Here is a 49,544-nt window from a genome sequence, read left to right as displayed (position 1 = left end):
GGGTCGAACCAGTGCTGGCCGTAGAAGGCGTCGAAGTTCGACACGGTGTGCTGGAGCTCGGTCCAACCGTTCACTCCCGGGTCGCCCTCGGCCTTGCAGAGGTAGCCGTTGGATCCGCAGGCGTAGATCGTCGGATAGTACACGCCGGAGCCGAAGGTGCGGATGATCGCCACGTCCTGGATATCCGCCGCCCAGTTCTCGGGCGCGACGCAGCCGAGCCCGGTCTCGCCGGTGTCCATGTCCTTGTACAGGAAGTTTCCGTTGTCGCCCGCGCCGATGATCGTCTTGCCCCACTCGGCGAAGGTCAGGATGCCGCCGAAGCCGAGGCCGGGACGGTAGAGGTGCTCCCAGGTGGCCCCGCGGTCCTCGGAGAGGACGAAGAGCCCCTCGTCGCCCACGGCGACGACCCTGTCGGTGCCGGGGAACGCGGAGCAGTCGCGTACTTCCTCGCCCCAGAAGGCGGGATGGCGATCCCACGTCGCGCCGTTGTCGGTCGAGAAGAGCGCGATCGAGGCGGAGGCGGTGCCGCCGCCCATGACGAGGACCTCGCCGTCATCGAAGTCGATGACGCTGTAGCCGTACGTGTAGGCCCCGTAGGCATAGGTCGGATCGGGAACGTCCCAGCTCTGGCCGTAGTCGGTCGAGACGACGAGGATCGTCGGCTGCGGACCGATGGAGGAACCCCAGCCCGTGGCGACTGCCGTCGAGTCGTCGATGACCCAGACGGCCTCGACGTCGCTCCGCGTGTAGGGGTAGGGTCCGAAGCTCACGGTCGCGGCGAGCCAGTTAACGCCGCCGTCCGTCGTGTACATCAGGCCGTCGCTGTCGGAGGCCGTGCAGCCGCGCAGCGCGTCGAAGAAGCCGATCTCGTTGACGTCGTCGGTCGATGTCTGGCTCGTGGCGGCGACCCAGGTGGTCCCGCCGTCCGTCGTCAGCAGGATGACGCCGGCGTCGCCGCCGATCCATCCGTGCATGCTGTCGAGGAAGAAGACGTCGTTGAGATCCGCCGTCGCGATGACGCCCTGCTGGGGATGCGTGTTCCAGTTGGCGCCGCCGTCGGTCGTGTAGCACAGCGTGCCGTTGTCCCCGACCGCCCAACCGGTGTTGACGTCGAGGAAGAAGATGTCGAAGTACTCCTCGGTCGTCGGGGTGGTCTGCTCGACCCAGGTGTATCCGCCATCGGTGGTCTTGTAGATCAGGCCGCTCGCGCCGGAGACGTATCCGACCGTCGAGGTGACCATGTGCGCCGCGTACCAACTAACATCGTTCTCGATGTCGTATTCGGTCGTCCACTGGGCGGCCGCCGGCGCGGCGATCAGGAGCAGAGCGATACAACAGCTGAAAAATCGAGTCATGCTGGCACCTCCTCGCTGCTGTATCAAGTATGCGTGTCGTCAGGGGAATTTACTTTCCCGGCCGCTCTCCCGACGGGCCGACGTGCAGATCCGCCCAGCGGCCGAAACGCGGAAACCGGGAACCCACCTCCTTTCCGTCAGTCGACGAATCTCGTGAACCAGACGATTCCACTCAGACCCGTTCGGTTCGAATCGTAGTCGTCGTGCATGTAACTGCTGTAGAGAAACTGGGTGTCGATCTCCCAGCGCCCCGTCGCGTACCCGAATCCGCCGGTGAAGCGGTACCGGTCCATGTTCGCGGGGAGCTGGAGCCAGCGGTCGACCGGGTAGTCGATCACCTCGAAGCCGCCGCGGACCGAGTAGATGTTGAGCACCCGGTACTCGAGGGCGAGCCGCCCGATGTTCTGGACGATCTCCGCCGAGCGGAAATCGTTCGCGCCGTAGTCGAACGCGTCGATGTCCCAGCGGTTCATGACGTACTCGACGCTCGTCAGGAGCCGCAGGGGCTCGATCCGGTAGGTGAGCCCCGCGCCGACGCTCTCGAGCGTCGCCGGGTTCTCGAAGAGCAGGATGTCGTCGTACTCGGGGCGGCGCGCCCACCCGTCCTGCTTCATCAGGCGTCCCTCGACGCCGAGGACGAGCGGCATCGATTCCACGTACCAGCGCGCACGCGCCTTGACGTCCCACGTCTCGTCCTGCCAGAACCCCTTCGGATCGCGGCGCGTGGCGTTGTACTGGAGCTTCAGCTGCTCGAGGGTGTAGTCGGCGAGGAGGGCGAAGCGGAAGCGCTCGCCCATGTAGTACTGCTGCAGGCCGACATCGACGCCCTTGAGGACCTCTCGGATCGAGAAGCTCGACGAGGCCCGCACCTCGACGATCCCCTCGCCGTACCAGCTGTAGAAGATGTTGTCGAATCCCTCGTCCGTCTTCGCGAAGCTCGTCCGGTTCTGCGTGCGGATCGGGCGGGCGACGAGACCGAACATCCAGCGGTCGCGCGGCGACCAGAGGAGGCCGAGGTTGCCCCGGAAGTTGTTGTGCACGATCTCCGGCCGCGTGTACTCCTGTTTGAGGTCGGTGCCGATGTCGTAGTCGAATCCCGCGCCGATGTGCAGGTCGTCCCGGAGCCGCAGGCCGTAGTCGACGTGGATCGAGGGACCGTAGTACGTGAAATCCCCGATCGTCTCGTCGACGAGGTAGAAGGGATCGTTGTAGCCGTCGATCTCGAGGTTGTACGCGGTCTCGCGCCGCCGCAAGCGCTCGTAGGTGACCGAGCCGCGCGCGACGTGCCGGTCGCCGAGCTTCTTGATCCCCTCGAACCCGGCGTAGAGATCGTTCGTCAGGTGGGGATCGTAGAACCGCTTCAGGTCCCCCCGTTCCTCCTCGATGCCGAAGAGGAAGCGGATCCACGGCTCCTCGAAATCGAGCAGGAGATAGGCGGGGTTCGCCCCGTAATCGTAGGGGTTGAGCTGGTTGTCCGCGTCCTCGAGGGATATCGAGGCGTCGGCGAGCGTCGACAGCCGCAGCTCCGTCGCCCGCGCGCCGGTCCACGGCATCGCCAGACAGGCGGCCGTGGCCGCCGCGATCAGCGTCATCTTCATCGATCGGTACTCCTTCACGATCTCCTCCGCGTCACGTCAGTGCTGGTACCCCGGGGTCGGAGGCCCCACGATTACGAAATCGAATGTGCTGTTGTTGGAATCGAGACCCGGGAAGCGCCGTTCGATCGATTGCGCCGTGTACCGGGCCATGCCGTTGCCGCCGAGGCCGGCGTCGACCTCGCGGCTGATGTACTTGTCGGATTCGGGATTGGCTGAATACTCGACCGCGTCGACGACCGTCCAGAGCGGGATGTGCAGGTAGGTGCTGACGGTGCCGGAAGACGGATCGGCGTAATCCTCGAACCAGTACTCCTCCCCCGTCGCGATCCAGACGGCGGCGTGGTTCAGGTTCATCGAGAAATCGGTGCCGTTGTCGGTGATCGTCGTGAGATTGGGCACCCCGGGCACGTCGTAGTCGTTGCCGAGGGGGCTGAAGAACTCCCAGTCGGCGCCGGAGAGGTCCACCCCGAAACGGCTGTAGAGGGAATGGTCGATCGCGTCGCAGGCGATGACGAGATGCCGGCCCGGCTTGATCGGGCAGAGCTCGGTCACGCCGCGCGTGCCGGGGAAGGCGAAGCCGTAATAGCCGAGCGCGAAATCGATCGCCTGGAAATCGACCATCCCGGTGATCTGCGTGCCGCGGCAGACGATGTAGCCGTCGAGGAAGATCGTCTCGTTCGAGGAGTTGTAGAGCTCGATGAACTGGTCGTAGTAGTAGTATTTCGACGCATCGGACCCGCAGTAGAAGACCTCGTTGATGACGAGGGGCGACGCGGTGAGGTACGACATGAACACGGTGTCGACGAGCCCCGTCACGTGCCTGAGGGTACGGCTCATGTTGCCCAGGATGAGGACGTTCTCCTCCTCCCGCGTCTTTTCCGCGACGAATATGTACTCGCCCGCGGGAAGCCCGGCGATCGCCACCTTCCCCTCGCCGTCCGTCTCGTAGGTCTCCTGGAGATAGAAGGTCGTCGCGTTCACCCTTACCGTCGCCTCGGCGATCGTTCGCCACCCTTCCCCGGCCGTCCGTGATGTGTCGACGGCGTAGAGGACGATGCTGTTCGCCCCGTCGGGATCAGACGGCTTCTCCTTTATGCACGCCGGCAGGGCGGCGAGCAGGGCCGCGATGGCGATGGCGAACTTTCTCATCTCTCTCCTCACTGCACGTGCGAGTAGCCGACGGTCGGCCTCGCCGAGAGCTCGAAATCGAAGGTCGAATCGTTCGTGTCCAGTCCCAGTTCCCGCCGCTCGGTCGACTGGCCGCTGTACTTGGAGTTGCCGAGACCGGCGAACCCGGCGTCCACCCGGTAGGTCAACTCCTTCGTCGCCTCGGTGGTCGAGGCGTACTCGATCCCGTCGACGACCGTCGAAATCGGGATGAGCGCCTGGAATTTGCCCTCGTCGTACTCGTAGAAGGAATATTCCTCGCCCGTGGCGAGGACGACCGCGCCGTGCGACAGGTTTATCAGGTAATCGATGCGGCTGTCCGGATGGATGCTCGTGACGTTCGGCACGTTGAGGTTGTCGTAGTCGTTCCCGAGCGGATTGAAGAACTCCCAGTCGGCCACGGAGAGGTCGATGCTCTTCGGCACCCACACCTGGTGGTTGACCGCGTCGGCGGCCACGACGACGAACTCGCCCGGCGCGATCGGGTACCGGCGCCCCGTGACCGGCGTGCCGGGGAACTGGAAGGCGTAGAGGGCCCGCACGTAATCGACCTCGTCCTGGTCGGGATAGTAGGTCTGCATCTGCCTCGTGATGATCTTCCCGTCGAGGTAGAGGGTGTCCCGCGAGGAGTTGTAGAGCTCCACGTACTGGTCGTAGAAGAAGTACGAGGAGGCGTCCGACCCGGCATAGAAGACCTCGTTGATCAAAAGGTCGCTCGTTCCGACGATGTCGGTGATCAGCGAATCCTCGACGATCCCCGTCCCGACGACGAGGATGTCGGCCGACCCGGTGAAGACCTTCTTCTTGCCGTCGGCGAAGGCTTCCTTCCTGGCGAAGACGCTGTAGTTGCCGGAGGGCAGCTTCTCGAACAGCCCCTCCGATCCGCTTCCCGTGTTGAGCGATCCGGTGTAGTCGTGCGACCGCCCCTGGACCCGTATCTCGACGCTGTCGACGGCGAAGGGCACGCCGGGCTGGCTCCCGGGAAAGAACCCCGAGATGTCGGCGACGGTGACGTAGAGCCGGCCCGATCCGTCGGGCTCCCCGGGCATCTCCTTCGCGCAGCCGGCCAGCGCGGCCAGGATCGCCGCCGCCAGCACCGCCGTCGCATTTCGTACGCTCATGGCGATCTCCTATTCGGCGTGGGAGTACCCGATGGTCGGGCGCGCCGAAAGCTCGAAATCGAAGGTCGAATCGTTCGTGTCGAGGCCCGGCTCGCGCCGTTCCGCCGACTGCCCGCTGTATCGCGTGTTGCCGATCCCCGCGAATCCCGCGTCGACGCGTGTGGTGAGTTGCTTCGTCTTGTCCGTGCTCGACGCGTACTCGACGCCGTCGACGACCGTGCCGATCGGGATCCCGACGCGGATCGTCTCCTCGTCCATCTCCTCGAAGAAGTACTCTTCCCCGGTGGCCAGCACGACGGACCCGTGCGCCAGGTTGATCAGGTAGTCGGACCTGCTGTACGGGTTGATGCTGATGATGTTCGGCACGTCGGGGTTGTCGTAGTCGTTGGCCAGCGGGTTGAAGAACTCCCAGTCGGCCACGGAGAGGTCGATGCTGCTCGGTATCCAGGCGCTGTGGTCGACGGCGTCCGCCGCGACGACGACGTACTCTCCCGGCGCGATGGGGTACTGCCGGCCCGTCGCCGGCGTCCCGGGGAACTGGAAGACGTAGAGCGCCCGGACGTGGTCGATGTCGTTCTGGTCGGGATAGACCGTCTGCGTCTGCCGCGTGAGGAACATGCCGTCGAGATAGAGCGTGTCTCCCGACGAATTGTGGATCTCGACGTACTGGTCGTAGAAGAAGAAGGAGGACGCGTCGGAGCCCGCGTAGAAGATCTCGTTGATCAGGAGATCGCTCGTTCCCACGATGTCGGTCGTCACGTTTGCATCGACGGTCCCGCCCCCGTCGACGAGGATGTCGGCCGAGCCGGTGAAGATCTTCCTCGCGTCCCCGTCGAGGACCTCCTTGCGCGCGAAGAGGCTGTACCGTCCGGCGGGCAGGCGATCGAAGCTCGCCGTGGAGCCGTTTCCGGTGTTCACGGCGCCGGAGAAGTCGTGCGTGCGCCCCTGGATGCGCACCTCGACGCCGTCGAGGGGGAAGGGCTCACCGGGAACGCTCCCCTCGAAGAACCCCGACACGTCGGCGACCGTGGCGAAGATGCTCCCCGTGCCGTCCGGCTCGTTCGGCATCTTCTTCGCGCACCCCCAGGAAAGCGCGAGCGCCGCGAAGAGGCTTATGGCCGCGAGGCGTCTCACGAACCGCCGTCCTTCGTATCGATCCGCGACCAGAGGTTGTCGAGGATCATGCTGAACTCGACGCCGTAGAAGATGTCCGGGTTCCGGGTCCGCCAGTACCCGAGATCGTCCCGGTAGTACGCCGGATCGTCGAGAACGTTGGTGACGAAGAGGGAGAGCTCGGAGCCCCTCCCGATCGACTTCGTCACGTTGATGTTGAAGAGGAACCGGTCGTTCGGCTGCTTCTTGACCGCGAGGTCGTACGCGTCGTACTCGCGGGTCAGGTTGAGGGCGTCGGAATCCTCCGGCGAGAGCGTCACGTTCCTGCCCGTGACCGGGTCGAAATAGGCGACCGAGTAGGCGTACGGATCGTCGTAGCTCTGGTAGGCGGAGAAGAGGGTCTGCTGCACGAAGAAGGTCACCCACATCCCGAGCCTCTTCACGAACCAGTCGGCGCTGTAGTTGACGACCATCCGCCGGTGCCAGCTCTCCGTGTACCGGTAGAACGGGTAGATCACCTGTCCGAGGGCGGTGTTCGTCCGCGGCGAGGACATGTAGACGCCGTCGGCCCCGGTGCGGGTCTTCGAATAGGTCGCCGACATGCGGAACGCCGTCGAGATCCTCTCGATCCGCCGCGTCGTCAAAAGGAATTCGATTCCGTAGCTTCTCCGCCACCCGACGTTGGCGTAGTAGTCGAGCTTGTCCGGCGTCGTGTAGAGCGTGTCGATCGGCACCGCCGAGTCGGGATCGGGCCAGTTCTCGTAGCGGTACCGGTAGAGCGTGAGGGGCGTCGTGACCGACCGGAGGATGTCGTCGGACCGATCGTAGAAGCCGGTGAAGGTGAGCCCCACCGAGCCGATCTTCTGGTCGAGCGACGCCTCGCTCTTCGTGCTCTGGTATCCCTTGAGCTCGCGGGTGAGATCGTCCCAGTTGAGGACGTAGGTGGAGATGAGCGGCGTCGAGTCGGGGGGCGAGACGTTCTCCTCGATGATGTCGATGTACTCCGGGCCCTGGGATATCATCGTCATCGACGGCATCTTCGAGCTCTTTCCCCAGCCGAGACGGATCTGCGTGTTGTCGCCGAGCGAGTACTTCGCCCTGATCCGCGGGTTGAGATACGTGCCGTTCCTGCTCTCGACGATCCCCTTGTCGTTGAAGAGCCCGTCGAGGTGCAGCTTGTAGGGGGTGTACATCTCGTAGCGGAGACCCAGGTTGATCGAATAGGGCTGCATCCGCCAGAAGCCGGTGATCTCGTCCTCGAAATAGAGGTTCGCCGTGTGCAGCGCGGGGACGTCGTCGAAGGAGCGCGGCCGGTACCCGAGGTTGCCGTAGGGAGGCTCGAGGGGGTTGAAGATCTTGCCCTCGCCCCGGTTGTCGTCGAAGGTGTACTCCCCGCCGAAGAGCAGCCCGTGATCGAGGCCGAGCAGCCCGAGATCGTAGCGCACGTTCAGCTTGGTGTTGACGTTCCACTCCTCGCCGCGCGTCCAGATGCGGTAGAGATACGAGCCGACCTGCAGGATCGCCTCGTTGGTGCCGCTCTCCATCGCGTCGGTGAGGACGCGCGTGTCGGCGCCGGTGAGGGACTGCTGGTAGGAATCGCGCTTGGTGTACTTGATGTTCGCCCGCCACTCGAGCCGCATGTCGTCGCTGACCGCGAAGTCGATCGTCTGCCCGTAGATGTAGGTCTTGTCGTTGTTCTTGCGGACGACCGAGAGCGGGTCGTCCGACTTGTAGTCCTCTTCGTCGTCGACGCCGGTGTAGTAGAACTTGTTGAGCAGCGAGAGCCGGTCGTCCATGAACTTGTTGCGGATCGTGAACTGGCCGTTGTAGCGGGCGTACTCGTCGCCCTCGCGCCTGATGTTCCGCTCGCTGTAGGCGTAGTTGGCGTTGTAGGAGATCCCCGTGCCCCGCCACACGAGACCGCCGGAGAGGTTCCCCTCCTTCGTGTCGGGATTGGACTTGATCTTGAGCCGGTGGGGCTGGCGACCCATCTTGGTCTTCACCTTGACGAGCCCCGTGGTCAGATCGCCGTACTCGACCGACGGGACGCCGGTGATGACCTCGACGCTCTCGATGTTGTCGGCGGGGATCGTCCGCAGGTCGACCGCGGAGCCGGCCGTGCTCGAGACGGTCCCGCTCGCGGTGCCGGGGCCGGTCTGGAGGTTGGCGTTGTTGGAGAGGGTGATGTCGTCGATGATGATCTTCGTGCCGAAGAGGGCGGCCTGGTTGGCCGAGGCGTCCCCGCCCGTGCCGGAGGAGCCGCGGAGGATCACCTGCGACTTCTCCGAGAGCCCGGGATTCTTGGTGCGCTCGACGCCGGGGATGATATCGAGGATGTCGCCGAGGTTCGTCGAGAGCTGGTGCTCGATCTCGGCGCTCGAGATCTGGTGTGTCGTCTCGATGTTCTCGGGGAGCAGCTCGCGCTTCTCGATGACGTTGATCCCGCCCATCGAGAAGAAGATGTTCTGGCGCGGGTCGCCCGGGACCATCTCGCACTTGTAGGTCGTCACCTGCCCGCCCTCGACCTCGATGTCCTGGTAACAGGTGGCGAAGTACTCGTCCATGTGGATCGTGATGCTGTACTTGCCGGGGTCGAGGTCGAAGAAGAAGCGGCCGTTCGCGTCGGTCAGGGTGCTGATCGTCGTTCCCTGGATCGTGATCAGCGCCTTGCCCAGGGGCTGGCTCGTGTTGACGTCCATCACCCGTCCGACCAGCCGCCCGCGTCGGGCCGCGCCGGCGCCCTGGGGGGCGACGATCAGGGCGATCAGGAAAAGGATCAGGAATCCCCCCGTACGGGACATGCTCCGTGTTGCCATACGTCCTTCCTTGCCGGTCCGACATCGGGTTATCGTGTCTATTATCATTGACATATATCCAGCAGTCTCGAAGCGATAATCATTTTGCCATATCCGCCCCGCGATGTCAACGCCTATTTCCTTATCTCCCATGCAGTTGGGAAAAATGGTGGTTTTCCCTACCTTCCGGCGAACGCCTCGATTCGACGCCCCGGAGAGGACCCCGCACCGGACGGCGATCCGTTCCGTTTACACCCCCTGCCAGAAAGATACGTCGCCGGGCGTCGGGATGCCACTACCGGCGATCCATCCCCGTGCCGGGAAGATGGCGGATCCGGGACGGACGCGCCCGGACGGGCGTGCCGGAACAGGGCGACGCGCCGGAAATCGGTGGGCGGCCGCGGCGGCCCGGTCAGCGGCACACCGCGCCGAAGACCCGCAAGAGATTGCCGCCGAGCAACTTTCGAACGTCCTCCTCGCCGTGGCCGCGGTCGAGGAGGGCCGCGGTGAGCGCGGGCAGGTCAGAGACGTCCTCGAGGCCGTCCGGCGTGGCCGAGATGCCGTCGAAATCCGAGCCGAGGCCGACGTGGTCGACGCCGGCGATCCGGACCGCGTGGTCGATGTGATCGACGAGGCGCGCGATGCCGGGGCGCTCGATCTCGTCGAGGCGGGAACGGTACTCCGGCCAGAGCGAGTTCCACGCCGTCTCCATGTCGCCGCCGCAGAGTCCGGTGAGCTCCCGGCGGCGGCCCCGCATCTCCTCCCAGAGGACGTTCACCCGGTCGAGGTAGCCCTTGTCGAGGAAGCCGGCGAAGAAATTGACGCAGACGACGCCGCCGTTCCCGGCGAGCGCCCGGAGCATGTCGTCGCTGATGTTGCGCGGGATGTCGCAGAGCGCGCGCATGCAGGAGTGCGAGACGAGGACGGGATTGGCCGTCTCGCGGAGGACGTCGAAGAAGGTGCTGTCGGCGGCGTGCGAGAGATCGATCACCATGCCCAGCCGGTCCATCTCGGCGACGACCGCGCGGCCGAGATCGTTGAGTCCGCCCCAGCGGATCGTGTCGTTCGCCGAATCGGCCCAGTTGTTCGTGTTGTTCCAGGTCAGGGTCATGCAGCGCACGCCGAGGCGGTGGTAGTCGCGGAGGACGCCGAGGTCGTCCATGATCGCGTGCCCCCCCTCGACGCCGATCACGGCGGCCGTCCGCCCCTCCTCGACGATCCGCCCGACGTCGCCGCCGCCAAGGGCCACCTCGAAACGGTCGGGGTGCGCGCGCGCCGTCTCCCAGATCCCGTCGATCATCCGCAGGGTCCGCTGGATGTACTCCCCCTCCGGGTAGTCGGGATTGATCCAGCAGGCGAAGATCTGCGCGTCGAGCCCGCCCTCGGCCATCCGCGGCAGGTCCATGTGGCCGTCGGCGAGACGCTCGCCGAGGTCGACCGGATCGCGGCGGACCAGCCGCATCGCCGTGTCGCAATGAGCGTCGAAGACCAGCGCCGCGTGGTGGATATCCATGAACGAATGATACCGCATCGGAGACGCGGAGCGAAAAGAAAACGCGGGCCGGGGGCCCGCGCCGGGTCGATCGGTCACGCGATCGCGCCGCTCAGTGGACGAGCTTGGCGCCCGTCGCGGCGTCGCCGTAGACGTAGAGGGCGTAGGGCAGGATGCTCTTCGTGCTCCTGATGCAGTAGTCGAGGTTCGTCGGCCCGCTGAAGCGGATGTCCGGGCTGTTCGAGGCGAAGAAATCCCAACCGCCCTGGTTGCCGGCCGTCGCGCCGCCGATGTAGGCGACGTCCTCGATGACCTTCCCGCCGTAGAACTCGAGCCAGACCGTGTTGATCGTGGCGGGGAACTCGTTCTCCATGGCGTAGTAGGAGGTGAGGGCGATCTGGATGTTCTTGACGTTCTGGAGGACGACTGCCACCTCGGCAGCCTTCTTCGAGCGGTAGAAGTTCGACATCACGATCGTCGCGAGAAAGCCGATGATCTCGATGACGATGAAGAGCTCGAGCAGGGTGAATCCGCCGACGCCCAGGCGGCCGAGGAACGACCTCTTGCCGCGGTCGCCGCGACGCCGGAAACCGTATATCAATGCGCGCATGCGTCGCAAGATGCACTCCTCCCGCGTGATTGAGCGTTTATATCATGCTCCGGGGGGGAGTGTGCAATAATCGTGACAATCCACGGCGGACCGCAGCCTGCCGGAATCAGAAATCGACCGCTTCGACCCGCTTCACCTCGGGGATGCGCTCCTTGAGGACCCGCTCGACGCCGAAGGCGAGCGTCATCTGCGACATCGGGCAGCCCGCGCAGGCGCCTTTCAGCTTCACCCTGACGACGCCGTCGACCACCTCGACGAGTTCGATGTCTCCGCCGTCGGCCTGGAGGCTCGGCCTGATCTCCTCGAGAACCTTTTCGACCTGTTCGTTCATCATTCGCTCCTTGCCCGTGGTATCGGTCGTTGCCGGCGCCCCCTGGCGGGACGCTTCCTGAATGATAGTACAGCGCCGCCCGGCGGCCAAGCCCTATCCGGCCGGCGGGTCACGCGGCGCGTACCGGGGGAAAAACGGCTTGTTTCGCGCCACCCGGATTCGTATGTTTCATCGTGGTGCCAGTATCCCCTGGAGCACCGCTCTCAGATGGCTCGACTCTTGCACGAACGGCCCCGTTTGCGGGGTATCCGTGCGTCCGTTCGTCGACGGCCGCCCGGCGACCCGCGGGGGCAGCAGTCCTTGACGCCTTCAAGGCGCTGCATCGCATGCCACCACATCAGCAAGGAGACGCACGCCCCATGAAATCGTCCCACCGCCTGCATTGGACCGTTATCCTCCCCCTCCTCGTCGCCATCGCGCTCTGCCTCGCCGTTCCGGCGGGCGCCGACGAGAAGAGCGAGCAGGAACGCATCGACGAGATCAACCGCCGGATCGCCGAGAGCGGCGGGCACTGGACCGCGGGTCACACGACCGTGGGGAGTTTGTCCCCCGAGGAGAGGAAGATGCGGCTCGGCCTGCTGCCCACCCCGCCCGACGTGCTGGCGCGCACGCCCCTCTACGCGCCGTCGGCCACCGCGGCGCTCCCCGACGTCTTCGACTGGCGGACCCTCGACGGGACGACACCGTCCAAGAACCAGGGGAACTGCGGTTCCTGCTGGGCCTTCGCCGCGACCGGCCAGGTCGAGGCGCACATCCGCATCTTCGACGGCCGGATCGAGGACCTCTCCGAGCAGGCGATCGTCGACTGCAACACCCGCGGCGCGAGCTGCGACGGCGGCTGGGCCTACGCGGCCTACGAGGTCTTCCGCGACTACGGGGCGGTCCAGGAGAGCTGCGTACCCTACCAGGCGCGCGACGACCTGCCCTGCACGCAGACGAGCTGCGAGGTGGTCGGCCGGATCTCCAGCTGGAGCTACATCCCCAACAGCGTCGACCAGATCAAGCAGGCGATCTACGACACCGGCCCGGTGGCGACGTCGATCACGGTGCTGGACAACCTCTACAACTACGTGTCGGGCTGCTACTCGAGCGACACGGAGGACGTCGTCAACCACGGCATCCTCATCGTCGGCTGGGACGACAACCAGTGCGGCGGCGAGGGCGCCTGGATCATCAAGAACTCCTGGGGCGACGACTGGGGCCAGGACGGCTTCGGATACATCAAGTACGGCGTCTGCAACATCGGGACGAGCACCTACCAGATCTCCTACATCCCCAGCAACGTCTACGTCCGCGTCGACGCGCCGACCGGCGGGGAGAGCATCGACGTCGGCGACGACTACCTCGTCGAGTGGACGCTGCAGCGCGAGACCCCCGACTCGATCGCCGTCTATCTCAGCATCGACAGCGGCGAGAACTGGGACTACACGATCGCGAGCGGCCTGCTCGGCGCGCCGACCTCGCTGCTCTGGACCGTGCCGAACCTGCCCGTGACGACGGCCCGCGTGAAGGTCGTCGCCTGGTACGGCGGCGACATCGGCGGCTTCGACGACAGCGACGCCGACTTCACGATCGTCGGCGCCCCCTACCGGTACGCATCCCCGACGGGCGGGGACGTCTATCCCTACTCGATCCCCGCGTGGGCGGCCGTCGACATCCGCGACGCCATCGCCGCGTCCGTGGCGGGCGACACGATCGCCGTCGCCGCCGGCACGTACACCGGCGCCCTCACCGTGTCGAAGAGCATACACCTGCTCGGCGGCTACGACGCCTCCTTCCTGGCGCGCGACCCGTCCGTCCATACGTCGACGGTCAACGGGAACGGCTCGATCGTCTCCTTCATGAACGTCGCCGGCGACTGCGGCATCGAGGGCTTCACCATCACGGGCGGCACGGGGCGCGAGGCGCAGATACCGTGGCTGGCGCTCTACGGCGGCGGGATCTTCAGCTACAACGCCTCTCCCGTCATCCGCGGCAACGTCATCACCGGCTGCGGCTACGCCGGCCAGACCAACTTCACCGGCGGCGGCGGAATCGCCGCCTACGGTGGCGCGGTGACGATCGAGGACAACGAGATCGTCGCCTGCGCGGCGAACGGCGGCGGCGGGATCTACCTCTACCAGACGACCGCGACGATCCGCGGCAACCATATCGAGGGGAACGCCCCGAACGCCCTCTACAACGGCTCGAAGTACGGGGGCGGCATCTACGCCAACCATGCACCGGCGTACCTCGAGGACAACTCGATCGAGAACCACTCCGGGTACCTGCGCGGGGGAGGCCTCTACGCGAAGCTCTGCCACGTCGAGATGTCGGGCGACACCGTCTCGTCGAACGAGACCGTGGACGTCGGCGGCGGCCTCTGCTTCGATCACGCCACGGCGATCCTGGCGAAGGTCGTGGTCGGCGGCAACACCTCCTCCTCCACCGGGGGAGGCATCTACGCCCGCGCCGGCAACACCCAGATGACGAACTCCCTCGTGTACGGGAACGCCTCCTCGATCATCGGGGGCGGCATCTACGCCGACAGCACGTGGGGCGAGATGGCGAACAACACGATCGACCGCAACACGGCCGTCTACGGCGGCGGCAACCTCTTCCTCTCGCAGCCCGCCCCGACGACGATCAAAAACAACCAGATCACCTACGGCGGCACGTACGGCTTCCAGGCGAGCACGCTCGCCGGCGTCGTCTTCCGCTACAACAACCTCTACGGCAACACGGGCGGCGACGTCTTCGGCGTGACGCCCGACTCGACGAACTCGGGCTTCGCCCCCCTCTACGCCGACACGGCGGCCCTCGACTACCATTTGCTCGTGCATTCGAGGGCCATCGACGCCGGCGACCCCGACGGACCGGCCGATCCCGACAGCTCCCCGGCCGACATCGGCATGTTCGGCGGACCGGCGGCCGATCCGGCCGCGCCGGCGCGCGTGACGGGCCTCGTCGCCGCCGCGACCGGCGACGAGACGATCCGACTCACCTGGGACGCGCCGGCCCCCTCGGGGATCGCCTTCTACGCAATCTACGCCGACACGGCGGCCGCGTTCGCGCCGGCCGAGCCGGTCTGCGTCGACAGCGTTCCGGCCGGCACGCTCCTCTACGATCACGAGCCCGTCGCCGGCTGCCGGTGGTACCGCGTCTCGGCGGTCTCGGCCGCCGGGTACGGGGGCGGGTACAGCGGCGAGGCGACGGCCTGCACGGCCGGCGCCGACGCGCCGCCGGTCGTGACCGTCGTCGCGCCGAACGGCGGCGAGACGGCCGGGATCGGCGACACGCTCGACATCCGCTGGATCGCCACGGACGACGTCCTCGTCGATTCGATCGACGTCTACGTCTCCTACGACGCCGGCTCCGCGTGGTCGCTCATCGCGGGCGGCGAGTTGAACGATTCGCTCTTCTCGTGGATCGTCCCCTCCGGCACGAGCGACTCCTGCCTCGTCCGCGTCGTCGCGTGGGATTCCTCGCTGCAGACGGGCGGGGACGAGAGCGATTCCCTCTTCGCGATCGAGGATCTGACCGCCGTCGGCGACGACACCGGCGGCGACGTCCCCGAGACGCCCGCGTGGGTCAACGCCCTCGAGCCGAACTATCCGAACCCCTTCAACGGCACGACGACCCTCCGCTACTCGCTCGCCGAGCCCGCGTTCGTGGAGCTGGCGATCTACAACCCGGCGGGGCAGCGGATCCGCATCCTCGAATCGCGGCGCCGCGGGGCGGGCAGCCACGAGGCGGTCTGGAACGGGCGCGACGAGGCGGGACGCCCCGTGACCTCGGGCGTCTACTTCGCCCGCATCGCCGCGGGCAAGTACCGCCAGACCCGAAAGATTGTCTATCTCCGGTAGGCCGGTTCGTGTACACTGTCGCGACGGAAGCCTCCGCGCCATGCCGGCGCGGGCTTCCGTCGCCGCGTCTATGGCACACGAGCACCGTCATCACCCGACCGACCTCGCCGAGGGCCGCCGCATCACCTGGGCCGGCATGGGGATCAACGCCGTCCTCATCATCCTGAAGATCGGCGGCGGCATCCTCGGGCGGAGCCGCGCGCTCCTCGCCGACGGCTTCCACTCGGTAAGCGATCTCGTCTCCGACGTCTTCGTCCTCGTCGGGCTCCACTTCTTCCGCAAGGAACGCGACCGCGACCACCCGTACGGGCACGGCAAGATCGAGACGCTCGTCACGCTCGCCGTCGGCGTCCTGCTCGCCGTCGCCGCCTTCCGCATCGGTTTCGACGCGGCCGTCGCGCTCCGCCGCGGCGCGCCCCCGTCGCCCGGGCGGTTCACGATCCTGATCGCGGCGCTCTCCCTCGTCTCCAAGGAGCTCCTCTACCGGGCCACGGTGCGGATCGGCATGCGCCTGCGCAGCGAGGCCCTCGTGGCGAACGCGTGGCACCACCGCTCCGACGCCTGGTCGTCGGCGGTCACCTTCGTGGGAATCACCCTCGCCGTCTTCGTGCCCCGCCTGCGCATCCTCGACGCGTACGCAGCGCTGCTCGTCTCCTTCTTCGTCTTCAAGATCGCCGTGGAGATCGGCTGGGCCGCGGCCAGGAAGATCATCGACACGTCGCCGCCGCAGGAGCTCATCGATCGCATCGCCCGGGAGATCGAGGCGGTCCCCGGCGTGCTCGATTGCCACGACCTGCACGGCCGGTACTACGCCGACCTGATAAGCATGGAAGTCCACGTGGGCGTCGATCCGGCGATCACCGTCTCCGCGGCGCACCGGATCGCCGACGCGGTCTCGGAGCGGGTGACCGACCGGTTCGACGAGGTCTCGAGCCTCCTCGTCCACCTCGACCCCCACGGGGAAGACACAACGGAAGGAACGGGATGAGAAAGGTCGAATTCTACCGTCACAACATCGGCGACGACGAGATCGAACGGGTCAACGAGGTGCTGCGCTCGCTCTTCATCACCACGGGGGACGCGGTGAGCGAGTTCGAGCGCGAGCTGGCCGGCTACCTCGGCCTCCCGCACGCCGTGGCGGTGACGAGCTGCACGTCGGCGATGCAGCTCGCCCTCATCGCCGGCGGCATCCGCCCCGGCGACGAGGTGATCACGACGCCCCTCTCCTTCGTCGGCACGGCCAACAGCATCATCATGGCGGGCGGGACGCCCGTCTTCGCCGACGTCGAGCGCTCGACGGGCAACATCGACCCGGCGGCGATCGAGGCGGCGATCGGGCCGAGAACGCGCGCGCTGCTCCCCGTCCACCTCTACGGCCAGTGCTGCCGGATGGACCGGATCCGCGAGATCGCCGACCGGCACGGTCTCCTCGTCGTCGAGGACGCAGCGCACGCCCTCGAGGCCGACTGGCGCGGGAAGCGCTCGGGACACTGGGGGGATTTCGCCTGCTTCTCCTTCTACGCGACGAAGAACATCACCTCGGGCGAGGGCGGGGCGATCTCGGCGAAGACGGACGAGCACGTCGACCTTCTCCGCAAGCTGCGCCTGCACGGGATGAGCCGGCATGCGATCGACCGCTACACGAAGCATTTCCGGCAGTACGACGTGGACACCTTCGGCTGGAAGTGCAACATGGACAACATCCATGCCGCCCTGCTCATCGGCCAGCTCAGGAAGGTGGGCGAATGGCGGGCCCGCCGGCAGGAGATCTGGGAGCGGTACGCGGCCGCCCTCGCCGGAATCGACGGGATCGAGCTGCACGAGGCGCTCCCCGACGGCGTGCACAGCTACCACCTCTTCACCTTCCTCGTCGACGCCGACCGGCGGCTGCGGATCATGGACCGGCTCCAGGACCGCGGGATCGGCCTCTCGCTCAACTTCCACCCGATCCACCTCTTCACGTGGTACCGCGAGACCTTCGGCTACGCCGAGGGGATGTTCCCCGTCGCCGAGGAGATCGGCCGGCGGACGATCAGCCTCCCCCTCTACCCGAAGCTCGCCGACGAGGAGATCGATTACGTCGTCGACAACGTCCGCGAGGCGATGCGGGAGCGGTGACACGGGAGGGATCCGATGAAACGAATCGCGGTGCTCGCCGCGGCCGTCGCCCTGGCCGCGGGCTGCGCGGCGCCAGACGAGGCGCCCGTCCCCGAAGACGCCGTCGCCGACTACGCCCGGTCGCCGGGGCCCGCGGCGTTCGAAGAGCTCTACCTCTCGCTGCGCGGGGCGGGAACCGACTCCCTCGCGGCGGCGATCGACATCTGCCGCCTGCACCTCGCCGAGATCGAGCGCTGCCTCGACACCCTCCGCCTGCACCACGGCGAGCTCGACCGTCGCTGCAGGCGGCATTTCGCGCAGGTACAACTCGACATGGGCCGCACGCGGGAGGCGGCCCGCCTCTTCGAACAACTCTGCGCCGAGGAGCCGGACTACGCCTGCCCCTTCCACAAGCTGGGCATCGCCTACCGCGATCTCGGCCGACTCGGGGAGAGCCTCGACTGCCTGCGCCGCTCGGCCGAGCTCGCGCCGGATCACCGCTCGTGCTTCGACGACCTCGCGCGCACCCTCATCGCCCTGGACCGGCCCGGCGAGGCCCTCGAGGCCTTCGAGGAGGGCTGCCGGAACTCCGAAATCGCCCCCGGCGACCCGGACCGCGAGTCGCTCGCAATCGAGGCGGAGTTCCTCTACCTCGACCTGCTCGAGCGCTGCGGCCGGGGCGGGGAAGCTGCGGCGCAGCTCGCGCGGCTCCGCCGCGAGGCACCGGGCGACCGGCGGCTCGCCGGATACGATTGATCCGCCGGAAACGAGACTCGCCGAAATGAATCGGGGGAGCGGCCCGTGCCGCTCCCCCGTTCGTTTTCCAATCGCCCGGGGCCCGTCACCTGAGCAGCACCATCTTTTTCGAGAGCCGCTCCTTGCCCGCCGCGAGGCGGTAGAAGTAGATGCCGCTCGAGCAGGCCTTCCCGCGCGCGTCGCGGCCGTCCCACGCGGCGACGTGCTCGCCGGCAGGGAGCGTCCGGTCGACGAGCGTGGCCACGAGCCGCCCGGACACGTCGAAGACGTCGAGCCGCACCGGGCAGCCTGACGGCAGCCGGAAGCGGATCTCCGTCGCGGGGTTGAAGGGGTTGGGGCGGTTCTGGCCGAGGGCGAGCGGCAGTCGCGGCACCTCGACCGGCTCCGTCTCGAAGAGCACGCGCGGCTCGTCGGCCCCCGGCTTTTCGCAGGCGACGCGGTAGACGTAGCTCGCCCCGCCGGGGGCCTCCCGGTCGACGAAGGTGAAGACGAGATCATTTCGCTCGATGCGGGCCGCATCGAGCGCCGTCCACCCGTCCGCCCCCTCGACCGCGCGGGAGACGACGAACGAGACGTCGTCGTCGATCTCGGAGAGCGTCCAGGTGAGCTCGATGCCGCCGCCAGAGAAGGCCGCGTCGAAACTCTCGAGGAGGGTCCCCGGCAACCAGCAGTCGTTCAGGTAGAGATGCGTCATGACGTAGCACGGCTGGAGCGGGTAGCCGGCATCGCAGTTGGCGAACTGTATGACGCCCACGTCGGGATGCGGAACGATCCGGATGCTCGACGCGTTCATGTCGGTCAGGTAGCAGGTCTGGCGGAAGAGCCAGGTCCATTCCATCGAGCATTCGGAGAGACAGGCGCTCATCCCGGTCGCGAGACTGCCGAGATAGACGGAGAGGAGCGGACTGTCGGTCACCGTCGCCGGTATGACGTTCTGCGGGTATGAGATCATGAACTCGGCGCACATCATCCCCCGGTCGCTCGGCAGGCACCACACCCACATGTCGAAGGGGATGAAGCCGCCGGGGCTCTCGAAACAGGAGTTCGTATGCTGCCCGTCGAGGAAGAGTCCGACGTAGCCGGCCGGGGGCAGGGTGACCCGCCTGAACTCGAGGCGGCTGTCCGGAACGATGACGTTCCCCTGCCGGTCCTCGACCCCCGTGACGGACAGGGTATAGTAGACGTTCGGCGCGGGCGACTCGGCGAGCGTCAAGGAGACGCGGTCGCCGGACGGCACGGCGCTTGTGATGGCGATCGTCTCCGACGGGTAGTCGCTCATCCAGGCGGCATAGTGCGACGGGTCGCCCGCGGTCGTCGTGTCGACCGGCTCGGAGAAGCGCACCGAGAGCCCCGTCGCGCCGACGATGCCCACCGAGACGAGCTCGGGGGGCGTCGTGTCGAGGGCGGTGAACTCGACGCTCGAACCGGGGACGATCGGGTTGCCGGCGAGATCGACGACATCCGATACGGTCAACCGGTAGAGGACGCCGTACTCGAGCGTCTCCACGGTGAGGCGGACGGCCGCGGGATCGGCCAGCGGCGAGGCCGCCACAACCGCGTGGAGCTCTGCCGTGTCGGCAGCCGCCGCGAGACGGTAGTTCGCCGCCACGGCGAGCGAGGCCGGGTCCATCCGCTCGTCGAAGACGACGTCGACGACGGTCCGGGAGACCGCCCCGGCGCTCACGATGGCCGGCGGGAGGGAGTCGGGAAGCACGAAGGTCATCGCGGTCCCCGAGACGGTGGGATTCCCCTCGAGGTCCTCGACGCCGACCGCCTCGGCGACGTAGACGACGTATCGCTCGAACCGCCCGTCGACGACAAGCCGCACCCGGTCGCCCGCCGCGAGGAGCGACGCCGACAGGACGGCGAGCTCCTCCTCCGGCAGGCCGGAGGGAACAACCGCGTAGTGCGCGGGATCGGAGGCGGTCGCCCCGTCGAGGATCTCGTCGAAGTACAGGACGGCCGAGGAGTCGCTGTCGGCGCCGACCGCGTCGAGGGTCGGCGGGAAGACGTCAGCGAGGGCGAAGACGTACTCGTTTTCCGGCCCCACGGGGTTGCCCGAGCGGTCCTCGACGCCCGGCGCGCCGAGACGGTACGGCGTCTCGAATGCAAGGGCCTCGCCGAGCTCGAGGGTGACGGAGAATCCGTCCGCCTCGGGAACGGCCGACGAGATCGGCACGGAGTCGGCCGGGGCGCCCTCGGGCGCGAGCGACCAGTTTTCCGTCTCCCCCGCCGACGCGCTCGACACCGGCTCGTCGAACCAGACGAGGAGCCGGCTCGGCGAGAGGGCCTCGACCGAGTCGATTGCCGGGGCCGTCGTGTCCGGCCAGACGAAATCCGCCCAGCTTCCCTCCGCGATCTCGCGCCCGACGAGATCCCGCACGTTCGACACGGAGACGGTGTAGGTGCTGTAATGCCAGAGAGGCGCGCCGAGCGTGAGCGTGACGGTGACGGTGTCCGGGCCGAGCACGGCCCCGGTCACCGGGAGCTCGCTCGACGGATTGTGGTCGTGGAAGACCGCGTAGTTGGATGCCTCCGTCGCGGAGGCATCCTCGACCGGCTCGCTGAAGACGACGTCGACGAGGTACTCGCCGGCGCCGACGGCGTGGTCGATCATCGGCGGCAGGTGGTCGCTCGGATGGAAATCGACCTCGCGCCCGGGGCCGACCTCGTTCCCGACGATGTCCTCGGCGCCGGCGGCGCTGAGGGTATACCAGACGGTCGCGTCGAGGGAGCCGCCGAGAACCAGGTCGAAGGTCTGTAGCCCGGCGCCGGGATAGACCGAGTCGACGGGCACGACGACGGTCGAGTCGTCACGCTCCCACACCCCGTAGCTCGCCGGGTCCATCGTCGGTCCCAGGCCCATCATCTCGCTGAAGGTCACGCGGACCCGTTCGAGCGTGAGCGCCTCGACGTCGGTGATCGACGGCCGGTCGCGCTCGGGCATCACGAACCATTTCTCGTCGTATTCCGGATCGATTTCGAGCCCCGCCTCGTCGGTGACCCCCTCGGCCCGCAGGGTGTAGCGGCGGCTCTCGACGAGGCTGTCGGCGAGGGTGAGCCGGGAGCACCAGTATCCCTCGTACGGCTCCCAGGGAGCCGCTTCCGCGGCGACGACGTCGACCTCGACCGAGGGATCGAAGTACTCGAAGAGGGTGAAATTGGCCGGATGGGCGATCGACGCCGAATCCATCGGCTCGTTGAAGCAGGCCAGGATCGTCGTGTAGTCCTCGGCGGTGATGGCCATCAGCCGCGGCGGGGTGATGTCGCCGACGGTGAAATCGACCGTGGTGCCTGGAGGCACGGGATTCCCGGCGAGATCCTCGACCCCGGAGACGGCGAGGGTGTAGAACGCCGTCGAGACGAGTTCCCCGCCGAGGACGAGCCTGGCCGTGGCCCCCTCGACGAAGACGTTCGACACGGGCACCTCGGCGGACGGGTTCGTCCTCGGGTAGACGCGGTAGTGGCCGACGTTCGCGCCGCTCGCCGGATCGATCGGCTCGGTGAAGACGACCTCGACCTGCGAGAGGGAGAGGGCGCGGACCGAGAGGACGCCGGGAGGCTGCAGATCGTCCACGGAGAACCACACGCCGTTCGGCCCGACGGGGTTGCCGGAGAGGTCGACGACGTCGTCGGCGCGCACGAGGTAGCTCTCCCCCGCCTCGAATCCCGGGGAAACGGCCAGGTCGACCGTCCAGCCGTCCGCGCGGAGATGCGCCGACCCGACCGCCGGCACGGGAGCGGACCCCGCCGGCGTGATGGAGTAGTTATCGATCTCTTCCGCCATCGCCGGTTCGAGGGGTTCGGAAAACACCAGGACGAGGAGGGATTCCGACGAAACGGAGGCCGAGAGGATCGTCGGAGGATCGGCATCCTGCCCCATGAAGGTGGCCGGGGACCCGGCGAGGGGATAGCCGGCCATGTCGACGAGGTTCGACGCCCGGAGCGTGTATCCCACGCCGGAGACGAGGGGTATGGCGAGCTCGAGGAGGGCGACGTCGCCCCCTCCCGAACGCTCGGCGCTGACGACCTCGATCGGAGAATCGGGCCAGCCCGTCTCGTAGACGAGGTAGTTCGCCGGGTCGTCCATGCCGTAGGGGAAGAGGATCTCGCTGAACCGCGCCACGAGCGACCGCGAGCCGGTCACCGACACCATGCCGTGCATCGGCGGCGTGACGTCGAGCGGACAGCTCTGGTTGAGGCAGAGATCGGGATACGGCACTGCCGGCTCGATCGGGAAGAGCTCGAGGCAGGTGGCCACCTTGACCATTCCCGCCGTCGGGTGGTCGACGACACGAACGGAGGCGGGCTGCCCGTCCATCACGACGATGGTCTGGCGGCACGCCCAGGTCCAGTCGTCGCGGCAGGAGAGGAAGCAGATGCTCGCTCCCGTGGCGGGCGCCCCCAGGATCACGGAGACGTCCGGGTGGACGCTGAGGTTCGTCGGCACCACGGTGGACGAGAACTCGAGCGCGAACTCGGCGCACATCATCCCGTTCACGCCCGGGCGGCACCAGACCCACATCTCCACCTGTTCGAAGGGGGCGCTCGTCGATGCGTCGGCATCGGCGTGCAGGCTGTCGACGTAGAGACCGATCGTTGCGATGGGCGGCGCCTGCGCCGCCGCCGCCACCGCAATGAGCGACGACAGGACGAGCGCGGCCGCCGCGAGGCGTACGCGTGTCATGGACCCCTCCATTCTCCTCGATTGTCGGTGAGTCGTTGGCAGTGCTTCGTTTCCGCATCCTCCCCGCGGGCGTGCGCAATCCAGTACCAGGCCGATGGACGCCCGGCATATTGATGAGACGGTGGATCTGTCGCGATTTCCGCCGGAATTATATCATGATTTCAGGGTTTTTTCAACCTCCAGCCCGGGAAGACCCGCCCCCGGGAGACCGGGATGGGCCGTCCGGGGCGTGAAACCCGGATGGTGCCCGCTCGAGGACGTTCCTACCGGATCAGTGCGCGGTAGACGATCCGGCCGGTCTCCCCCGGCGCGAGGACGACGGGGGCCTGTCGCGAGAACACGAGGCGCAGCGTGCGGGTGGCCGGGTCATAGAGGGCCTCGTCGGCGTCGGACGGGTCGGCGGTGAGGTAGACGGGCGCGCCGCCCCGGACCCACTCGATGTCGAGCCCCGGCCCGAAGGCGTCCATGATGAGATCGACCTCCGCGGGCAGCGGGTCGGCGATCTCGATCTCCCGCACGTCGACGAGGCCGGGGTTGGTGAACTCGATGGTGTAGGTGATGACGTCCCCCGGGTGCGCCTCCGGCAGGTCGACGCTCTTGACGAGATCGAGCTCGCCGGTGGCGCTGGCGATCACCGTCACCCGCCCCCGGACGCTGTCGTTGAAGTAGGGCTTGTCCTGTTTCGCTCCGTCGACGATGACGTCCCATGAGCCGGCGAGGCAACCGGCCGGCACGGTGACCGACAGCAGGTAGAGGCCGGCGGGCACGCCGCGCAGTCCATCGGTCGAATCGCCCGCGGCGACCGTCCAGCCGGTTGGAGCCGTCCACGTGAGGTCGAAGGCGTCCGTCCCCTCCTCGTTCTGCGCCTCGACGAGGAAGAGGACCGTCTCGCCGGGAAGGGCGGTTTGCGCGGACTCGCCGCCGAGACCCGAGCCGGCCGGCCCGTAGATCCCGTCTCCGTCGCCGTCGATGAGGAGATCGGTCTCGTTCCCCGAGCCGACCGTTACGTTGGCCGTCACGCTCTCGCGAACGAGCGGGTTCGCCTCGGAGACGCCGTCCAGGATCGTCAGCTCGGTGTTGTAGGGCGCCCCCCCGGGGATCGCCACGCGGAGCCAGAGGGTCCGGCGCTCGCCCGGCAGGAAGGCCGGCGTCGTCCAGGGCAGGGCGTGGGCGACGGCGCCGTCGTCGAGGAGGGCCGTCCAGCCGCCGCCGGGGCCGGTCCACGAGACGGCGAAGGAATCAACGAGCCCGCCGTCGTTGCGTATCTCGACGGGGAAGACGACCGTCGCGCCCGGCGTGCCGGCGACCGTCGAGGAGCCGCCGAGCCCGGCGCCGGTCAAATCGACGATCCCCGCGCCGCTCCCGCCGATCACCATGTCGAGGCGGGGGGCGACGACGCCGGCGACCGCCGTGACGGCGTCGCGAACGAGCGCGTCCGAGCGGGAGCGCGCATACAGGACCGTCCCGTAGTCGCCGCCGGCGAGGCCGCCGGGCACGTCGACGGCGAGCACGTACGACGCGGCGCCCCCCGCGGGGATAGGCGCGGTCGTGAAAAGCGAGGTGCGCGTGGCCCCGCCGTCGGCGACCGTCGCCGACAGGGGGGCGTCCGTCCGCCACCAGACGGCGAAGGAGTCCTCCCGCGCGCCGTCGTTCCGCAGCTCGATCGCGAATCCGATCGTCTCGCTTCCCGCGGTCTCCGTGCGGGCGTACCCGCCGCCGCCGTCCGGATCGACGACGCCGGCGCCGTCGCCGTCGACGAGGAGATCGGCGAGGAAGCTCGACGGCACGACGTCGACCCCGAGCGTTGCCGAATCGACGAACCGGGCGTCGGTCGTGGAGACGGCGTCGAGGATCGAGGCGTACGAGCCGACCGCCGCGCCGGCCGGGATCGCGATCCTCGCCTCGAGGGCGAGGATCCCCCCGGGAGCGACCGGCGGGGTCGTCCAGGGGAGCGCGTGTTCGGCGACGCCGTCGAAGACAACGACCGTCCAGCCGGCGGGGGAAGAGACGGACAGTGTGAAGGAGTCGGCGCCGGGACCTTCGTTCTCGACGCCGATGAGGCAGGAGACCGTCTCCCCCCCTTCGCCGCTCTGGAGAAAGGTTGCCCCCGCGCCGGTGCCCGCGAGGCCGAAGAGGTCGTCGCCGTCGCCGCCGGCGATGAGATCGACCCGGCGCGTCGCGACGACGGAGACGTCGTCGACGAACGCCCAGGTCTCGTACTCGTTGTCCTCGCCGTTGCGCTGCCGGAAGTGCACGCGGATCGTCTGGCCGGCGTAGGCGGAGAGGTCGGCCGTCACGCCGATCCAGCCGCTGTCCTTGAAGCTGTAGTTCACCTCGCCGAAGGAGGCCCGGACGAGCTCCTCGAGGACGGTGCCGGCCGGGTCCCTGATCTCGACGACGAAGGGGTCCCGGTCGATCCCGTCGTAGCCCTGCTGGCGGTACCGGAACGCGAGCGTCGCGCCGGTGACGAGGGCCGGGATCGCGACGTCCTGCTCCATGAAGCCGTAGCGCCGCCGCTGCGGCCGGGCGTACTTGAAGCCGAGGAGCGCGGAGTAATTACCCGTGAAGGGCAGGTCGAGCGTGACGAGGTGGTCGGCCCAGGTCGGGTTCGTCGGCCCGGAGACGTTCGCCGCACCGTGCGTCCACGCCGGGTCGAAGCCGCCGCTCTCGAAGCCGCCGCCGGCGACCAGCTCGGCGGAGGCGGCCGGCGCCGCGGCGGCGAGAAGCGCGGCGAGGAGCGCCGCGGCCGCGAACGGCATGCGCATCGTTTTCGCGGCGAGGCGCACGCGGCCCGCCGCCCGTCCAATCTCTTTCCGTCTCGTCAGTCCGTCCGTCATCGTCGCTCCCGTTCCGTCGCGGCACACCCTACATGCCGTGGAATAACCGCATGATCTTCTCGTCGAATTTCATCTTGAGCGTCACGTGGAAGCCGTGCCGCGTGAAATCGTTGTCCGGCGAGTCGTCGTTTCGGTGGCCGCCGAGATCGTACCCGGCCCCGAGCCACACGTTCCCGGCGAGGACCCGTCCCGCCTCGAGCCCGCCGCCCCAGCGGAGGGTGCCCGTCTCGACCTGGTGCACGACGCGGAGGGTGGCGCCGATGTCCCACCGCCGGCCGAAGGTCCTGACGACGTGCGCCTGCCAGAGGAAGGAGGAGGAACTCGCCGTCCACGACCTGAAGGTGTTCTCCACCCACCGGGCCGCCGTCTTCCCCTCGATCTCCCAGCACGGCACGGGACGCCAGTTCGCCTCGATCGAGGTCTCGAGGACCCGGTCGACCGCGTCGGGGTGGGCGGGGCTGTTCTTCTCCCAGTTCGTTCGCACGAGGCCGAGGAAAACGAGGGGTCTCGTGCCCGCCCGCATCGAGAGCCCGAGGGTGCTCTTGCCCTTGATGCGGTCGGCCCCGTCGTTCTCGTCGTCGTACCAGAGGTCGCCCGTCGCCAGCGCGGCCCAGCCGCCGCCGAGCCGGCGGAGCGCGGCGAGGTTGAGGAGATGCTTCCGCCGCGACTCCTCGAGGCGGATCTCGTAGTCGCCCTTGAGCTTGACCGCCTCGTCGGACGGCGTCCAGACCCAGCCGGTGGCGACGGCGAGGAAATCCTCGTCGTCTTTGCCGCTCACCGTGGCGAGCCGCTCGGCCGAGACGGTGCCGGTCAGGGCGGGTGAGAGACGGAAGCGGTTCTCGAGCCCGACCGTCGCCTGCCCGCGCTCGCCGCCCGCCGCCCCCTCGAGGCGGTAGCGGCTGAAGGCGTTGAGATCGTCGGTGATCCGCGACTCGAGGCCGAACTGCGTCAGGTGGCGCGTGCCGCTCCGCCCGCCGGTGCGGTACTCGTGGCGGAGATCGGCGGCGAGGCCGCGCCACAGTTTCCAGGAGAGTTTCGCCTGGAGGCGGTTCGGATACTCCTCCACCTCGTCGCCCGCGACGATCTGGTCGAGCTGCAGCTCGCCCTTCATGCGGCCCCGCTCGAGGCCGGCGCCGGCGCGGAAAAGCAGCGCGTCGTGCGTCCCCTCGCCCGTCTCCCCGTGCGACGCCCCGGCAAGGCCGAGGTCTGCCCGGAGGCCGCCCTCCCGCCAGCGGCCGACGAGGTCCCAGTATCCCCGGCGCTCGTCGCGCTCGCGGAAGCGGTGCTCGTACCCCGAGGCGGCGATCGAGAGGCGGCGGTCGAAGCGCAGGCCGAACCGGCCGCCGACCTTCCGGGAACCGAGCTCGGTCTTGCCGCCGGAGAAGGAGGGGTTGAAGAAGTTGCCGTCGATGTCGCGGAAGTACGCCTCCCAGGAGATCGCCTCCGCGTGGTTTCCGCGCAGCCGGGCGCGGAAGGCGTCGGCGCCGCCGAGGAGGAACGTCTCGCTGTGCGCGTACTCGCTCTCGAGGCGCACGCCGGGCCGCAGCGGGCCGGCGACGTCGAAGCCGACGAGGGAGGCGTTCTCCTCCCCCTCCTCCTCGAGGACCGCCGTCACGCCGAGGAGCAGGCTGTCGGCGGGGCTCACCTCGGCGCGCATCCCGTAGATGAAGTTGTTCGCCTCCGCGTCGCGGCACTCGTAGGAGACGACGATCGTCACGGGATTCAGGTCCTCGTCGGTCGAACGCAGGGGCTCCTTGAAGAGGATCGTCCCGTCGAGGTAGTTGATGTCGTAGTCTCGGTGCCGCTGCTTGTCGTCGACGCGCAGGACGCGCTCGGGCCGGTAGCGATCGCGCACCTCGAGACGGATCTTCTCGCTGTTCTCCACGAGCGGGTAGCGCCGGAGGAAGTAGAACCCGCTCGTCCCGTCGGCGGGGATCTCCTCCTGGTGGACCGACTGGTCGGTGCGGGTGACGAAGCCGGCGACCCGGCCGCGATCGAAGCGTCCCTCGCCGCTCAGCCCGTTGAAGGCGCGGTGGTAGCGGGTGAACTCGGTGCGCCCGAGACCCGTCCTGAAATCGCCGAACATCGCCGTGTAGCGCGCGTGGTCGAGCCGCGCGTAGGTGCCGCTCCTGGAGGCGGCGTTGTACTCGAGCTCGCTCGCGTCCCCGTAGAGCGGATAGTAGCGATCGGGCTCGATCGTGTCGAAGAGCCGGTCCTCGCGGTACGGCCGCGTGTCGAGGGCGACGGTGGCGAGATGCCCGCTGCGCACCTCCCCCTGCCCGAAGAGGGCGATCTTCCCCTCGGCGAAGAGGCCGTCGTGCAGGCGCTCGGCCGTGTTGACCGGCATGCGGCCGTCGAGACCGCTCCAGCCCGCGCTCGCCTCGCCGTAGCCGAGGAGGAACCACTCGCGGAGCGGCGCCTCCCACGCCACCCGGCAGCCGCTCTCGAGGGCGTCGAGCGAGACGTGCACCTTCTCGCGGCGCTCGCCGCGCATCGGCGGGAGCGTCACGACGGCGCGCCCCTTCGACGTGGCCACCTGCGTCCCCGGCCGGTGCGGGTTGACGTCGCAGGCGGCGACGAGCTCGCCGGGCCCCTCGACGTCGAGGAAGATCCCGTCGCGTACCGGCAGGCCGTGCTCGTCCATCACGAGAAAGACGAGCTCGGGGGCGGTCTTGCCGTCGGCGGGAACGGCGATCCGCTCGCGCTCCGGCACGATCCCGGCGGGCCGGCCGGCGAGCCAGACCCGCCGCACGCAGGTCGTCTGCTCCGCGCCGGGCCGGCGGACGACCACGAGGATGTCGTTCCGCCCGGGGGCGATTTTGACGTCGTGGTAGACGAGCCCGAGCGTCCGCGTGCCGACGTCGATCCGCTTCTGCCCGATCTTCTCCCGGCCGACCGGCACGTTGTTGACGTAGAGATCGACCTCGGCGGTGAGGGGCGCGGAGAGCTCCACGTCGATGGCGTCCCGCGTGTGGAAGAGCCGTCCCTCGTCGGGCCGGACGATTTCCTCGCAGACGCCCGAGTCGTCGGCGAGAGAGAAGGTCGTGGTGTCCGGGGCGGCGAGGATGGCCGGCAGCCCGGGATCCTCTCCCGCGTACCCGGATGGCGGCACGGCGGTGATCTCGACGCGCCGGTTGCTGGCGCGCCCCTCGGGGGTGTCGTTCGGGGCCACCGGCCGACGCGGACCGTGACCGGTGAAGTCCACGCGATCCTCGGGGATGCCGTTCATCAGGAGGATCTGCGCCACGGCCCGCGCGCGTCCCACCGAGAGCACGAAGTTCGAGGGGAACTCGGCGGTCGAGATCGGGATGCTGTCGGTGTGCCCCTCGACGAGCACGCTCCAGCCGTCGTGTTCGCGCAGCCAGAGGCCGAGCGCGGCGATCTCCCGGAGGGGGATGTCCTCGAGATCGGCGCTCCCCGGCGCGAACTGCGCGCTCGAGATCGTGAGGGCCTCGAACCCGGTGGTCTCCGTCCACTCCGGTCCGGTTCCGCCCGGGGGCGCGCCTGTCGTCCGGCGACCGGCCACCGACGTCGAGTCGGCGACCGGCGCGTCCCGTCCCCCGCCCCCGGCGGCCGCCTGGGCGTTGCCTTCGATGGCGGCGAAGGCCGCTTCCCCGCGCTCTGTCGACGGATCGACGACGGGGAAATCCGCCCGGCGGCTGCCGGATGGGGCGAGAGTCAGGATGAGCTCGCCCTCCTCGCCGAGCCCGAAATAGCCGGCCGAGGCGGCGGCCAGCGAATCGGGGATCGACGAGGGGTCGAGCCGAACGACATGCGTGCCCTCGAGCACGCCGGGGATCGAGTAGAGCCCGGCCGAGTCCGTGACGGCGCGGGTGCCGTCCTCGATGAAGACGGCGGCCCCGGCGAGACCGCGCTCCTCCCCGCCTCTGCGGCCGTCCGCGTCGGCGTCGAGGAAGACGCACCCGAGGATCGTCCCGCGGCGGGTGAAGATCCCCTCCACGACGCGGACCGAGGCGGCGGCGGGGCCGTCGGCGATCCGCTCGCCGAGTTCGGTGACGCCGTACGCCCAGGCGTTCGAGACGATGTGGTCGCGCTCCTGCCCCGCCGTGACGATCGCGCGGAAGACGATCTCGCGCTTCTCGCCCGGCTCGAGGCGGCCGACACGGAAGCGCAGGACGTTCCCCCGGCGCTCGGGCTCGTCGCTTCCCCCCGCCCAGCCGAGGGCCGGCGAGAGGTTCTCGACGACGATGACGCTGTCGACGGCCGTCTCGTCGGTGAGGTTCTCGACGAGGACGATGAATGAGACGATGTCGCCCGCCATCGCCGTCGGCTCGCGGATCGACTGGACGATCGAGACCGTCGGCAAACCCGTCTTGACGAGCACGTCGCGCACGCGGTCGCGCGAGCCGTCGGGCACGATCGACCGCGCCTCGACATCGAAGGCCAGCTCGCGGCCGGCGAAGCGCCGGAAGGCCTCGGGAGAGGCGGCGAGCTGGAGTCCCACGACGCTCGTCTCGCCGCGCGGAACGACCCCGGCGCGGGCGGTGAAGGCGGAGAGGGCCGGCAGCGGCAGGCCGGCCGAGTCGACGAAGACGACCTCCCAGCCGGCGGGGACGAGGGCCGAGTCGGCGAGGGCGACGACGAGGGTGTCGGCGAAGTTGCCGTCGTTCAGGATCTCGTGGCGGAAGGTGTAGAGGCTGTCCGCGCCGGTCATCGAGACGACGACACGGTCGGCGTCGCCCTCGGCGGCGGGATCACCGGCGGGACCGACGAAAATGGCGCTCACCGGGCCGACGAGGACGGCCGTCTCGTTCGAGGAGAGGGTGTAGAGGCGGGCATCGCCGCCGGTGAAGTCGATCGTGGCGGCGTTCAGCACCTCCCCCCGCTCACGGTTTTCGCGGACGCGCACGGAGAAGGCGAGCTCGCCTGCGCCCCCCGGCGAAAGGCTCTCGAGGCGCAGGCGAACGCCCCGTACCTCGCCGGCGGCCGGCGAGACGTCGGTCCACTCGAGATCGGCGGCGTCGAGATACTCGACGACGCCGGGAAGGGTCGCCGAGACGGAGCCGGGCACGATGGCGGTCCCGAGCCCCATCCCGCCGTAGTCGATGAAGTCGGCCACGACGACGTCAGCCGCCGCGCGTTCGCCGGCGTTCTCGAAGGCGATCGTGTAACGGATCTCCTCCCCCGGCAGGACGGCGTCGACGTCGGCGGCGAGCAGGATCGGCACGCGCGCCTCGCGGCGGGCCTCGATGCGGACGACGTTTCCCGCGTCGACGAGGCTCGTGTCCCCACGCGATCTGGCACGCAGGTCGAGATGGCACCGCTCGTCGCCCGTGAGACCCGCCGGTAACGTCGCCGCGAGGAGGATGGCGGCCTCCTCGCCGATGCCGAGCGGTCCGATCGAGGTGACGGCGGTCTCGCCGGGGTCGAGGACGCTGTCCCGGTCGGCGTCGAGATAGACGACTGTCGCGGCGGGGACGAAGGCGGAGGGGCTCGCGCAGTCGACGGCGAGATCGAAGCGGTCGGCGGCGTTTCCCGCGTTGGCCAGCGTGAAGGAAAAGAAGACGGTCTCCCCGGCGAAGGCGCGCCCCGTGGCGGCGGGAGCGGCGGCGGTGCCGTCGGGGAAAAGCAGCGGCCCGAAGACGGGCAGCACGTGGAAGGCGATCTCGTTGGAGCGGGCGGTGAGCTCCCCCTCGCCGAGGCGGTAGGTGGCGGTGGAGGCGCTCGAGACGACGGCACCGGCGGGGGCGACCTGGGCGCCGGCGGGCGCCGGGCACGCGAAAAGGCGGACCGCGACCACCAGGAACAGCAGGAGGGCCATCCCCGCGTTCCCGTCGAGTACCGTCCGCCTTGTGCGTCTCTCTCTCGTCACGGCGCCGCCTCGCCGATCAGAACGTGATCCGTACCGGATCCTGTCGATCGTTTCAGATGCCTGGTTGTCTCTCTCTCATGTCCGTTTCTCCGGCGCCTGCGCGAGGCGCCACCGAAGGGAGAAGGATCCCCCGCCCGGGTATCCCCCTCCCGCTGCTGGCGTCGGCGGGGCCGGCCGGGCCGGCCCCGCCACGCCATGCGGAGGGTTATTCCGCGACGATCCTCACGACGAAGCTCACGCCGTCCGCGGTGCCGTCACCGCCGGCGAGGGTGCCGTTCAGGATCCAGCGAACGTTGGTCAGGTCGGCGTCGAAGCCCGCGGGGGCGCCGCCGCCGCCGTCGACCGGTACGTATGTCCACGTCGCGCCGCCGTCGTCCGAGAACTCGATCGTGATGCCGGCGATCCCGGGCGCGAGCGTCCCGGCCGCGGCCGAGCCGACGCGATACTGCGTCCACGCGGGGATGGCGTCGTACACGACGATCGTGGTGAGGTCGGCGGTGCCGACGTTGGAGTAGTCGGTCCGATAGGTGAGCTCGGTGCCCGGCGCCTGGTCTCCGGACGGGTTCACCGACTTGTTGAGCACGAGGTTGCCGGCGACGATCGTCGTCACGTCGAGCGCGTTGTCGGTCGCTCCGGTGCCGGAGCCGGTGACGGTGATGGTCCCCGTCTCGACCGTACCGGTGGCGACGCCGCCGGGGATCGAGATCTGGACCACGACGTCCTGGCTCGCTCCGGCCAGGAGAACGACGGAGGCGATCGGGTTGTTGGCGAGATCGAAGAAGGCGTAGCTCCACGCGTTGGAGCTCGCCGCGCTCAGCAGGAACGTATCGTCGACGTTGCCCGTGTTGGTCACGGTGTGCTGGTAGCGGATCGTTCCGCCCGCGGTGGCGGTGCCGTTCCGGTCGGGCACGATCGCGACCGAGGCCGCCGTGTTCACGGTGACCGTGTTGGCGATCTCGTCGAAGACGGCCGGGTTGGCCGCCGAGGTGGCCCGGAAGGTCGTCGGGAAGACGCCGGGAACCTCGCCGGCGGGCACGGCCACGCGGGCGATGAGATTGACCTCGCTCCCCGCGGCGACCGGGCCGACCGCGGCGATCGGGGTGAGCTCGGGAAGATCGAGCACGCCGTTGCCGTTCGTGTCCAGGTACCAGACGACCGTCCAGCCGGCCGGCACGGTGGAGGAGAGGGCGTAGCTGTCGCCCGATCCGCCCGTGTTGATCACGTCGAGCGGGAAGTCGACGTTCAGGCCCGGGTCGGTGCTCATGTTCACCGGGGCGTTGTTTGTGCCGGCGCCGCCGTCGTAGTTGCCGATATCGACGGAGGCGGCGCTCACCGCGGTGATCTCGTCGGTGGTGAGGTTCGACACGGTCGCGTCGTTGGCCGAGACGGCGCGGACGACCGCGTCGTAGGGGCCGCCGGCCGCGGCGTTGCCGGGAATCGCCACGCGGACGATGAAGTCGCGCGTGTCGCCGGGGTTGACGAGCCCCACGTCGGGGATCCCGTCGGTGCCCGTGTCGCCGAGCGGCGTGACGCCGTCGGAACGGTAGAACTGCACCGTGTAGCCGGCGGGGAAGCTCGACGAGTCGAGCAGGATGTTGATCTCGTCGGTCGCGTTGCCGTCGTTGCGCACGGTGTTGGTGAAGCTCACCGTCGTGGCGGCGTACGCGAGGGCGACAACCTGCGTATCGTCGTCATACAGGGGGGCCGTTCCCGCGTCGGGGACGCCCGCCGGGCCGACGAGCACGTCGGCGACGACGTTCACGTTGACCACCGTGTTGTTCGTCGTGACGACCGTCGGATCGGGGGTCGCCGCGTTGTTGTCGACGAAGGCGACCGCGCCGCTGTTGTTGATGATGCCCGCGGGCATCGTCAGGGGCACGACGAGGTCGTAGGTGAAGTTGTAGTTCTGGCCGATCGCCATGTCGCCGCTCGTGAGGTAGGCGATGGCGATGTCGCCGGCCGCCGGGATCGCGGACCATGCCCACGTCTCGGCCGAGCCGACCGTCGGGCTGCCGGCGGGCAGGTACAGGACCGTGCCACCCGCGGGCGCGCCGGCGGGAGCGCCGGAAAGGGCCAGCGGATCGCCGGTGGTGGGATCGACCGGGAGGACGTCCCACACGAGGACGCCGGCCAGGCCGACCGAGGCGACGGTGACGCCGTGGGCGACGTCGTTGCCGACGTTCGCGCCGCTGATGGCGTAGGTCACCGTGGCGCCGGGATCGACGTTCGCCGGCAGACCGCTCATCACGGCGGTCAGGGTGGCGTCGGAGACGACGGTCGTCAGGCCGTAGTTGCGGGTGTCGACCTGCGCCGCGTCCCCGGCCGAGGTGGCCTGGACGCCGACGTAGGCGAGCTCGCCCGCCGCGGCGACGCCCGGCACGTGGTAGGAGACGAGCAGGTTGGCCGACGCGCCGGCCGCGATCGGGCCGAGCAGGCCCGGACCGCCGGCCGCCACGACCGGCTCGCCGCCGTCGAGGACGCCGTTGCCGTTCGCGTCGTGGTAGACCGTGATGTCGCCGATGCCGAGGGTCATCGTCGTGTTCGCCCCGTCGAGCAGCGGCTCGATCGTGTACGAATCGTTGTCGTTACCCGTGTTGGTCAGCGTGTAACTGAAGTAGACCGTCTGGCCGGGGATGGCCGTCTGCGACAGCGCCGGCGTGACGGGCGGGGTCTCCCCCGAGTCGTCCGGGATGATCGAGACGCCGAAGACCGGCAGGACGATCGTGGTAACCTCGTTCGAGGTCGCCGTGTAGGTGTTCCCCAGCATGTCCTCGAACGTGGCCGAGGCCTGGTTGCGGATCGTCGTGCCGGCGGGCGTCTGCGCCCAGGCGGTCGAGGCCGCGACGAGCACGGCGAGGACCGCGATGACCGGCAGGAACCGTCGGTTCATCATGTACAACCACCATCCTTTTCTGCCCGTTCGGGCGCGCGGGCTCCCCCGTGCGCCGCCGGCGGGCGTGATCAGGTATCGCCGGGAATCGTCTCGGTCACTTCACCCGCACGCGGTAGGTGACCGTTACCTCGCCGCCGACATCGAGCGCGTTGCCCATGACCCATTTCACGTGCGTGTACATGTCGGGGGTCGCCTCGCGGCGTTCCTCCCCGCCGTCCTTCGTGAGAACCACGTACGTGACCGGGGCCTCGCTGTACGTCTTGCCGTCGTCGATGCTGAAGATCGGGCGCAGCCCGTCGACATCGGTGGCGGTCCGGTCGAGGTAGTCGGTGCCCTGCGGGACGGGACCGACGAGCGCGACCCCCGCTGCGGGGGCGTCGCCCGAGTTGCGATAGCGGAGCGTGTACTCCACCACGTCCTCGGGGTAGACCTGCTCGGCCGGTACCGCGACCTCGCCCTTCTCGTCGTTCAGAACGATCTTGTGCGCCGCCATGTCGCCGACGAGGGCGGGGCCCCCGGCGAACGCGGACGACGCGCCGGCCGTCACGACGAGAAGGAGCACCACGATCGAGAGACTCCTTCTCATGAACAATCCTCCCGTTTCGACTCCTGTCCATCAGGCCCCGCCTCGGCGAGGCCACTCCTTCGGGGAGCGCAAGTCGGCAAGCGGCGAGCCAAGAAACGGGACTTCCGTCCCGCGTGCATAGGCCCGGCAGGGGACGAAGGTCCCAGGAAACACGGCAACCGCTTGTCGGAACGGGAGTTCAGCGGGGCCAGACGGATGGGGAACGTGGGGGAACGTCGGGGAACCGGAAGGAACGACGGGAAACGAAAACGCCCCCCGGGCGGGGGGCGTTCGTCTCTCGATCCGCAACGTCCGTGCAAAATGCACGGAGGGGCGGGCCCGGCTGCGCGGGCGCCGGCGCGGCGCCCGCGGACGGTGCGTCCGCTAGTTCTTCACGTACTTCGCCGGGTCCTTCCTGAAGTCGTCGAGGTTCTTCTGCGACTCGAAGTGGTACATCACGCCGTCGTACTCGTAGGAGTAGGGCGTGGAGAGGATGTCGACGGGCTTCTTGCTCACCGGGTCGAGCAGGCTCGTCTGGGTGCCCGCCTTGACCTGCTCGGTGCCCGTCTTCGCCTTTTCCGGCTCCTTCTTCGAGCAGCCCGCCGCCAGGGCGACGGCCAGGATGACGGCGAGGATGACGAATCGCTTCATGCCGCTACCTCCGGGAATGTGTACGGTCCGTTACTCATCGTGAAGTCAACCGATTACGAAACGCTCCGAGCCGGAACGATAGCAGATTCGCACCGGGGGGTCAAGCGTCCGGGCGCCCGCCGCTGCGTCTGCGCGCTTTTCTTCTCCATGTTTGCCTCCCGGCGCCGAATACGGTAGCATGGGGTCAGACGGCGGCAGGCCGCCGGCGGCTCACCGGCACGATCATACGGAACGACGAAAGGAACGACGGCGATGGCTGCAGCGAAAACCTCGCGAAAGACGAAGACGAAGGAGAAAAACCGGGCGACGGGCTTCGACCCGAAACAGGTGAAGCGGATCGGCATCCTCACCGGCGGCGGCGACTGCCCCGGCCTCAACTCGGTGATCCGCGGGGTCGTCCGCTCGGCGACCCTCAAGCACAACTGGGAGGTCTGGGGGATCCGGGACGGCTTCGACGGCCTCCTCGCCGGCGCGGCCGGCAAGCTCACGATGAAGGACGTCCGGGGCCTGCAGATCCGCGGCGGGACGATCCTCGGCACCTCCAACCGCGGCAACCCCCTCGACTACCCCGTGAAGAAAGACGGGATCATCGTCTACGAGGACGTCACCGGCGAGATCGTCCAAAACGCGAAGAAGATGAAGCTCGACTGCCTCATCGCCGTCGGCGGCGACGGCACGATGAAGATCGCCCAGGCGATCCACGAGCAGGGCGTGCCGGTGGTCGGCGTGCCGAAGACGATCGACAACGACCTCGAGGTCACCGACGTCACCTTCGGCTACAACAGCGCCGTCGACTGCGCCACCGACGCCATCGACAAGCTGCACACGACGGCCGAGAGCCACCACCGCGTCCTCGTCCTCGAGGTGATGGGACGCGACTGCGGCTGGATCGCCCTCGAGGCGGGGATCGCCGGCGGCGCCGACGCGATCCTCATCCCCGAGATCCCCTTCGACCTCGATTTCGTCTGCGAGCACATCCACGCCCGCAAGAAGAAGGGGAGCCGCTTCAGCATCGTCGTCGTCGCCGAGGGGGCCTACCCCGAGGGCGGCCGCAAGATGTACGAGAAGGAGCCGGGGCCCGACGGCACCCCCGGCCGCCTCGGGGGGATCGCCCGGTGGGTGGCCGAGCGGATCTCCCACAGCACCTCCCTCGAGAGCCGCGTGGCCGTTCTCGGCCACCTACAGCGCGGCGGCAAGCCGACGACCTATGACCGCGTCCTCGCCACCCGCTTCGGCGTGGGCGTCGTCGACCTCATCGCCGCGGGGCACGCGGGGCACATGGTCTGCCTCAAGGGGCGCGACATCGAGCACGCCCCCATCGAGCGGGCCGTGCGGCGCCTCAAGCGCGTCGACCCCGACGGCCAGGTCGTTCTCGCCGCCGAGGCCCTCGGCATCTCGCTGGGCAGGAAGATCGAGTACTGAGCATGAAATAACGAAGAAATAATCAATTGCCGACAGAAGGAGAAATAGGCACGAATACTCAATCGAGGGTTCTCAACGCCTCCCAAATCAGCCTTACAAGTTTGATGCTTACTCCTATTGAAACACAAACCAGTACGAGTTTATGGGTACTGCTGAGCGAGGGCTCAGATAATACTCGTTCCGTGGTAAAAAATATTAGGGTAATGAAAAAGGTTACAACAAGCGCAATAAACCCATACTTTGCCGGCATAACCATTCTCCATTCTCTGGGAAGGAAACGATTATGCCGCGGCAAGGACTGTTGTACGTTCTGAAGCGAAGCTGCCGGAACCTCCCAACACCGCGGGCTCGATCTTGCTATTACCAATTATAGCATTAAATATTCAGGCCTGTCAACCTTCGGCCCACAGAAAGAAATAATATAAAAATTGTTGACAGGAAATTTTCCCGGCGTTACCGTAATCCCGACCTTACCAAGGCACCTTCGCTGCGAGCTCGATCTTGCTGATGCTTGCATCCCGGAGGTGCTTTTTTGTAAACACATATAACGACAACAGTATTTAGCGACTATGATTTTATATAAATTTAAGAGGATTGATCCACTTGATCATATAGCAGATATATTGTTCAATGAGCGGCTTTATGGCGCCTTCCCTGAAAACCTCAACGATCCTTTTGAGGGGTGGTTGAACTTCGATCCATATATCGGCGCCGAATCAAATTCTGACCCGCCGAACAGGGAGATTGCAGCTGCAATTCAACTAGAAGTCCACAAAGCTATGCTTGGGCAAATTAGGATATGCTGTTTATCCAAAACTTTTCACCACCCTTTGCTATGGTCACATTATGCCGATGGTCATAAAGGACTTTGTTTCGAAGTGAACCTGCCTGATGGAAATCCAAACATTCGCGAGATTGAATATGTGGATGATGTATCCGCTTTAGATTGTGCCCCCAAATCACTTGACGAATATATTAGGCTTCTGACAATTAAATCATCTCACTGGAAACATGAACAAGAGGTTCGAGCCATTCCGTTGCCAGAATATTTGAACATCAAAAAGAATATCTTACGTGTTATTTGCGGATCACGGATGCCGCTTGTCTTGCGGAGAATGATTCAATGTTCTGCCGCAGAATGTGGCATTCCTCTGGCTTGGGCGAGATTAAATCGCTCGAAGGGCGTTGTAGAAATTTAGCGAACGGGGCGGCCCCGCCGGGGCCGCCCCGTGTTTTTTCGTGCAGCGATTTCACGCCGGCCGTCAGGCCGTCTCGATCCCCGCGGCCCCCTCGAGGCCGAACTCCCTGATGGAGATCTCCCGCATCCTGAACTTCTGGATCTTGCCGGTGACGGTCATCGGGAACTCGTCGGTGATCTTGACGTAGCGGGGGATCTTGTAGTGGGCGATCTTGCCCTTGCAGTACGCCTTGAGCTCCTCGTCGGTCATCGACTCGCCCTCGACGAGCTGGATCCAGACGCAGATCTCCTCGCCGTACTTCTCGTCGGGCACGCCGAACACCTGGGCCACGCGGATCTTCTCGTGGGTGTAGAGGAACTCCTCGATCTCGCGCGGGTAGACGTTCTCGCCGCCGCGGATGATCATGTCCTTGATGCGGCCGGTGATCTTGCAGGCCGTGTCCTCGCGCATGACGGCGAGGTCGCCGGTGTGGATCCAGCCGGCCGCGTCGATCGCGCGGGACGTCGCCTCGGGGTTGTTGTAGTAGCCGCGCATCACCTGGTAACCGCGGCAGCAAAGCTCGCCCTGCTCGCCGATCGGCACGATATGCCCCGTTTCCGGGTCGACGATCTTGACCTCGGTGTGCGGCATCGGCGGGCCGACCGTCGAGGTGCGCAGCTCGAGGCTCCCGTCGAAGGGGGTCTGCGTGATCACCGGCGAGGTCTCGGTCTGCCCGTAGGCGATGGTGACCTCGCTCATGTTCATCTCGTGGTTCACCCGGTTCATCACCTCGACGGGGCAGGGGGCGCCCGCCATGATCCCCGTGCGGAGGGTCGAGAAGTCGGCCGACGCGAAGTCCTCGTGGCCGAGCTCGGCGATGAACATCGTCGGCACGCCGTGCAGCGCCGTGCACTTCTCGGCGGTGACGGCGTCGAGGACGGCCTTCGGGTCGAAGTACTCGGCCGGGATGACCATCGTCGCGCCGTGGGTGACGCAGGCGAGGTTGGAGAGGACCATCCCGAAACAGTGGTAGAAGGGCACGGGGATGCAGAGGCGGTCGGCCTCGGTGAAGCGCATCGTCTCGCCCACGTAGAAGCCGTTGTTGAGGATGTTGTGATGGGTGAGACTCGCCCCCTTCGGAAGCCCCGTCGTTCCCGAGGTGTACTGCACGTTGATGACGTCGTCGATGTCGAGCCCGGCCGCGCGCTTATCGAGCGCGGCGTCGTCGACGCCGTCGCCGAGGGCGAGGAACTCCTCCCAGGAGAACATCCCCGGGCGGCTCTCGCCGATCAGGATGACGTTGCGCAGGAGGGGAAGGGCCGCCGACTCGATCTTCCCCGGCTCGCTCGACGGGATCTCGGGGGCCACCTCGCAGAGCATCCCGACGTAGTCGGAGCTCTTGAAGGCGGGAACGAGGACGAGGGTCTGCGTCTCGGAGTTCTCGAGGCCGTACTTGAGCTCGTGGGTACGGTAGGCGGGATTGACCGTCACGAGGATCGCCCCGCAGAGTGCCGTGGCGAACTGGGTGATGACCCACTCGGGGTGGTTCGTCGCCCAGATCGCGACGCGGTCGCCCCGTTCGACGCCGAGGGCCATGAAGGCCTTCGCCGCTTGCCGGCAGACGGCGTAGAATTCCCCGTAGGTCCAGCGGCGGCCGTCCGGCACGTTGACGAGGGCGTCGTTGCCGGGGTAGCGGGCCGCGACGCGGGCGAGCATGTCGCCGATCGTCTCGCCGATGAGCGGCTTCTCGGAGCCGGTGTAGGCGTAGCTCGGTCTCTTCTTCGCTGCGGTGTTCTCGTTGTTCACGTATTCTCTCTTTCGTCGTTCGTGCGCCGGCGGCTCCCCGCCCGGTGGATCATATGTCACAATATTGCATGTAGTTCCCCACCGCAAGCCTGTTTTCCGGAGATTTTCCGGAAAGAAGAACACGCGTCGAGGGCGCGGCGGCGCACCCGGCGCATCGACGAATCCCCCCGCCGGGCGCCGTCAGAAGACGTACCGCAGCCCGAGGCCGCCGTTGACGTCCGCCTCGGTCTCGGGGGCGAAATCGAGGATCGGCGCGATCTCGAAGAAGAAGGCGAGCGGCGTGTCCTCGAGGATGTACTCCGCGCCGACGACGATCCGCAGGCCGATCCGCGCGTCGTCATCGAGGCGGACGCGCCCGCCGATCCCCGCGTAGAGGGGGAAGTTCTCGAGGTCGTCCTCGAAGAAATCGAAGTTGTGCAGGAGGTAGTCGGCGTGGATGTGGACGTTCCCGTCGTTGCCGAAGGACCAGGCGAGCCCGAAGTCGACCGCCGCGTTCCAGGCAGTCCAGTACTTGTACGACAGCCCCGACGGCTCGCCGAGGATCACGCCGATCTCGTGATCGCCCGCGTCGATCCGCTCGGCCGCGGCCGGGGCTGCCGCGATCGCGAGCAGGCAGGCGGCGAGAGCGAGGGCGCGCGCGTTCGTCATGGCCGGTCCTTTCTCCGTGCGTACACGACCCATCGGTAGGCGGGGGCGAAAAGGACGACGAGGGAGGCGGCGAGGAGCAAAAAATCCTCGATGAGCTTCTTCCACGCGTAGGTCACGCCGAAGCCGCATCCGCAGTCGAAGAAGATTTCCATGAAGGGCGTTCCCTCCGCGCGCATGATGCCCGCCGTGCGGAAGGCGATGACGCCGATGAACATCAGGTTGAGCAGGGCGAGGATCAGGGCCGACCCGCGCATGAAGAGCCCCGTCACGAGCGAGATCCCGCAGAAAAGCTCGACCCAGGGCAGGACGATCGCCATCGTGTAGACGAGGAGCCCGCGGTCGAGGACCCTGTACATGGCGATCTCGTCGGCGAAGAGAAGGGGCTTGCCGATCTTCTGCACGGCGGCGTAGACGAAGACGGCCGCCAGGATGAGACGGACAACCAGGACCGTCGCCGGGTGCCAGAGCAGGGGCATGCTCCCGCGCGGCTCGCCCGCGGCGAAGAGATCGCCGGCCAGTCCCGCGCCGGGCCGTCCGAGGGACGCGCCGTTCATGTCACATCCCCCTCTCGATGTCGAGTCCCGATGTTTCCCACTCCATGAACCCGCCCCTGTAGACGAGCAGGTGGTGGTATCCCATCGCGTAGAGCTCGCGGGCGAGAAGCTCGGAGTCCTCGCAGTCGAAGCTCGTGCAGTAGATGGCCACCTCGTCACCCGGCGTGAGGAGGGCCAGGACCTCCTCGAGGTAGTAGCCCATCTCGAAGTAGTCGAGGAGGACGGCGCCGGGGACGTGGCCCGCCTCGTACTCGTCGGGGGTGCGGGCGTCGATCACGATGCCGCCCCCATCGCGGAAGGCGCGGAACTCCTCGAGCGTGATCCGCCGGATCGCGTCGATCTCCGCCGGCGCCTCTCCGTTCTCGACGACCGGCACGTCGACCGTCTTCCGCAGGGGATTTATCCCGTTGACGGAAAAGGCGTTGAAGGTGAACGCGACGACGGTCCCGATGATCGAGACCGCGGCGAGCTGGACGATGGCGCTTCTCGCTGTTTTCATGCGCGCAATATACCTCCGGCCCCGGAAAAATGCAAGCAGGCGCGGGACCGGACGGTTATACGCTTCCGGGGCGGCGGAGTTCCCGCGCGGCGATCGTGCGCCGGAGCCGATCTCGCCGGGGGAGGGCGCCGCGTGGGGGCGCGGCGGGCGGCGGGTGTTCGCGGGCGCGGCGGGCGGCGGGTGTTCGCGGGCGCGGCGCGCGCCGGGCGGCGGGCGGCGGCCGTTGACGCGGTGGACGGTCCGGCGCTACACTCGGCCCCGGGAGGTTCCGATGAACGCACGACACGCGCGCGCCACGCTCGCCGCGCTGAAGAAGCTCTACCCCGAACCCAGGCACTACCTCGATTTCGACGGCCCGCTCGAGCTCCTCGTGGCGACGATCCTCTCGGCCCAGTGCACCGACGACAAGGTCAACGAGGTGACCCCGGCCCTCTTCCGTCGCTTCCCCGACGCCCGCGCCTTCGCCGGCGCCCCGGCCGCGGAGATCGAGGAGGCGGTCCGCCCGACCGGCTTCTACCGCAACAAGGCCGCGTCGATCCGGGGCGCCTGCCGCATGATCGTCGAGGAGCACGGCGGGACGGTGCCCGGCACGATGGAGGAGCTCCTCCGCCTGCCGGGGATCGCCCGCAAGTCGGCGAACGCGATCCTCCAGCATGGCTTCGACACGGTCGTCGGTGTCGTCGTGGACACCCACGTGATCCGCCTCGCCCGCCGCCTCGGCTGGACGGCGGAGACGAATCCCGACCGTATCGAGGCCGATCTCGCTTCCCTCTTCCCGAAAAGCGACTGGCGCTGGCTTTCCTTCTACCTCAAGAGCCACGGCCGGGCCGTCTGCACGGCGCGCCGCCCGGATTGCGGGGCATGCGCCGTGCGCGGGCGGTGCCCCTCCGCGGCGACGGGCGGCGCGCCCCCCGCGGCCGCAACCGGCGGGCGCGACAGGGCGAAGGCGAAACGCAAGACGGCGAGGACGGCGACGCGGGCCGCGAGAGCGAAACGCGCCGGCGGGAGAACGCGATGAGCGGCGGCAACACGGCCGGCCCGGAACGCGTGCTCGTCCGCCTCGATCCCCGCGGGATCGGCACCGGATCGGCGGCCCCGCTCCGCATCCGCCGGCGCCTGCCCGGCGAGCAGGGCGCCCCGGCGGAGGACGGCCTCGTCCGGTCGATCTCCGCCGACGGCATCATCCAGCCTCCCCTTCTCGTCTCGACCGCAGGCGGCGGGCCGATGGTCGTCGACGGCTTCCGCCGCGTCGCGGCTGCCGCCGCGGCGGGGATCGGCGCGATCGACGCGCTCGTCCTGCCCGGCGAAACCGGCAGGGCCGCGATCGCCCGGCTCCGCCTCGCCTCGGCCCCTCTCGGCGCGCCCCTCTCCGAGCTCGAGCGGATCACCGCCCTCGACCGCATCGCGCGATTCGCCGGCGTGCCGCCCGGAGACCTTCCCGGCGGCGCCGCGGCCCTCTTCGGCCGCGCCCTCTCCACGAACCACGCGGAGCGTCTCGTGGCGCTCCTCGGCATGGACGGGGACATCCTCGATCTCCTGCACGAGGGCGCCCTCTCGCCGGGCGATCTCCTCCGCCTCGCCGGCCATCCGCTCGCCGGGCCCGGCGAGACGGCGGCCGCGGCCCGGCTCCTCGGGGCCGCGCGGCTGAACGCGGGGCGGCGGCGCGAGGCGGTGGGCCTCCTCCTCGATCTCGCCGACGGCGGGCCCGGCGCCCTCGCCGCCTTCGCCGAAGCCTTCGATCCCGCCGGCGGAACGCTTTCCGCCGCGCTCCGCCGCGCCGCCCGCCCCGCGCTCGAGGCGGAGATCGCCTCGTTCGCCGCGGCCGCCGCCGAGATCGGCCTTCCAGCGGGGGCATCGGTCCACGCGCCGCCCGATCTCGAGGGGGGCGCCTTCACGATCGATGTGCGCGTGCGCGACGAGGAGACCTTCGGCGTCGTCGCAGGCAAGCTCTCGGGCGCCCTCGAGAGGGGCCTGATCGCGCGTCTCCTCGATATCCTGAAGGGGAAAGACGGCGGGGGAACTGCCGTGGGCTGAGCGTTCCGGGTTTTAGCCACACTGACTAAACCGGCAGCCCCCCGCCGAGGCTATTCGTAGTGCAGGGCCACCACCGGGTCGACCTCCGCGGCCTGCCGCGCGGGGAAGATTCCCGCCAGCAGCGAGATCGCCACGAGGATCGAGACGGTGACGACGGCGATCGGCCACGAGAAGATCGGGTGGCCCATGTATTTCAGCACGCCGCTGTCCAGGGGCGCGAGCGAGACGAGGCCGATGATCCCCAGCGAGATCAGCACCCCCACCACGCCGCCTCCCCCGGTGATGAGGAAGGACTCGCCGACGTACATCGAGATGATGTGCCGTTTCTTCGCGCCGACGGCGCGCCGCACGCCGAGCTCCCGCGTGCGCTCCCTGACGACGACGTACATGATGTTCGCCACGCCCACCCCCGCGATGATCAAGGTGAGACCGCCGATCACACCGAAGAAGATGTTGAGCCCGAGATAGATCTTGCCGACGACCTCCCGCTCGAGCTCGATGTCGTCGTAGATCCTGATCGCGTATTCGTCCTCGGGATCGAAACGGTATTTCCGGCTGAGGACGTCGCGGATCCCCCGCACGAGCTCCTGCGAGCGCCGCAGGTCGGCCGGGCGGATGTGGATGAGCCGCAGCCAGTCGCGGTTGAAGACGGTCGAGAAGGTCGTGTAGGGCATGACGACGCGCCGCGAATCGGGCCCCTCGTTCATCCCGAGCTGTACTTTCGGCTCCATGACGCCGACGACGGTGAAGGGGCTGTCGTCGACCTCGATCGTGCCGCCGATCGGGTCCGTGTCGCCGAAGAGCTCCGTGGCGATCTCGTCGCCGATGAAGACGACGCGCCGCTGCTCGAGGATGTCGACGTCGCTGAGGAACCGCCCTCCCGCCTGCGGGAACATGTGACGGAGCTCGCCGAAGGCCGTGCCGACCCCCTCGCAGAAAGAGGTGGTCCGGTTGTCGCCGCAGCGGACGCGCACGTACTTGCCCTGGCTCGGCGTGATCTTGCCGACGAGTGGCAGGCTCTCCCGGAGCAGGCGGATGTCCTCGACGTGGAGATAGACGTTGCGGCCCTCGGGGAGCCCCTGCCATGCCTTCGACGTCTCGCCGCCCCAGACGCGCACGACCCGGTCGCGCGCGTTGCGCTGTCCCTCGTACATCCGCGCCTTGAGCCCGAACCCGAAGGCGAGCAGGAGCACCACGCACATCGTCCCCCAGACGACCGCCGAGACGGTGAGGAAGACGCGCATCCTCTGCGTCTTCAGGTCATGGAAGAATTCCTGCAGCAGCACCTTCCACATGACGCGCTCCTAGTATCCCAGGCACCGGACCGGGTCGAGCCTCGCCGCGCGCAGCGCGGGGAAGAGCCCGGCGAGAAAGCCGACGAGCATGATGACGCCGATCGCGACGACGGCGACGAGCCCGTCGATCCGCGGCACGCCGATCACCTCGGCCGCCCCCTCGGGAATCGCGCCGAGGGCGGCGACGACTCCCCAGGCGAAGAGGAAGCCGAGGACGGCGCCGATCCCGATGATGAAGAAGGTCTCGGCCAGGAACTGCGCGAGGATCGTCCGCCGCCGCGCCCCGACGGCGCGCTTGACCCCGATCTCGCGGGTACGTTCGCGGACGACGACGTACATGATGTTCGACACGCCGAGCCCGCCGACGCCGAGCGTGGCCGCTCCCATGACGAGGAGAAAGATGTTGAAGCCGGTGAAGAAGAGCATGAACTCGTCGTAGAACACGGCGGTGTCCCAGATGCCGAGCGCGCTCTCGTCGTCGGGATCGAAGACGTGCGCCTTGCCGAGCACCTCGCGGATGCGACGGACGGCCCGGCCCGACTCGCTCGTTCCCAGCGAATGCTGGACGATGAGGTTGTTGAGATAGCGGTGCCCGAACATCGCCTCGAAGGTCATCGAGGGGATGAAGGCGCGGTCCTGATCGCGCGAGCCGTAGCTCGAGTCCTGTGTCTTGTGCTCGAGCACGCCGATCACCCGGAAGGGAACGCCGTCGATCGTGAGGAAGGTCCCCTCGACCGGCTCGTTCTCGTCGTAGAGGAACTCCTTGAGCTTGTCGCCGATGAAGACGACCCGGCGGCGCTCCTCCTGGTCACGGTCGTTGAAATAGCGTCCCCCGGGGCGGGGGATGATGTTGCGCATCTCGCCGAACTCCACGTTGACCCCGGCGACGAGCGGGTTGCGCGTGCGGGCGCCGCGGCGGAGGTAGCTCCGCCAGTTCATGTACTCCTCGGAGACCCGCACGATCTCGGGCACCTCCCGGCGGAGGAGATCGGCGTCGGACCGGACGAGCTGGATCCGGCGATCGACGCCGAATCCCTCGAAGGGCTTCGTCGTCACCCCGGGAAAGACGATGATGACGTAATCGCCGAGCCCCTTGAAGTTGACGATGTTCTGCCTCCGGACGGCCGTGCCGACCGACATCATGAGGATGACGGCCGCCGTCCCCCAGAAGATGCCGAAGATCGTGAGGATGGAGCGTTTCTTCTGCGCGCGCATGTCGCCGAGGAATCCCCACAGCAGGGAGAGGAGGTAGCCGATATTGACGACGATCCGTTTCATCGCGACCGGTCAGATCTCCTGCTTGGGTTTCTCGAGGACCGTCTGCCCGGAATCGAGGCCGCTTTTGACCTCGACGGTGATCGCGTCGGAGAGCCCGACCTCGATCATGACCCTCTTCCGGTCGCCGTCGGGACCGGGGACCTCCACCCACGTCGAGTCCCCCGCGTACCAGACGACGCGCTCCGGGAGGGTCAGCACGCCTCTCGCCTCCCGGATGATGATGTCGGCGTTGGCCGAGTAGCCGGCGCGCAGGAACGCGACGCCCGTGTCGTCGATCGAGATCTCCACGGGGAACATCCGCGAGTTGTTCTCCTCGCGCGCCTTCAGCGAGATCCGCTCCAGGGTCCCGGGGACGCGCGTGTCGGGAAGGGCACCCACCTTGATCTGGACCGGCATCCGCAGGTCGACCTTGACCACGTCGATCTCGTCGACCGTCCCCTTGAAGACGAGGCTGTCCATGTCGGCCAGCGTCATGAGGACCGTCCCCTCCTGGTAGGAGGTGAGGGGGACGACGGGATCGCCGATGTTGACGTTCTTCTCGAGCACGAAGCCGCAGATCGGGGCCTTGATGATGCTCTCGATCCGGTTGCCGGCGATGCTGATGCTTCCCTTCTCGATAAGGGCGAGATGCTCGCCGCTGATCTTGAGCTGGAGCTCGGCCTGCTCGAAGATCTGCAGGGCCCTCTCGTACTCGTTGTCCGGGATCAGCTTGCGCTGGAGCAGCTCGCGGCTCCGGTCGAGGGTCTTCTCGGCGGTGCGCAGGTTGATCTCGTCCATCTCGATCTGGCGCTTCGCCTGCGCCAGCTCGAGCGGCGTCGGATCGGGCCGGATCTCGAGCAGGGGCTCGCCCGCCCGGACCCGCTCGCCCGGTTCGCGGAAGACGCGGCTGACGACGCCCGAGACCTTCGATTTCACCGAGATCTCGTTGCGCGGCACGATCGAGCCGACGGCGAGCGCCTTCTCGATCACGTCCCCCTGCTCGACGGTGACGGTGGGACCGAGATCGTCCGCCTTGCCGCTGCGGCTCCGCAAGACGACGGCGGCCGCCGCCACCGCGACGATCACGACCGCGACGACGATCCACGTCGCCCGCCGGCCGCTTCGTTTCTTCTGGCTCATCATGCTCTCCCCGATTCGTGTTGCTGAGCTTCGTGCGCCGGCGCACGGCCGGCGGCGCGCGGCCGCCGTGCGGTGCGCGCTTCACCCCGGAATACGTTTCCTGGCGATGAATTGTTACGACCGGAGGGTCAATCGACGCCGAGCTTCTGGCGCATCTCCGCCGCGCGGAGTATGACGTCGTAGGCCGAGGAGTCGTCGGGGGCGATCTCGAGGAAGATCTCGTAGGCATCGAGGGCGTTTCCCCAGATGCGGGCGGACTCGTAGAGCTCGCCGAGCTCCCGGTAGACCCACGGCATGTCGCGCCTGAGACGCGCCTCGTCGAGCCGGCGGAGCTTCTCGATGGCGAGAACGGTCTTCTGCTCGACGCCGGTGGCCCGGTGGGCCCGGAAGAGGAGCGTGAGGAGGGTGAAATCGTTCGGCCGCATCTGGGCGGCCTTCTCGAGCGCCGTGATGGCGTCGAAGGGACGGCCGGCGTTGAAGTAGAAGACGCCCTTCTGGTAATTCATCTCCACGGGGGGGAGGATCTTGGCGAGGTCGGGGGTCTCCACGAGCGCCTTGCCCGCCTCGTAGCGTCCGTTCGCCGCGAGAACGTTGGCGAGCTGGAAGAAGCCGCGCATGTAGCCGCCGTCGTAGTTGTACGCCTCGAGCATCGCCTCGCGGCACCCCTCGACGTCACCGCGGAAACCGCGCGCCACCGCGAGGCCGAAGCGGTAGCCCGCCGTCGAGGGATACAGCCCGGCGAGTTGCTCGTAGAGGGCCTCGGCGCCGCCGAAGTTGCCCGCCACGAGGGAGTCCTCCGCCTCGATCGCCATCGCCCATTTCTCGGGAAGGGGTCCCTCGAGGCTGGAGGGATCGAGGAGCGCATCCACGATCGCATCGCCGAAGAAGCGGATGTCCATCGGCACCTTGCTGTCGATCGTCGAGAGGGTCGCCAGGGCGAAGCTCGTCTCGACGTTCCGTCCGCGCAGTTCGCGAAGGAAGTTCACCAGCGCCCGCGTGCCCATGCGGAAGCCGGGCTCCTGCGCCTGGAAGCCGAGGAAGTACCGGAGGTCGATATCGAGGATCGCCGTGGCGTCGCCCGTCTCGAGATCGGCGAGGTTCGTCACGGTGACGGGCACCCCGGCGAGCGTCCCGGTGACGAAACGCCCCTCGACGGCGAGATCCTCGAGGGCCTTCGCGGGCCATCCCCGCCTGCCGAGGTAGTCGCGCAGGCTCTCGATCGGCATCTCGCCGATCGACCGCGAGGAAGGGAAGACCCAGACGAGCCGGTCGAACATCCCCGCCATCCGCGCGACGTTGCCGGCGCCGCCGCGCTCGAGGTAGGGCGCGATCTGCTCGACGACCGAGACGTTGCGCCGCCGGAGATGGTCGCCCGCGTTCCGCATGCTCTCCTCGAGCTCCGCGGGGAAGAGGGCGAGGTCCGGCTCGGTGTCCATGTGGACGAGCAGGTCGGCCCGCGCCTCGTTCATCGAGAGCGTGACGAGCATCTGCATCTCGTTCTCGACGGTGACCGCTGCCGGCACGGGCTCCCGCCCGGCGAGGCCGGCGTCGCCGCCTCCGCAGGAGATGGCGGGGAAAGCCAGGCTCGCGGCGAGGATCGCGGCGCTGAAACGTCTCATCTCGGGGCCTCCTTCGGTCGGGAGGTGACGGTATTTCGCTGCTCCTTGACAGATACTCAATCTACCCGATACCCTCGGGTCGTGTAAAGGCGAGACCGGCGCATTGTCAGCGCAAAGGAGAACAAAACATGCTTCGTCATCTCATCCACGTCAACGACAGCAAAATCATCTTCCTGGTGATGGACGGCCTCGGCGGGATCCGCTCGGAAACGTTCCCGAAAACGGCGCTCGAGGCGGCCGCCACCCCCAACCTCGACCGCCTGGCCCGCGAGGGGCTCTGCGGCCGGCACATGCCGGTGGGCATGGGGATCACGCCGGGAAGCGGTCCGGCGCACTTCGCCCTCTT

Annotated in this window: 32 protein-coding genes (1 of these 32 running past the window's edge); 9 read left to right on the top strand and 23 right to left on the bottom strand. The window is 67.9% G+C overall.

Annotated features, from left to right (window positions below; genetic code table 11):
• From JW876_02195 to JW876_02155, 9 genes are all read right to left on the bottom strand, one after another.
• On the bottom strand, positions 1 to 1,355 hold a 1,355-nt coding region (locus JW876_02195), incomplete at its 3' end, for a hypothetical protein (protein MBN1884321.1).
• Positions 1,356 to 1,492: 137 nt separating this feature from the next.
• On the bottom strand, positions 1,493 to 2,971 hold the full coding sequence (locus JW876_02190) for a hypothetical protein (GenBank protein ID MBN1884320.1): 1,479 nt from the start codon (positions 2,969 to 2,971) through the stop codon (positions 1,493 to 1,495).
• Positions 2,972 to 2,989: 18 nt separating this feature from the next.
• Positions 2,990 to 4,102, bottom strand: coding sequence for a DUF4876 domain-containing protein (locus JW876_02185; protein MBN1884319.1), 1,113 nt, complete (start codon positions 4,100 to 4,102; stop codon positions 2,990 to 2,992).
• Positions 4,103 to 4,110: 8 nt separating this feature from the next.
• On the bottom strand, positions 4,111 to 5,241 hold the full coding sequence (locus JW876_02180) for a DUF4876 domain-containing protein (GenBank protein ID MBN1884318.1): 1,131 nt from the start codon (positions 5,239 to 5,241) through the stop codon (positions 4,111 to 4,113).
• A gap of 9 nt (positions 5,242 to 5,250) precedes the next feature.
• Entirely contained in the window at positions 5,251 to 6,375 is a 1,125-nt protein-coding gene (locus JW876_02175; protein MBN1884317.1) for a DUF4876 domain-containing protein, read from the bottom strand.
• The gene (locus JW876_02170; GenBank protein MBN1884316.1) at positions 6,372 to 9,170 is read right to left on the bottom strand and encodes a TonB-dependent receptor plug domain-containing protein; all 2,799 of its coding nucleotides are present in this window, start codon (positions 9,168 to 9,170) and stop codon (positions 6,372 to 6,374) included. Before JW876_02170 ends, JW876_02175 begins: the two co-directional genes overlap by 4 nt.
• Positions 9,171 to 9,561: 391 nt before the next feature.
• Complete coding sequence (locus tag JW876_02165; protein ID MBN1884315.1) at positions 9,562 to 10,662, bottom strand: dipeptidase; 1,101 nt, start codon at positions 10,660 to 10,662, stop codon at positions 9,562 to 9,564.
• A gap of 91 nt (positions 10,663 to 10,753) precedes the next feature.
• Positions 10,754 to 11,251 carry a type II secretion system protein gene (locus JW876_02160; GenBank protein ID MBN1884314.1) on the bottom strand — a complete coding sequence of 166 codons (498 nt, stop codon included), beginning with the start codon at positions 11,249 to 11,251 and terminating at the stop codon, positions 10,754 to 10,756.
• Positions 11,252 to 11,357: 106 nt separating this feature from the next.
• Positions 11,358 to 11,582: a NifU family protein gene (locus JW876_02155; protein ID MBN1884313.1), complete on the bottom strand. Its 225-nt coding sequence runs from the start codon at positions 11,580 to 11,582 to the stop codon at positions 11,358 to 11,360.
• 359 nt (positions 11,583 to 11,941) lie between these two features.
• On the opposite strand from JW876_02155, the gene JW876_02150 reads away from it, so the two are divergent.
• The 4 genes from JW876_02150 (at position 11,942) to JW876_02135 (ending at position 18,280) form a co-directional block, all read left to right on the top strand.
• A complete protein-coding gene (locus tag JW876_02150; GenBank protein MBN1884312.1) occupies positions 11,942 to 15,427 on the top strand; it encodes a right-handed parallel beta-helix repeat-containing protein in 3,486 nt (1,161 codons plus the stop codon).
• A gap of 70 nt (positions 15,428 to 15,497) precedes the next feature.
• Positions 15,498 to 16,415 (top strand): cation transporter, encoded by a 918-nt coding sequence (locus tag JW876_02145; GenBank protein ID MBN1884311.1) that lies wholly within the window; start codon positions 15,498 to 15,500, stop codon positions 16,413 to 16,415.
• Positions 16,412 to 17,545, top strand: a complete 1,134-nt coding sequence (locus JW876_02140) for a DegT/DnrJ/EryC1/StrS family aminotransferase (GenBank protein ID MBN1884310.1) — start codon at positions 16,412 to 16,414, stop codon at positions 17,543 to 17,545. Before JW876_02145 ends, JW876_02140 begins: the two co-directional genes overlap by 4 nt.
• Positions 17,546 to 17,560: 15 nt before the next feature.
• Positions 17,561 to 18,280, top strand: a complete 720-nt coding sequence (locus JW876_02135) for a tetratricopeptide repeat protein (protein ID MBN1884309.1) — start codon at positions 17,561 to 17,563, stop codon at positions 18,278 to 18,280.
• 85 nt (positions 18,281 to 18,365) lie between these two features.
• Here the strand turns inward: JW876_02135 and JW876_02130 are convergent, their stop codons facing one another.
• The 6 genes from JW876_02130 to JW876_02105 form a co-directional block, all read right to left on the bottom strand.
• Entirely contained in the window at positions 18,366 to 22,967 is a 4,602-nt protein-coding gene (locus JW876_02130) for an Ig-like domain-containing protein (GenBank protein MBN1884308.1), read from the bottom strand.
• A gap of 263 nt (positions 22,968 to 23,230) precedes the next feature.
• Complete coding sequence (locus tag JW876_02125) at positions 23,231 to 25,804, bottom strand: DUF11 domain-containing protein (GenBank protein ID MBN1884307.1); 2,574 nt, start codon at positions 25,802 to 25,804, stop codon at positions 23,231 to 23,233.
• Positions 25,805 to 25,832: 28 nt separating this feature from the next.
• Positions 25,833 to 31,637: an OmpA family protein gene (locus tag JW876_02120; protein MBN1884306.1), complete on the bottom strand. Its 5,805-nt coding sequence runs from the start codon at positions 31,635 to 31,637 to the stop codon at positions 25,833 to 25,835.
• A 205-nt stretch (positions 31,638 to 31,842) separates the two neighbouring features.
• The gene (locus tag JW876_02115; GenBank protein ID MBN1884305.1) at positions 31,843 to 34,530 is read right to left on the bottom strand and encodes a hypothetical protein; all 2,688 of its coding nucleotides are present in this window, start codon (positions 34,528 to 34,530) and stop codon (positions 31,843 to 31,845) included.
• Positions 34,531 to 34,624: 94 nt separating this feature from the next.
• Positions 34,625 to 35,116: a DUF11 domain-containing protein gene (locus tag JW876_02110; protein MBN1884304.1), complete on the bottom strand. Its 492-nt coding sequence runs from the start codon at positions 35,114 to 35,116 to the stop codon at positions 34,625 to 34,627.
• A 363-nt stretch (positions 35,117 to 35,479) separates the two neighbouring features.
• A complete protein-coding gene (locus JW876_02105; protein ID MBN1884303.1) occupies positions 35,480 to 35,746 on the bottom strand; it encodes a YHS domain-containing protein in 267 nt (88 codons plus the stop codon).
• 252 nt (positions 35,747 to 35,998) lie between these two features.
• Here JW876_02105 and JW876_02100 point away from each other — a divergent pair, with 252 nt between their 5' ends.
• Both JW876_02100 and JW876_02095 read left to right on the top strand, forming a co-directional pair.
• Entirely contained in the window at positions 35,999 to 37,168 is a 1,170-nt protein-coding gene (locus JW876_02100) for an ATP-dependent 6-phosphofructokinase (GenBank protein MBN1884302.1), read from the top strand.
• A gap of 623 nt (positions 37,169 to 37,791) precedes the next feature.
• Complete coding sequence (locus JW876_02095) at positions 37,792 to 38,367, top strand: DUF2971 domain-containing protein (GenBank protein MBN1884301.1); 576 nt, start codon at positions 37,792 to 37,794, stop codon at positions 38,365 to 38,367.
• 63 nt (positions 38,368 to 38,430) lie between these two features.
• Here the strand turns inward: JW876_02095 and JW876_02090 are convergent, their stop codons facing one another.
• The 4 genes from JW876_02090 to JW876_02075 form a co-directional block, all read right to left on the bottom strand.
• The gene (locus JW876_02090) at positions 38,431 to 40,152 is read right to left on the bottom strand and encodes an AMP-binding protein (protein ID MBN1884300.1); all 1,722 of its coding nucleotides are present in this window, start codon (positions 40,150 to 40,152) and stop codon (positions 38,431 to 38,433) included.
• Positions 40,153 to 40,332: 180 nt separating this feature from the next.
• Positions 40,333 to 40,800 (bottom strand): hypothetical protein, encoded by a 468-nt coding sequence (locus JW876_02085; GenBank protein ID MBN1884299.1) that lies wholly within the window; start codon positions 40,798 to 40,800, stop codon positions 40,333 to 40,335.
• Entirely contained in the window at positions 40,797 to 41,354 is a 558-nt protein-coding gene (locus JW876_02080) for a DoxX family membrane protein (protein MBN1884298.1), read from the bottom strand. Before JW876_02080 ends, JW876_02085 begins: the two co-directional genes overlap by 4 nt.
• A gap of 1 nt (position 41,355) precedes the next feature.
• Positions 41,356 to 41,853 carry a rhodanese-like domain-containing protein gene (locus JW876_02075; protein ID MBN1884297.1) on the bottom strand — a complete coding sequence of 166 codons (498 nt, stop codon included), beginning with the start codon at positions 41,851 to 41,853 and terminating at the stop codon, positions 41,356 to 41,358.
• Between the two features lie 271 nt (positions 41,854 to 42,124).
• Here JW876_02075 and nth point away from each other — a divergent pair, with 271 nt between their 5' ends.
• The gene (gene nth / locus JW876_02070) at positions 42,125 to 42,871 is read left to right on the top strand and encodes an endonuclease III (GenBank protein MBN1884296.1); all 747 of its coding nucleotides are present in this window, start codon (positions 42,125 to 42,127) and stop codon (positions 42,869 to 42,871) included.
• On the top strand, positions 42,868 to 43,887 hold the full coding sequence (locus tag JW876_02065; GenBank protein MBN1884295.1) for a ParB N-terminal domain-containing protein: 1,020 nt from the start codon (positions 42,868 to 42,870) through the stop codon (positions 43,885 to 43,887). Before nth ends, JW876_02065 begins: the two co-directional genes overlap by 4 nt.
• 50 nt (positions 43,888 to 43,937) lie before the next feature.
• On the opposite strand, the gene JW876_02060 is transcribed toward JW876_02065, so the two are convergent.
• From JW876_02060 to JW876_02045, 4 genes are all read right to left on the bottom strand, one after another.
• Complete coding sequence (locus JW876_02060; GenBank protein MBN1884294.1) at positions 43,938 to 45,182, bottom strand: ABC transporter permease; 1,245 nt, start codon at positions 45,180 to 45,182, stop codon at positions 43,938 to 43,940.
• A gap of 9 nt (positions 45,183 to 45,191) precedes the next feature.
• Positions 45,192 to 46,460: an ABC transporter permease gene (locus tag JW876_02055; GenBank protein ID MBN1884293.1), complete on the bottom strand. Its 1,269-nt coding sequence runs from the start codon at positions 46,458 to 46,460 to the stop codon at positions 45,192 to 45,194.
• A 9-nt stretch (positions 46,461 to 46,469) separates the two neighbouring features.
• Positions 46,470 to 47,579 carry an efflux RND transporter periplasmic adaptor subunit gene (locus JW876_02050; protein ID MBN1884292.1) on the bottom strand — a complete coding sequence of 370 codons (1,110 nt, stop codon included), beginning with the start codon at positions 47,577 to 47,579 and terminating at the stop codon, positions 46,470 to 46,472.
• A 128-nt stretch (positions 47,580 to 47,707) separates the two neighbouring features.
• On the bottom strand, positions 47,708 to 49,198 hold the full coding sequence (locus JW876_02045) for a hypothetical protein (protein ID MBN1884291.1): 1,491 nt from the start codon (positions 49,196 to 49,198) through the stop codon (positions 47,708 to 47,710).
• Positions 49,199 to 49,326: 128 nt separating this feature from the next.
• Between JW876_02045 and JW876_02040 the strand changes: the two genes are divergently transcribed.
• A protein-coding gene (locus JW876_02040; protein ID MBN1884290.1) for a 2,3-bisphosphoglycerate-independent phosphoglycerate mutase crosses the window boundary here: on the top strand, positions 49,327 to 49,544 show its start. It continues 988 nt past the right edge of the window; 218 of the gene's 1,206 nt are visible here — the first part of the coding sequence; the start codon lies at positions 49,327 to 49,329; the stop codon falls past the right edge of the window.

This window comes from Candidatus Krumholzibacteriota bacterium (assembly GCA_016931295.1).
Lineage (GTDB): Bacteria > Krumholzibacteriota > Krumholzibacteriia > Krumholzibacteriales > Krumholzibacteriaceae > JAFGEZ01.
This window is presented reverse-complemented; position numbering and strand designations above follow the sequence as displayed.

Coding starts and splice junctions, on each gene's coding strand:
- JW876_02185 (MBN1884319.1), bottom strand. CDS start 4,102: ATGAGAAAGTTCGCCATCGCCATCGCGGCCCTGCTCGCCGCCCTGCCG.
- JW876_02180 (MBN1884318.1), bottom strand. CDS start 5,241: ATGAGCGTACGAAATGCGACGGCGGTGCTGGCGGCGGCGATCCTGGCC.
- JW876_02170 (MBN1884316.1), bottom strand. CDS start 9,170: ATGGCAACACGGAGCATGTCCCGTACGGGGGGATTCCTGATCCTTTTC.
- JW876_02165 (MBN1884315.1), bottom strand. CDS start 10,662: ATGGATATCCACCACGCGGCGCTGGTCTTCGACGCTCATTGCGACACG.
- JW876_02160 (MBN1884314.1), bottom strand. CDS start 11,251: ATGCGCGCATTGATATACGGTTTCCGGCGTCGCGGCGACCGCGGCAAG.
- JW876_02155 (MBN1884313.1), bottom strand. CDS start 11,582: ATGAACGAACAGGTCGAAAAGGTTCTCGAGGAGATCAGGCCGAGCCTC.
- JW876_02150 (MBN1884312.1), top strand. CDS start 11,942: ATGAAATCGTCCCACCGCCTGCATTGGACCGTTATCCTCCCCCTCCTC.
- JW876_02145 (MBN1884311.1), top strand. CDS start 15,498: ATGGCACACGAGCACCGTCATCACCCGACCGACCTCGCCGAGGGCCGC.
- JW876_02140 (MBN1884310.1), top strand. CDS start 16,412: ATGAGAAAGGTCGAATTCTACCGTCACAACATCGGCGACGACGAGATC.
- JW876_02135 (MBN1884309.1), top strand. CDS start 17,561: ATGAAACGAATCGCGGTGCTCGCCGCGGCCGTCGCCCTGGCCGCGGGC.
- JW876_02130 (MBN1884308.1), bottom strand. CDS start 22,967: ATGACACGCGTACGCCTCGCGGCGGCCGCGCTCGTCCTGTCGTCGCTC.
- JW876_02125 (MBN1884307.1), bottom strand. CDS start 25,804: ATGACGGACGGACTGACGAGACGGAAAGAGATTGGACGGGCGGCGGGC.
- JW876_02115 (MBN1884305.1), bottom strand. CDS start 34,530: ATGATGAACCGACGGTTCCTGCCGGTCATCGCGGTCCTCGCCGTGCTC.
- JW876_02110 (MBN1884304.1), bottom strand. CDS start 35,116: ATGAGAAGGAGTCTCTCGATCGTGGTGCTCCTTCTCGTCGTGACGGCC.
- JW876_02105 (MBN1884303.1), bottom strand. CDS start 35,746: ATGAAGCGATTCGTCATCCTCGCCGTCATCCTGGCCGTCGCCCTGGCG.
- JW876_02100 (MBN1884302.1), top strand. CDS start 35,999: ATGGCTGCAGCGAAAACCTCGCGAAAGACGAAGACGAAGGAGAAAAAC.
- JW876_02085 (MBN1884299.1), bottom strand. CDS start 40,800: ATGACGAACGCGCGCGCCCTCGCTCTCGCCGCCTGCCTGCTCGCGATC.
- JW876_02080 (MBN1884298.1), bottom strand. CDS start 41,354: ATGAACGGCGCGTCCCTCGGACGGCCCGGCGCGGGACTGGCCGGCGAT.
- JW876_02075 (MBN1884297.1), bottom strand. CDS start 41,853: ATGAAAACAGCGAGAAGCGCCATCGTCCAGCTCGCCGCGGTCTCGATC.
- nth (MBN1884296.1), top strand. CDS start 42,125: ATGAACGCACGACACGCGCGCGCCACGCTCGCCGCGCTGAAGAAGCTC.
- JW876_02065 (MBN1884295.1), top strand. CDS start 42,868: ATGAGCGGCGGCAACACGGCCGGCCCGGAACGCGTGCTCGTCCGCCTC.
- JW876_02060 (MBN1884294.1), bottom strand. CDS start 45,182: ATGTGGAAGGTGCTGCTGCAGGAATTCTTCCATGACCTGAAGACGCAG.
- JW876_02055 (MBN1884293.1), bottom strand. CDS start 46,460: ATGAAACGGATCGTCGTCAATATCGGCTACCTCCTCTCCCTGCTGTGG.
- JW876_02050 (MBN1884292.1), bottom strand. CDS start 47,579: ATGAGCCAGAAGAAACGAAGCGGCCGGCGGGCGACGTGGATCGTCGTC.
- JW876_02045 (MBN1884291.1), bottom strand. CDS start 49,198: ATGAGACGTTTCAGCGCCGCGATCCTCGCCGCGAGCCTGGCTTTCCCC.